This window comes from Pseudomonas entomophila, assembly GCF_029193575.1.
Classification (GTDB): Bacteria; Pseudomonadota; Gammaproteobacteria; order Pseudomonadales; family Pseudomonadaceae; genus Aquipseudomonas; species Aquipseudomonas entomophila_G.
Genome location: NZ_JARGCS010000032.1, coordinates 53,754 through 102,497 on the forward strand (window position 1 = coordinate 53,754; position 48,744 = coordinate 102,497).

The following is a 48,744-nucleotide window of genomic DNA, read 5'->3' on the forward strand; positions in this document are numbered from 1 at the left end:
AACAGCCCCCTCGCCCGCCTGGCCAGCAAGGGCGCCGACCGCCAGCACCTGCGCCGTTGCCTGACGCAATACCTGAGCCTGGCCCACCTGCACAATGCCGAAGGCGGCTGCCCGCTGCCGCCGCTGGGCGTGGAGATCGCCCGCGCCGAGCGCCCGGTGCGCGAGGAAGCCGAGCACTGGCTGGTCGAACTGCATGCGTTGTGGAGCCAGACCCTCGACGATGAACACCTGGCCTGGGCGTTGATCAGCCAGTGCGTGGGCGCCCTGGTGGTGGGGCGCATGCTGGCCAGCGAGGCGGTCCAGACCCAAGTGCTTGCCGCCAGCCAACAGTTCGTCGACAGGGCCCTGGATGAAAACCGCTAGCCTGTTGCTGGGCCTGGCCCTGAGCCTGCCCGTGCACGCCGATGAGGCCTGCCCGCCGGGCCAGTACCCGGTGTGCCTGATGGGCTGCTTCTGCGCCCCGATCGACCCCGGCCAGGCCGGGCAGGTGCTGGCCGATGTCGAGCGCATGGCCAGCGCCAGCCTGGTGTTCGCTTTGCAGCAGGCGCGAGATGAAGCCACGGCGGCGGGCAGTGAGCCGATTCCCTTGCACATCCGGGCACAACTTGAACCGTGGTACGACTTCGCCGTGCTCGACGCGGTGCGCTATCGGGTGGGCGACCCGCAGCAATTCAGCGCGGCCAATGCGCTGTTGCACAACCCGGATGTGAATGCCGTGACGCTGATCGACACCGTGATCTTCCGCCGCACGCAGGATGCCGAGGACAACGTGGCGCTATGGGCCCACGAGCTCAAGCATGTGCAGCAGTATCAGCAGTTGGGGGTGGAGGCGTTCGCCCAGCGCTATACGCGGGACTACAACGCGCTGGAGGGGCCGGCCTATGCCATCGAGGCCGAGGTGGCGAAGGCGCTGCGCGAGCGGCGGTCGGGGCAGGCGCGCTGATTAAGTGGCTGGGTTTACCGGCCCTACGCGGGGCAAGCCCGCGCCTACAAAGGATAGGGCCGGCACCTGGCATCACCGCAACAACGCCTGGATCTGATCACGCAGGCTGTCGAGATCGAACGGCTTGGCCAGGATCGGCGCCTGGCGCGCGATCGGGCTGCCGGACTCGAGGATCTCCGCCGGGTAGCCGCTGATGAAGATCACCTTCAGGTCTGGCCGCAGCTTCACCGCAGGCTCGGCGATCTCCACCCCGGAAATCCCGCCCGGCAAGCGGAAGTCGGTGACCATCAGGTCCAGGTGCGGCTTGCTGGCGAGGATCTCGAACGCCTGCTCGCCATCCTCGGCCACCAGCACGTGGTAGCCCTCGCCTGACAGGTAGTCCCGCAGGATCATGCGGATCGCCGGCTCATCCTCGACGACCAGCACCACGTCTTGTGCATCTTCACTCATGACAACGCCTTGACTCTCGAAAGGTTGGCATCAGACCCCAGGCTCACGCAGAGGTTGCCGTGACGGGTCGTTTTGTTGGCTGCTAGCCGCCAATGGCAGCAACACGCTGAAAATGGCACCGCGCCCCGCCTCGCTGTCGACCAGGATACGGCCACCGTGGGCCTGGACGATCTGCTCGGAGATGTACAGCCCCAGGCCCAGGCCGCCACTGGCCTGTTGCGCGGCGATGCGCTCGAACTGCTGGAAGATCCGCTGCTGGTCGGCGAGGCTCACGCCGATGCCCTGGTCCTGCACCTGCACGCAGGCCATGCCATCCTGGCGCAACACCCGCACCTGTACCGGCTTGCGTTCACCATAGCGCAAGGCATTGGACAACAGGTTGGCCAGCACCTGTTCGATGCGAAACTCATCCCACTCCCCTTGCAACGCCTCGCAGTGTTGCAACTCGATGCGCGTATCCACGGCGGCGGCCTGCGCCGCGAAGTTTTCCACCAGGCCGCGCACCAGTTGCCCCAGGTCGAAGGTCTTGGGCCGCAGCGACAACTTACCGGTACGGATGCGCGAGACGTCGAGCATGTCTTCGATCAGGCGGATCAGGCTGTTGATCTGCCGCTCGTCACGCTCGACCATGGCGTGCAACTTGTCCTGGCTGAACGCCTCCAGGTTGCCGCGGGCCAGGTGCATCTTGCGCAGCTGGGTTTCCAGGATCAGGCCATTGAGCGGCGTGCGCACCTCGTGGGAGACGATCGACATGAAGTCGTCGCGCATGCGCACCGCATGCTCCAGCTCGCTGCGCGCCACCTGCAACTGGGCCAGTAACTGTTCCTGCTCCTGGCGGCTGCGCTCCAGCGCCTGGAGCTGGCGGTCGAGGATCTTGCGCTGGCGGAACAGGTCGACGAACACCGAGACCTTGCTTTTCACCGCCTGGGTGTCCAACGGTTTGTGCAGGAAGTCCACCGCGCCGCTCTCATAGCCCTTGAAGGCGTAGTTCATCTCGCGCCCGGCGGCGCTGACGAACACGATGGGGATGTTCTTGGTCTTTTCCATGCCGCGCATCAGCTCGGCCAGCTCGAAGCCGTTCATGCCGGGCATCTGCACGTCGAGGATGGCCAGGGCGAACTCGTGTTCGAGCAGCAGCGACAGGGCCTGCTCGGCAGATTGCGCCTGGTGCACCTGACGGCCTTCGCCCTGGATCAGGGCGTCGAGGGCCAGCAGGTTTTCCGGCAGGTCGTCGACGATCAGCAGTTTGGAGGTGATAGGGCTCAACATGCGCAGGGTTCCAGGGTAGCGAGCAACTGCCCGATACCGCTCAGAGAAAGAATATGGTCAGGCCGGTGCAGGGCCAGTGCGGCCTCCGGCATCAGCGCGACCTGTGCGTCGCGGGGGTCCTGGACCACGGTACGGCCCCCGCTGTTCTTGATGTAGGCCAAGCCCCGCGCACCGTCTTCATTGGCCCCGGTGAGCAGGATGCCGAGCAGGCCGGCACCGTAGGCATCGGCCGCCGACTGGAACAGAAAGTCGATCGCCGGGCGCGAAAAGTGCACGGGCTCTTCCTGGCTCAACGACAGGCGCAGGTCGCGCTCCACCGACAGGTGGTAGCTGGGGCCGGCGACGTAGATCAACCCTGCCAGGATCGGCTCCTTGTCCCGCGCCTCGTGCACCGGGCGTTGCAGGCGCCGTTGCAGCACTTCGGCGAGCTGGCTGTGGCGGTCGTGCGGCAGGTGCAGCACGCACAGCACCGGCAGGCTGAAATCGCCGGGCAAGGCGCCAAGCACCTTGAACAGCGCCGCCACGCCGCCGGCCGAGGCGCCAATGACCACCGCACGGATGCCGTTCATGATTTGCGGTAGATCCGTTCGGGCCGTACCAGCGCCTCGAAACGGTCGCTGTAGGCGGAAAAGTCGATCGACTCCTTGCTGCCCAGCACCAGGAAGCCGCGGTGGCACAACGACTCATGGAACAGGCCCAGGGCGCGGTCCTGCAGGTCCTTGTTGAAATAGATCAGCACATTGCGGCAGGACACCAACTGCACCTCGGAAAACACGCTGTCGGTGGCCAGGCTGTGGTCGGCGAAGGTCACGTTCTCGCGCAGGCTGCTGTCGATGATCGCGTTGCCGTAGGCGGCGGTGTAGTACTCGGAAAAGTCTCGGCGCCCACCGGCCTTGCGGTAGTTCTCGGCATACCCCTGCATGCTGGCCATCGAGTAGATGCCCTGCTTGGCCTTGTCCAGCGAGTGCGGGTTGATGTCGGTGGCGTAAATGATCGTGCGCTCGAGCAGGCCTTCCTCGCGCAGCAGGATGGCCATGGAGTACACCTCCTCGCCCGTGCTGCACCCGGCGATCCAGATCTTGATCGACGGCCAGGTGCGCAGCAGCGGCACTACCTCCTGGCGCAGCGCGAGGAAATGGCCGGGGTCGCGGAACATCTCGCTGACTGGGATCGTCAGGTACTGCAACAGCTGCATGAACATGCCTGGGTCGTGCAGCACCCGCTCCTGCAAGGCCGTCACGGTGCGGCACTCGAACTGGCGCAGGGCGTGGAGGATCCGGCGCTTGATCGAGGCGCCCGAGTAGTTGCGAAAGTCGTAGCTGTACTTGAGGTAGATCGCCTCGATCAGCAGCCGGATCTCGATATCGGTGTTGCGTTCGCTAGTCAAATTCGCTCCAGTTGCGGCAGCCACACACGGATCAACGAGAACAGGCGGTCCAGGTCGATCGGTTTGGCCAGGTAGTCATTGGCGCCGGCCTGCAGGCAACGCTGCTGGTCGTCCTTCATGGCCTTGGCGGTCACGGCGATGATCGGCAGCTTGCGCCACTGCGGCTGCTGGCGGATCAGGCGGGTGGCCTCGTAGCCGTCCATCTCCGGCATCATCACGTCCATCAGCACCAGGTCGACGTCCTCGTGCTGCTCCAGACGCTCCAGCGCCTCGCGGCCATTGCGCCCGATCTCGACGATCGCGCCCTTGTGCTCCAGGGCGCTGGTCAGGGCGAAGATGTTGCGCACATCGTCGTCCACCAACAGGATTTTGCGCCCTTCGAACACCTTGTCGCGGCTACGCGCGGTCTTGAGCATGCGCTGGCGGTCGTGGGACAGCTGCGACTCGACCTTGTGCAGGAACAACGTGACCTCGTCGAGCAAGCGCTCGGGCGAGCGTGCGCCCTTGATGATGATCGAGCGCGAGTACTTGAGCAGGTCGGCCTCCTCCTCGCGGGTGAGGTTGCGCCCGGTGTAGACGATCACCGGCGGGAAGCTGCGGATGTCTTCGGCGGTCATGCGCTTGAGCAACTCGTTGCCGAGCATGTCCGGCAGCTTGAGGTCGATGATCATGCAGTCGTAGATATTCTCGCGCAGCAGCGCCAGGGCGTCCTGGGCCATGGCCACGGCAGTGATCTCGATGTCGTCGTCGCCGATCAGGCGGGCAATGCTCTCGCGCTGCAGGTCGTCGTCCTCCACCAGCAGGATGTGCTTGAGCTTCTGGGTCAGTTTGGCCTCCAGGCGCGCGAACACCGCCTTGAGCTCCTCGCGGCTGGTAGGCTTGACCGCGTAGCCCACGGCGCCCATGTGCATGGCCGCCTCGACGCGGTCTTCGACAGAGATGATGTGCACCGGAATGTGCCGGGTCGAGGCCTGCTCCTTCAGGCGCTGCAACACGGTCAGGCCCGAGTGGTCGGGCAGGCGCATGTCCAGCAATATGGCGTCTGGCAGGTACTGCGCGGCCAGCTCGAAGCCCTCGTCGGCCCCTTGGGCCGCCAGGCAGCTGTAGCCCAGCTCGTGGGCGAGGTCGAAGAGGATGCGGGCGAAGTTCGGCTCGTCCTCGATCACCAGGATGCAGCGGTTGCCGAACGGCGCACGCTCGCGGTCGTCGGCGAAGGTCGGGGCCGGGCGCGCCACCGGAACGGGCACAACCGAGCGAGATGGGGGTGGCAGTTGGTCAACGGCCGGACGCAAGCTGTGCACCTCGCCTTGCTCGACCACCGACTCGTAGCGCTCGGGAACGATCAGGCTGAACACGCTGCCCTGCCCCGGGCTGCTGTCGACGCTGATCTGCCCGCCCAGCAGGTGCGCCAGGTCACGGGAAATGGAAAGGCCCAGCCCGGTGCCGCCGTAGCGGCGATTACTGGTGCCGTCGACCTGGTGGAAGGCACCGAAGATCGCCTGCTGCTGGTCGGCGGCGATACCGATGCCGGAGTCGCGCACGGCGAAGACGATGCCCATGCCGGCCTGCTGGCTGATGCTCAGGCTGACCTGCCCGCGTTCAGTGAACTTGACGGCATTGGACAGCAGGTTCTTGAGGATCTGCTCCAGACGCTGCCGGTCAGTGAACAGGGTCGCCGGCACCTGCGGCTCGACCTGCACGGAGAAGGCCAGGCCCTTGTCGTCGGCCAGCGGTTGGAACATGCCGCGCAAGCCCTCGACCAGGCGCTCGAGCTGGGTGGTTTCGGGGCGCACTTCGAGTTTGCCGGCCTCGACCTTGGCGATGTCGAGGATGTCGTTGATCAAGTTGAGCAGGTCGTTGCCCGCCGAGTAGATCGACTCGGCGAACTTGACCTGTTCCTCGCTGAGGTTGCCCTCGCCGTTCTCGGCCAGCAACTTGGCCAGGATCAGCGAGCTGTTGAGCGGCGTGCGCAGCTCGTGGGACATGTTGGCGAGAAACTCGGACTTGTACTTGCTGGAGCGTTGCAGGTCTTCGGCGCGCGCCTGCAACTCCACCTGGGCTTGGTTCAGCTCGCTGTTCTTGCGATCCAGCGCCTCGGTGCGCTCAGCCAGTTGTTCATTGGTCTGTTCAAGCTCCGCCTGCTGGGTCTCCAGGTGGGCCTGGGATTCCTTGAGCACGCGCGATTGCTCTTCGAGCTCTTCGTTGGCGGTCTTGAGTTCTTCCTGCTGGACCTGCAGTTCCTCGTTGAGCTGCTGGGTCTCGGCCAGCACCTCCTGCAAGCGCTGGCGGTAGCGGGCAGTCTCGATGGAGATGCCCAGGTTGTCGGCGACCCGCTCCAACAACTCGCCGTCGCGCTCCTGCAAGGGGCGCAGGAAGCCCAGTTCGAGCACACCGTTGACCTGGCCGTCGTCGCGCGCGGGCACCAGCAGCGCGCTGCGCGGCAGGCCGCTGCCCAGGCCGGAGCTCAGGCGATAGTAGTCCTCGGGCAGGTCGTCCAGGCGCAACAGGCGGCCCTCGCGCACACTTTGCGCCAACAGGCCTTCGTGGCTGCCGACCCGTTGTTCCTGGGCCTGCTGCTCGGCATCCAGCCCGTAGCTGGCCACGCGCAGCAGGCGCCCTTGTTCGTCACGCACATAAAAGGCACCCACCACACTGCCCAGATAGCTGGCAAAGAAGCGCAACACATTGTCGCCGAGCATGGGCAGGGTCAGTTGCCCCAGCACCTGCTGGGACAGTTGGGTCTGGCCGTTGCGCAACCAGGCCTGGTGCTCCAGGCGCTCGGTCGCACGCTGCTGGCCTTGCAGGTTACTGACGTAGCTGTCGGACAACGCCAGCAGGTCGCGCCGGCCCAGGTAGGCCAGCAGTGCGCTCAAGGCGACGATGAACAGCACAAAGGCGCTGATGGCGGTTACCGTGACGCTGTTGACCTTCTCGTTGCGCGCCATGCGCAGTTGCTGCTCGGCGGCGATGAAGCCGTCGAACTCCTTGCGGATTTCATCGGTGATGCGCTTGCCCCGGCCGCCGCCGATGGCGCCACGGAAGTCGCCCTGCTCGCGGCGCATCTTGATGATCTCGCTGCCGAAGTCGTTCCAGGCGCGTTGCAGGGCGATGATCCGTCCGACCCGGTCGACCTGTTGGGGGTTGTCGGCGACCATCTCGCGCAGGGCGTCGAGGCTGCTGAAGATGCGCGGCTTGGCCACCTCGTAGGGGTCGAGGAAACGCTCCTCACCGGAGATCAGGAAACCGCGCATGCCGGTTTCCATGTCGATGGACAGCTTGACCGTCTCGTTGGCATTGCCGATCACCCGATCGGTGTGCTCGACCCATTGCATGGCCGAAAGCAGGTAGTTGATCACCGCGACGAAGGCCACGGCCCCCAACAGGCCGACCCCAAGGGGCAGGCCGACGTTACGGCTGAGCAGCTTGCGAAAGCTGCGTTGGTCCATCGAGGCTGCTTGAATCATCTGATGTCGCCCGAGCGAAATAAGTCCATTGAACAGTGTGGCGGATATCGGTCGTTCTTGTAGGCCGCTGCTGCCACCGGGTCTGTTAGCGAGTCTAACCAGCTTTGCCGATCGCGGAAGCATTTAGCCAGTATTTGAAGGCCTGCTGCGGCAATCGTTCCCTGCAATTGCGCGGGCCGCTATCCTGAAGGAACTTCTGCCACCTTCATGGGCACAGAGTAGAGACATTCCCCTTTTATTACAGGATTCCAAACATGCACCTGCTGGTAGTCGAAGACGACGACATCGTACGCATGCTGATGGTCGAAGTGCTCGACGAGTTAGGCTACACGACCCTGGAGGCAGACAATGCCACCGCCGCGCTGAAGATCCTTGAGGATCCTGGCCATGCACTGGCACTGCTGATGACCGACGTGGGCCTGCCAGACATGCGTGGCGAGGAGCTGGCAGGGAAGGCCCGGGCCTTGCGACCGACATTGCCGGTGCTGTTCGCCAGTGGGTATGCGGAGAGTTTCAACGTACCCGAGGGCATGCACCTGATCGGCAAGCCGTTCAGCATCGATCAACTGCGGGACAAGGTGCAGGGAATTCTGGGCGCGCCGTGAGGGCCGCGGGCCCGCGATGGGGCCGGCACGGCCCCCACCCTCATCCCTCACGCCGGAGCAGGTAGGTATCCATGATCCACCCCTTGCGTCGCCGGGCCTCCTCGCGCACCTCCAGGATCCGCGACTTGACCGCCTGCAACCGACCCGCGACGAGGATCTCGTCGGCAGTCCCCAGGTAGGCCCCCCAGTAGATCCACAGCCCCTCATCTTCCAACCCGGCAAAAGCGCACTGCCCGTCCAGCATCACCACCACGTTATCGACCCGCCCCTGCTCGGCCAGGCGTCGCCCCGGCAGCACGGTCAGCGGCTCACCGATACGGTTCAGGGGAATCTGATGACGTGCGGCCAGGGCCTGCACGCTGCTGATACCGGGAATCACCTCCAGGCGCAGCGCCACACCACGCTCGCGCACCAGGTCGAGGATGCGCAAGGTGCTGTCGTACAGCCCCGGCTCGCCCCACAACAGAAACGCGCCGACATCACCAGCACCCAGCTCGTCTTCCAGTAGCCGGGCGTAGAGCGCCGCGCGTTGCGCATGCCAGTCCTGCACCGCGCCGACATAATCCGCAGCCTGGCCATCACGGCGCGGGTCCTCCACCTGCACCAGGCGATAGCCGCCCTCAGGCAGGTAGCGGTCGAGCACGGCCTTGCGCAGGCGTACCAGCTCGTCCTTGTCGCCGCCCTTGTCGAGGACGAAGAACACCGTGGCGCGGCGCAACGCGTCCACCGCCTCGAAGGTGACCTGGCGCGGGTCGCCCGGGCCAATGCCGATCAGCAAAAGTGATTTCATAGCCTTGCCTGAGAATGGAACCGACGGCCATTGTCGGGCGGCCGCCGGTATTTGGCAAAGCAGCCGCTCAGGCCCGTAGACGTCGCGGCTCGGCCAGCGGCAATGCACCGGTGGCCAGCGCCCGGGCCCGGTCCACCCCCCAGACCAGTGCGCGGGTCATGGTTTCACCGGGGCGCGCGGGGTAGAACTCCTCCAGCAGCGCCTTGCCGTCACGGCGGTACAGCCCGAGGAACAGCTGGGTAGCGCCCAGGCGCGAAAGGCGCACCTGTACGTCGAGGCAGGTGCCGTCGCTCAACGCTTCGTCATGGCAACGGCTGTGCAATTGGGCATCGGCCCACTTCCAATAGGTCTCTTCCCTGATACGCATCGCGATCTCCTGTTTGAACTGCGCGCAGAAAAGCATAGCTGCGCCCTTGGCGGGGTGAGCGAGGTCAATGAAGTGAGGGAAACAATGATCGGACTATCGCGCGCAAGGCCCGCCCCGCCAAGGAGCGGACTGCGCTAGGGGTCATTTCTTCTGGGGGACGCGCGGGGTGAAACGGCCCTTCTTGCTGCGCTGCAGGTGAGCCGGTGCCAGTTGCTCCGACTCATCCAGGGTCATGTTGGCAAAACCCAGGCGAAAGGCCGACTGGCCGCAACGCACCTGGCTGTTGATCGGGAATGCGTCATTGACGTCTTCGAAAAAGGATTCGCTCATGCCCTGTGCCCCTCCAAATGACGATCGCGTCGGTCAGCAGCGTGCTGGCCTAGAGAAACGCGACCCGTTGCTCTGAGACTAGCCGGTCATTTGCAGACCGATCGGACGAAGACGCCTTGCCCGACCAGTGGCACATCGCCTTACTTCAGGCGCACCGCCGTACCGGTGGCAAACACCACGACCATGCCGCCTTGCACCGACGGCATGCTGATCTCGAAGTCCACGCCGAGCACTGCATCGGCCTGCAACTGCCGTGCCCGCGCCAGCAACTCCTCAGTGGCCTGCTCGCGGGCCAGCTTCAGCGCGCCTTCCAGGGTCTGCGAGCGGCCACCGAAGATGTCACGAAAGCGTGCGAAGAAATCGCGCACGAAGTTGATGCCCTGCACCGACTCGGCGCTGACCACCCCGAGATACTCGGCCACGGGACGGCCTTCGAGGTGGCTGGTGGTGGAAATGATCATGGCGAGGCTCCTGCTCGGGAAAACACCCGCATCCTAGCAGGAACCCTATTGCGCGGTAGTGGCACGCAGACGCTGCCCCAGGCGCGGACCGAACACGTTGATCAACAGCCCCACCATCACCAGCAGTGCGCCCCAGCCCTGCACCGCACTCAGGCGCTCGCCGAGCAGCCAGGCCGAGGAGCTCAAGCCGATCACCGGCACCAGCAGCGAGAACGGCGCCACCTTGCCTGCCGGGTGGCGCGACAGCAGCGTGCCCCAGAGGCTGTAACCGAGCATGGTGGCGACGAAGGCCAGGTAAGCCAGCGCCAGCACCGAGTTGAGGCTGATGTTGGCCAGGGCGTGGCCGATGCGCTCGGGCCCTTCCAGCCACCAGGACAACGCCAGGAACGGCAGCGGCGGTATCAGCCCACCCCAGATCACCAGGGCCACCAGGTCGACCGAGCCGAAGCGTCGGGTGATGATGTTGCCCATGCCCCACATGGCACCGCCGCACAAGGTCAGCAGCAAGGCCACCAACGGCACGTGGCCGCTGTCTTCGCTGCCGATCAGCGCCAGCCCGCTGGCCGCCACCAGCAGCCCGAGCAGGCTGGCCAGGCGCAGGCGTTCGCCGAGGAACAGCGCGGCGAAGCCCAGGGTGAAGAACGCCTGGGATTGCAGCACCAACGAGGCAAGGCCCGGCGGCATGCCGCTGTACATGGCCTGGAACAGGAAGGCGAACTGGCCCAGGGAGATGGTCGCGCCATAGGCGATCAACCAGCGCCAGGGCAGGTTCGGGCGCTTGACCAACAGCACCGCCGGGAAGGCCACCAGGACAAAGCGCAGGGCACCGAGCAGCATCGGCGGCAGGCCGTCGAGGCCGACCTTGATGACCACGAAGTTGACGCCCCAGGCGACGATCACCACCAGGGCGATGAGCAGATCCTTGAGTGGCATGGCGGTGTTCCTTCTTCAAACGATCTAGACATATTTCGTTACAGCATAAGGGCAAAGGCACGGGCGGGACCGGTACAGCTGGTGGCTAGCGTTGCGCAACAGTCGGGGCTGGCGTTGGGGGCCATCGCGTGGTGTGCCTGTGCCGGCCTAATCGCGGGGCAAGCCCGCTCCCACAGGGGCGTCGTCGCCTTCGGGAACGATGCAACCCTGCAGGAGCGAGCCCCAGGCAACACCGGAATTGTTAATTGACCCAATTGTATATACATGCTCACATAACTAAAGCCATCCACCCTGTGTCCCGCCGCCCCATAATAACAACCAAGCGGAGCCCTTCATGTCCAGCAAGCCCGTGATCGAGCGACGCTCGATCGACTACATCCCCGAAGCTGAGCGCCATGGACGGGTGTACAGCCAGTTCACGCTGTGGCTGGGAGCCAACCTGCAAATTACCGCGATCGTCACCGGCGCCCTGGCCGTTGTGCTCGGTGGCGACGTGTTCTGGTCCTTGATCGGGCTGCTCATCGGCCAATTGATCGGCGGCGCCGTGATGGCCCTGCATGCGGCCCAAGGCCCGCGCCTGGGCCTGCCGCAGATGATCTCCAGCCGCGTGCAGTTCGGCGTCTACGGCGCTGCCATCCCGATGGTGCTGGTGTGCCTGATGTACCTGGGTTTCACTGCCACAGGCACGGTGCTTTCAGGCCAGGCCATCGGCCAGTTGCTCAGCGTCAGCGACAGCACCGGCATCCTGATCTTCGCCGGAGTGATCGTGCTGGCGACGCTGGCCGGCTACCGGGTCATTCACTGGATTGGCCGGATAGCCAGCGTGCTGGGCATCATCGCCTTCGTCTACCTGTTCAGCCGCATCCTGATGCTCGCCGACATTGGCCAGTTGCTGGACAACCGCCACTTCAGCTGGGCGTCGTTCATGCTGGCGGTGTCGCTGGCGGCCTCCTGGCAAATCGCCTTTGGCCCCTACGTGGCCGACTACTCGCGCTACCTGCCCAGCCATACCTCGCCGGTCAAGACCTTCCTCGCCGCCGGGCTGGGCTCGGTACTCGGCGCCCAGGCGTCGATGATCCTCGGCGTGTTCGCCGCAGCCATCGCCGGTGGCCAGTTTTCGGGTCGCGAAGTGGCCTATATCGTCGGCCTGGGCGGTGCGGGCACCACGGCGGCGCTGCTGTACTTCAGCATCGCCTTCGGCAAGGTGACCATTTCCACCCTCAACAGCTACGGCAGCTTCATGTGCATCGCCACGATCATCAGCGGTTTGCGTGGGCGCTTGGAGATCAGCCGCACGCAACGCCTGCTGTTCGTGCTCGGTATCGTCGGCGCCGCGACCCTGGTGGCGCTGCTCGGCCAGCACTCGTTCCTCAGTGCCTTCAAGTCGTTCATCCTGTTCCTGCTGACGTTCTTCGTGCCGTGGAGCGCAGTGAACCTGGTGGACTACTACTTCATCACCCGTGAGCGCTACGACATCCCTGCCCTGGCCGACCCGAACGGGCGCTACGGCCGCTGGAACTGGCCGGGGATCATCATCTACACCGTGGGCGTGCTGGTGCAGATGCCCTTCATCGACACCAAGCTGTACACCGGCCCCCTGGTTGCGCACCTGGGCGGGGTGGACGTGTCGTGGCTGATCGGACTGGTGGTGCCGAGCGTGCTGTATTACTGGGTGGCGCGCGGGCGTGCGGCCGAGGCGCCGGCGGCGATCATCGTGCCTGAGGCGCGTTAGAACGAGGTGGCCTTTTCACGGGACAAGCCCCACAGGTACCCCACAAACTCCCGGATCTGCGGGATGCCTGTAGGGGCCGGCTTGCCCCGCGATGAGGCCACAGCGATGCCCGATCACTCCCGATAGCCCGGCGCCACCTTCTCCAGCAACCGCAACAGCGCCCGCCAGGCCAGCTGCATTCCATCCGGGTCGGCCAACTCCCCCTCCTTCAACACCCGCGCCGGTTCATTGAACTGCCGCTCGGTGTGCGCACTCACCTCATGCCCCGGCAGCACCAGTTGCCCGGCGCTCTGCGCGGCAAGCTGGATCTCGCAGGCTTTCTCCAGGTAGTACATGCGCAGGAACGCTTCGCCGACACTGGCGCCCACCGTCAGCAGCCCATGGTTGCGCAGGATCATCACCGGCTTGTCGCCGAGGTCCGCCACCAACCGCTGCTGCTCGTCCAGGTCCAGGGCGATGCCCTCGTAGGTGTGATAGGCCACCTTGCCGTAGAAGGCCATGGACATCTGGTTGACCGGCAACAATCCGCACTCCAGCGCAGCCACCGCACAACCGGCACGGGTGTGGGTGTGGAGCACGCACCGGGCATCCTCGCGCGCCCCATGGATGGCGCTGTGAATGACGAAACCCGCCGGGTTGACGGGGTGCGGCGACGGTTCGACAGCATTGCCATGCAGGTCGATCTTCACCAGGTTCGACGCGGTGATCTCATCGAACAGCAGGCCATAGGGGTTGATCAGGAAGTGATGCTCCGGGCCCGGCAGGCGCACGGAGATGTGGGTGAAGATCAGGTCGGTCATGCGAAAGTGCGCGATCAACCGATAGCAGGCGGCCAGTTCCTGGCGCAAGGCCCATTCGGTGGTGTTCATTGTTGTTTTTCCCGTGAATTTGCGTCGTCTGAACGCTAGTGCCGCCACAGTAAAAAAACAAGTTGATTTTTTACTGAAGGAACACTTCTATAGAAAAATAATAACGACGCCCTGGAGCCGCGCGCATGTCGACCGCCTTCGCCCACCTGTTCCAGCCCCTGCAGATCCGTGGTAAACGCTTGAAGAACCGCATCATGTCCAGCGGCCACGACACCTGCCTGCCCACCGACAACCGGGTCAATGATCGCCTGATCTCCTACCAGCGCGCCCGAGCCGAGGGCGGCGCCGGGCTGATCGTGCTGCAGGTCGCCGGGGTGCACGACAGCGCGCGCTACACCTCCCATGTGCTGATGGCCGACGACGACGCCTGCATCGACGGCTACCGGCAACTCGCCGAGGCCTGCCATGCCCATGGCACGGTGGTGCTGTCGCAACTGTTCCACCCAGGCCGGGAGATCATGGAGTCGGCCGACGGCCTGCTGGCGGTGGCCTATTCGGCCTCGGCGGTGCCCAACGAACGCTTCCGGGTGATGCCACGGGCGCTGGAACAGCCGATGATCGACGAGATCGTCCAAGGCTACGCCAGCGCCGCCCGTCGCCTGCACCAGGCCGGTCTGGACGGCGTGGAGGTCGTGGCCAGTCACGGCTACCTGCCAGCGCAGTTCCTCAACCCACGGGTCAATCGCCGCACCGATGGCTATAACGGCGGCCTCGAACAGCGCCTGCGTTTCTTGCGCGAAGTGCTCGACGCCGTGCGCGCGGCCACCGACGAGCAGTTCATCGTCGGTTTGCGCATCAGCGCCGACGAGCGTGACAGCCAGGGCCTGAGCGAGGACGAATCGCTGGCCGCCGCCGAAGCGCTGCAAGGCCAGCTCGACTACCTGCACATCGTCGCCGGCACCTCGGCCTCCCTCGGCGGCGCGGTGCATATCGTACCCCCGATGGCCATCGAGCCGGCCTACCTGGCGCGCGAGGCCGGCACCTTCAAGGCGCGCTTGAAGATCCCGCTGTTCGTCACCGGCCGCATCAACCAGCCGCAAGAGGCCGAGCAGATCCTCGCCCGCGGCCAGGCCGACGTGTGCGGCATGACCCGCGCGCTGATCTGCGACCCGTTGATGCCGAGCAAGACCGAACAGGGCCAGGTCGAAGACGTGCGCGCCTGCATCGCCTGTAACCAGGCGTGCATCGGCCACTTCCACCGCGGCCTGCCGATCTCCTGCATCCAGCACCCGGAAACCGGGCGCGAGCTGCAATACGCCACGCCCATCCCCACCACCGCACGTAAACGCATCCTGGTGGCCGGCGGCGGCCCGGCAGGCATGAAAGCCGCCGCCGTCGCCGCCGCCCGGGGTCATGACGTCACCCTCTACGAGGCCGGGCCGCAGCTCGGCGGGCAGGTATTGCTGGCACAACTACTGCCTCGGCGCGCCGAGTTCGGCGGGGCCAGCACCAACCTGCAACGCGAGATGGCCCTGGCCGGCGTGAAGGTGGTGCGCAACACCCGTGTGGACCGCGCGCTGGTCGAGCGCGAACGCCCCGACCTGGTGATCGTCGCCACTGGCGCCAGCCCCTACTGGCCGGACTTCGAGCGTATGGGTGAGCTGCAGGTGGCGGACGCCTGGCAGGTGTTGCGCAACCAGGTCAGCCTGGGCCGCTCGGTGCTGGTGCTGGACTGGCGCAGCGACTGGATAGGCCCCGGCATCGCCGAACGCCTGGTGCGTGAGGGTCACCAGGTGCAACTGGCGGTCAACGGCACCCACTGCGGCGAGAGCCTGCCGCTGTACGTGCGTGATCACATGGCCGGCGAACTGCATCGCCTGGGCATCCCCATCACCCCCTACGCCCGTCTCTATGGCTGCGATGACGACACCGTTTACCTCCAGCACACCGCCAGCGGCGAGCCGATGCTCTTCGAGGGTATCGACAGCCTGGTGCTGTGCCTGGGCCATAGCCCGCATGACGAACTGGCCGGCGAACTGGCCGGGCTGGTCGAGGTGCGACGCATCGGCGACTGCCTGGCGCCGCGCACCGCCGAGGAGGCGATCCACGATGGCCTGGCGGTTGCCTGGTCGCTCTGAGGCTGTACATACTGCCGGTTTTGCTGATGGAACCCCTGATGAGCCAGCGCCCTCTCGTACCGCACCTGCCCGAAGACGACGGCGCCACGCCGCAGTTCCTCGGCACGCGCATTCGCGGCCTGCGCAAGCGACGCGGCATGACCCTGGCCGAGCTGGCCCGCCTGAGCGAACTGACCGCCGGCTACATCAGCCAGTTGGAGCGCAACCTTTCCTACCCGTCGATTCCGGCGCTGTTCAACATCGCCCGCAGCCTGGGCGTGACGATCCAGTGGTTCTTCGCCAGCGAGGCCAGTGCCGCGCCGGAGGACCAAGGCTACGTGGTGCGTCGCCAGAGCCGCTTGAGCGTGCATTACGAGGACGGCGTGGTCGACCAGTTGCTCACGCCGCAGCCCAACCGGCAGTTGGAGATGCTGCATTCGCGGTTTCCGCCAGGGGCCTACAGCCAGCAGAGCTACAGCCATGAAGGTGAAGAAGCCGGGTATGTGCTGTCGGGGCGCTTCGAGCTGTGGGTCGGGGAGCGGCACTTCGAACTGGGCGAAGGGGACAGCTTCAGTTTTTCCAGCCAGGAGCCGCACCGCTACGGCAACCCCGGCGAGCAGGATACGGTGGTGATCTGGGTGATTACGCCACCCACGTTTTGAGGGCGCTTGGAGCGGGCTTGCCCCGCGATAGGTCCGGCACAGGCACACCCTTGTCATTTTTCATTCACGCAACCGTCGTAATCTGCCGGGCACCTCTGTGCCAAAGGACCCCGGCATGTCCCGCCTACTCCCCCTGCTGCTGTGCCTGCTGCCCTTGCTGGCCCAGGCCGAGCCGGCAACCCTGCGTATCCAGGGCTCCAACACCATCGGTGCGGCCTTGGGCCCGGCCCTGGTGCGTGGCTTGCTGCAGGCCCAGGGCGCAACGGCCATCGACAGCCGGCCCGGCGCGCAGGCCAATGAAACCGAGATCCTGGCCCGCGACGCCCAAGGCCGCCCCGTGCAGGCACACATCGCCGCCCACGGTTCCAGCACCGGCTTCGCCGCCCTGGGCAACGGCGATGCGGACCTGGCAACCGCCTCACGGCCGATCAGCGACAGCGAGGCCCAGCAGTTGCGGCACCTTGGCGACCTGCGCGGTGCCGCCAGCGAACAGGTGATCGGCCTGGACGGCGTGGCCGTGATCGTCCACCCGGACAACCCGCTGCAACAGCTGACCACCGAGCAACTGGCGAAGGTCTTCTCCGGGCAGGTGCAGCGCTGGGAGCAGTTGGGCGCAGCCGGTGGGCCGATCCACCTGTATGCCCGTGACAACCGCTCCGGGACCTTCGAAACCTTCAAGGCGCTGGTGCTGGAGCCCGCGCACACGGCGCTGTCGGCTGACGCCCGGCGCTTCGAATCAAGCGAGGCGCTGGCGGCGCAGGTGCTGGCCGACCGCCAGGCCATCGGTTTCAGCAGCCTGGCCACGGTCCACGGCGCCAAGGTGCTGGCGATCGCCGAGGGCAACGCGCCGGCGATGCTGCCGACCCGGGTGTTGGTGGCCAGCGAGGACTACCCGTTGTCGCGGCGCCTGTTCTTCTACCTGCCTGCCGTTCCCAGCGCCCAGGCCCGGGCGCTGGCCGAGTTCGCCCAAGGCCCGGCGGGCCAGGCCATCGTCGCCGGCCAGGGGTTCGTGTCCCAGCAAATCAAGGCGCAGACGGTGCCGGTTCAGCTCGACATGCCCGCGCGCTACCGCAGCCTGGCCGGCGAAGCGCAGCGCCTGACGGTCAACTTCCGTTTCCAGGAGGGCAGCGCCAGCCTCGACAACAAGGCCCTGCGCGATGTGCAGCGGGTCGCCGACTACCTGCGCGTGACCGGCAAGCTGCACGACAAGGCGGTGCTGGTGGGGTTTGGCGACCCGAAGGAAACCCCGGGCCGCGCCGCCCTGCTCTCGCGCCTGCGGGCCATGGCCGTGCGTCGGGAGCTGGCCCGGGCCGGGGTGGAAGTCAGGGAGGTGACCGGCATGGGCGATGAGTTGCCGGTGGCCGGGAATGAGCAGGAGCAAGGGCGCCTGCGTAATCGCCGGGTTGAGGTGTGGGTGTATTGAGTCGATGTGTTGTGGGGACGGTATCGGCCTAACCAAGCAAAGAAATGTAACAGCCTGCTCCACGCCGAAGTACCTCGATGAACTAGGCTCAAGCCCATGTGATGCCGGGCCCCTCTGACGGTTTCCCCGCCATGTCGGAATCACTGTTGCCATGCAACGTCGACAATCAAGGAGGGGCTCATGACAGCTCTGCACACATTCCTCACCACCCCGTTCCTCGGTACCAGCGCCTGGTTGTGGCTGGTCTTCCTGACCATCGTCATCGGCCTGCTGGTGCTCGACCTGGGCGTGCTGCACCGCGAAGACCGCGAAATCGAAATGCGTGAGAGCCTGCTGTTGTATTCAGGCTATTTCAGCGTCGGCGTGCTGTTCGGCGTGTGGGTCTGGCATGAACTGGGCGCGCAGTCGGCGCTGGAGTTCTACACGGGCTTCCTGGTCGAACAGTCGCTGTCGATGGACAATGTGTTCGTCATGGCGATGATCTTCAGCTTCTTCGCCATCCCGCGTCGCTACCAGCACCGGGTGCTGTTCTGGGGCATCCTCGGGGTAGTGTTCCTGCGCGCGATCATGATCGGCGTAGGCGCAGCGCTGGTGCAGAACTTCGAGTGGGTGCTGTACCTCTTCGGCGCCTTCCTGCTGTTCACCGGGGTGAAGATGGCCCTGTCGAAGGAAGACAGCCACCCCGACCTTGCCAACAACCCGGTGATCCGCTTCGTGCGCCGGCACATGCGGGTAACCGACCAGATCCACGGCGCGCATTTCTTCGTGCGCCTGACCCCGCCCGGCCAGAGCAAGGCGCTGCGCTATGCCACCCCGCTGTTCCTGGCGCTGGTGCTGATCGAGCTGGCCGACCTGGTGTTCGCCGTCGACAGCGTGCCGGCGATCTTCGCCATCACCCAGGACCCCTTCATCGTCTACACCTCGAACATCTTCGCCATCCTCGGCCTGCGCTCGCTGTACTTCGCCCTGGCCGCGCTGATGCACCGGTTCGTCTACCTGAAGTACGCCCTGGCACTGGTCTTGATCTTCATCGGCTGCAAGATCTTCTACCACGGCTTGGTGGGCAAGGTGCCTGCGCTGCTGTCGCTGGGGGTGACCTTCGGTTTGCTGCTGGGTGGGGTGCTGCTGTCGCTGTTCAAGACGCGGCGCGATCCGCCGCCCGTTGAGCCACTTGCCGAGGAACGGGTTGCCGGTGAGGTGGAAACGGTCGATAGGAAGAAGGACCCGCACCTACTGTAAAGGCGGGCCTACCTCGCCAGAGACACTTATCGACCTGAGGCCGTACCCCGTGCCTTGGCCATCGCCGCCAAGCGCACGGCGACATTCGCCGCCCCATACCCCGCATACCCACCCTGGCGTTGCAGGATCTCGAAGAAGAACCGACCCTCGAACGGTTCCGTATACACATGGAACAGCTCGCCGCCCTGGGCATCGCGGTCGTACAGCACGTTGTAATAGGCCAGCTCGCTGAGGAACTCGTCGTCGAAATCGAAGCGCGCCGCCAGGTCGTCGTAGTAGTTCAGCGGGATTTCCAGCAGCGGCACGCCCGCCTCCTTGGCACGGTTCACCTCGCGGAAGATCTCGTCGCACTCGAAGGCCACATGGTGCACGCCAGAGCCACGATAGCTGGAGAGCGCATGGGCGATCGCTGTGTTGCGGCTCTGCGAAATGTTCAGTGGCAGGCGCACGCTGGCACACGGGCTGCGCAAGGCGCGGCTCTTGACCAGGCCGTAAGGGTCGGGCAGCACCACTTCGTCGTCGGCGGCAAAATCGAACAGGCTCTTGTAGAACAGCACCCAGTTGTCCAGGGCCTCGGCCGGCAGCGCCAGGGCCATGTGGTCGATGCGCTTGAGGCCACCCGTGGCCGATGCGCCCGGGCCGAGGTGGAAGTCGTTGTCGTAGAGGGTCTTCCCGGCGCCAGCCTGCTGCACCAGGTAGATCAGACTGCCGTCCGGCGCACGCACGGCAGGCACCTCTCGCTCATTAGGCCCGACCAGCCCACGGAACGGCTGGCCACGGTAGGCGATGGCGCGCTGCAACGCGGCCTGGGCATCGTCGACGCGCAAGGCCGTGGCGCACAGCGACGGGCCGTGGGCTTCGAAGAAGTTGTGGGCGAAGGAGTACGGCTCGGCATTGAGCACCAGGTTGATGTCACCCTGGCGCAGCAGGCGCACGGCCTTGCTGCGGTGTTGGCCGACTTCGTCGAAGCCAAGGCGCGTGAGCCAGTCGCCCAGGCGTGCGCCGAGCACCTCGTCGACGGCGAACTCAAGGAACTCCACACCGTCGTAGCGGCTGGCGGCTGGCGGCTCGAACAGCACCCCCGGCGCCACTGATCTTGCCTGCCCAGCCAGTTGCAGGCGGGTCTTCTCTTCCAGGTACAACAGCGAGCGCAAGCCGTCGGCAGCCGTCTGCCGCGGGGGCGCGGCGCGAAAGCCATCGTTGAAGATCTCAAGCGACAGCGGACCGCGGTAACCGCGTTGCAGAATCGGCGCGAGGAACCCAGGCAGGTCCAGCTCACCCTGCCCGGGGAAGCAGCGGAAATGCCGGCTCCACTCCAGTACGTCCATCGCTAGCACTGGCGCGTCGGCCATCTGCACGAAGAAGATCTTCTCCCCCGGAATGTCACGAATACCGCGTGGGTCACCGTTCAGCGACAACGTATGGAAGCTGTCGAGGATCACCCCCAGCGCTGGGTGATCGGCCTGGCGCACCAATTGCCACACCTGCTGCCAGGTGTTGACGTGCCGGCCCCAGGCCAGCGCCTCGTAACCGATACGGACCGCGTGCTGGCCGGCGTGCTCGGCGAGCAGGCGCAAATCGTCCACCAGCAGCTGTTCATCGCCCAAGGCGTCGACCTGCACATTGCTGCACACCAGCACCAGGTCCGTGCCGAGTTCGTGCATCAGCTCGAACTTGCGCTGCGCGCGGTCGAGGTTCTTCTGCAAGCGGTCGCGGCGGCAACCCTCGAAATCACGAAACGGCTGGAACAAGGTGATGGCCAGCCCCAGGTCGGCACACCTCTGGCGGATTTCCCGAGGGCTGCCGGCGTGGTGGAGCAAGTCGTTCTCGAAGATCTCGACGCCGTCGAAGCCGGCGGCGGCGATGGCGTGGAGTTTTTCCGGCAGGGTACCGCTCAAGGACACGGTGGCGATAGAACGCTGCATGGTGGGTTTCCTTGTTCTTGTCGCAGGAAGGGACGATGGCAGGATCGATTATTCGCAGGTAAAGTGGACCCGGCAATGCACTTTGTACGAAATAGTTAGTTTGCGTTCGATAATCGAACCAAACCCGCCAGCGTGAATTGCCTGCGCCATAATCCCTGGGCAACCATGGATTCCGTCACCACCGACCGGACCGCACCCTGCCTTGCGGCAGGTCCGCGGCGGCGACCGCCATCCGACAATCAACAAGAACAACGGAGACACCATGGCCCACTCCTCCCAAGCCAAGAAAGCCACCGCCAGCGGGTGGATAGGCTCGGCCCTCGAGTACTACGACTTCTTCATCTACGCCCAAGCCGCCGCGCTGATCTTCCCGCAGATCTTCTTCCCCTCCACCGACCCGAAAATGGCCATCATCGCCTCGTTGGCGACCTACGGCGTCGGTTACCTGGCCCGCCCGGTCGGCGCCTTGGTGCTCGGCCACTGGGGTGATACCCGCGGGCGCAAGAACGTGCTGCTGCTGTGCATGTTCCTGATGGGCCTGTCGACCATGGCCGTGGGCCTGCTGCCCACTTATCACGACATTGGCCTGCTGGCCCCGGCCTTGCTGGTGCTGCTGCGCCTGGTCCAGGGCTTCGCCGTGGCCGGCGAGATCTCCGGGGCCAGCTCGATGATCATGGAGCATGCCCCGTTCGGCCGCCGTGGCTACTACGCCAGCTATACCTTGCAGGGCGTGCAGGCCGGTCAGGTAATGGCCGCGGCAGTGTTCCTGCCACTGGCCTACTTCATGCCCAGCGAAGCGTTCAACGACTGGGGCTGGCGCATTCCATTCCTGATGAGCGCGCTGGTGCTGGTAGCCGGTTTCATCATCCGCAAGGAGGTGCACGAGACCCCGGCGTTCGTCCAGGAAGAGAAACAGGACAACGTGGCCAAGTCGCCGATCAGCGAGGCCTTGCGCTACAGCTGGAAGAGCATGGTGCTGGTGATGTTCATGGCGCTGATGAACGTGATCCCGGTGGTCGCCACCATCTTCGGCGCGGCCTACGCGGTGCAGCCGGCCTATGGCATCGGCTTCGACAAGAGTGTGTATTTGTGGATTCCGGTGGTGGGCAACATCGTCGCGGTGCTGGTGATCCCCTTCGTCGGCAACCTCTCGGACAAGATCGGCCGACGCCCAACCATGATCGCCGGCTGCCTGGGCTCAGGGCTGCTGGCATTCGTCTACCTGTACGCGATCAGCATCCAGAACGTGCCGCTGGCCTTCGCCGCCTCGATCATGATGTGGGGCATGGTCTACCAGGGCTACAACGCGGTGTTCCCAAGTTTCTACCCAGAGCTGTTCCACACCCGCTACCGGGTGTCGGCGATGGCCATTGCGCAGAACATCGGGACCATGCTCACGGCGATGCTGCCGGCGCTGTTCGCGGCGGTGGCGCCACCGGGGTCGGAGAACATCTGGCTGGTGGTCGGCGCACTGGCGTTCTGCATCACCTGCGTGTGCGCGCTGGCGGCGTACCTGGCGCCGGAGACGCACCGGCTGGCGATGGAGGATTTGGGCAACCCAGATGCCACACCGATGGAAAAGGCCGCCTACGAGGCCAGCCGCAAGGGCCAGGTGCAGGCGGTGAGCCATTGACATAGCGGTGCTGCCATCGCGGGGCAAGCCGGCCCAAGGCTTCGCATTCCCCTGTAGCAGCGGCCTTGCCCCGCGATTGCGGTTGCCTGCCCTACTCCGCCACCACGGCCTGCAACCGCTGCCACAACCGCTCCACATCCCTGCGCTCGGTGGGCAGCGCGCCCACCGACACCCGCACCATCCAGCGCCCGCTCAGGGTCGCGGGCGTCACGTAGGCGTCCCCCGAGGCGTTGAGCCGCTCGGCCCAGGCCTTGGTGTGCGCATCCAGCGCCTCGCCTTGCAAGCCGGCGGGGCGATGCTGCAAACACAGGGTCTGCAACGGCACCGGCGCCAGCAACGTCCAATCCTCACTGGCCTCGACCTGCGCGGCCAGCCAGCGGGCGTTGTCGAGGTCTCGGCGCAGGCGTTGCTGCAACGCCTCCACGCCTTCACTGCGCAACATGAACCACAGCTTCAGCGCGCGGAAACGCCGCCCGAGGGGAATGCCCCAGTCACGCAGGTTCTTCACCTCGCCATCGACCGATGATTGCAGGTAGCTGGGGTTGGTGCTCATCACCCGAATCAGGTGCTGCGGGTCACGCACGTAGTAGATCGAGCAATCGAAGGCCACGCCCAGCCACTTGTGAGCGTTGACCACCACCGAGTCGGCCAGCTCGATGCCCTCCCACATCCAGCGGCATTCCGGCAGGATCATCGCTGAACCGGCCATGGCCGAGTCGACGTGCAGCCACAGCCCCGCCGCCTGGGCGATCTCACCCACCGGGCGCAGCGGGTCGAGCGCCGTGGTGGCGGTGGTGCCGGTAGTGGCGACGACCGCACACGGCTGGTTGCCCGCGGCCAAGTCTTGCGCGATGGCCGCCTGCAGGGCCTCGGGAATCATGGCGAAGCGTTCGTCGGTGGGGATCTGGCGAATGTTGTCGCGGCCGAAGCCGGCCAGCAGCGCGGCCTTGTCCACCGAGCTGTGGGCGTGGGCGCTGACGTACACCACCAGCGGCTTGTCCTGGGCCTGCAGGCCGCCACGGGCCAAGGCGTAGCCGGTGGCCCGCTCGCGGGCGCAGATCAACGCCACCAGGGTGCTGGTCGAGGCGGTGTCCTGGATCACGCCGCTCCATTGCTCGGAAAGACCCAACAGCTGGCGCAGCCAGTCTAGGGTGGTTTCCTCCAGCTCGCTCAGCGCCGGGCTGGACTGCCAGGACAGGCCGAGCACGCCAAGGCCGGTGCTGAGGAAGTCGCCCAGCACCGACGACAGGGTGCCGTTGGAGGGGAAATAGCCATAGAAGTCCGGGTGCTGCCAGTGCGACAGGCCGGGCATCACCAGCGTGGAGACGTCGTCGAGGATCGCGTCGAAGGCTTCGCCCTGCTGCGGTGCGGCGGCGGGCAAGGCAGCCTTGAGGTAGCCCGGTTCGACCTGGGCCATGACCGGGCGCTCGGCGACGGTCTGGCGGTAGTCGGCGATCAGGTCGATCAGTTGGTGGCCGTATTGGCGGAATTGTTCCGGGGTCACGGGGGTGGGCTCCTGGGGTTGCGGTGTCGGGGCGGGCCCTATCGCGGGGCAAGCCCGCTCCCCAGGTACAGCGCTGTATTTGTGAGAGCGGGCTTGCCCCACGATAGGGCCAGTACTGCCACCCAGTCTAGGCAGCCCCACCCGAACGAAGAACCCCGCCACACGCATAGCTGCTATGGCGAAGACGCATGCCCCCCATGCACCCCGAACGGCGACTGGCGCCACAACTCGAACACCCGGTTGCGCAACCAGCGGTGCTCCGCCGACGCCTGCAAACGCTGGTGCCACACGACCCAATAACGCTGGCTGTGCTCGATGAACCCCAACGGCCGCCAGGCCAGCCCATGCAACCGGCTCAACTGCCGGGCAATGTGCTCGGGCACGGTGGCCAGGGCCTGACCATTGCCGACCACCTGCACCATGGCGCTGAAGAACGGCACCTGCAAACTCATGCGTCGCTGCAGGCCCTGGGCACGCAAGTGACGGTCGATGAAGCTGTCCTTGTCACCGCCACCGGAAACGCGCACGTGCTTGTAGGCCAGGTAGTCGTCCTGGCTGATCGCCGCGCAGGCGGTCAGCGGGTGGTCGCCGCGCATCAGGCACACGGCACCGTCCTCGCCAAGCAGGCGGCCGTGCAGGTTGGGCGGCGACTCGTCGAACAACGTGGTGGCCAGGTCGATCTCGCCGCTGGCCAGCAAGGCGTATTGCCCGGCCTGCCAGGTGCGGTACTCCAGGGACACGCCGGGGGCCTCGCGCTCCAGGGCTGCCACCAGGTCGGGCAGCATGTGCTCGGCCACGTAGTCCGAGGCCGCCAGGCAGAAGCGCCGTTCGCAGCGCGCTGGGTCGAACGCCGCTGGCTGGCGCAAGGCACTGAGTTCGTCGAGCACCTGGCGCAGCGGTTCCACCAGCGCTTCGGCGTGCTCGCTGAGCACGTAGCCGCGGCCCTGGCGCACCAGCAGCGGGTCATCGAAGGCCTCGCGCAGGTGGGCCAGCTGGCGGCTCAACGCAGATTGGCTGCAACCCAGGCGCTCGGCGGCGTGGCTGAGGTTCTTCAGTTGCAGGAGGGTGTCGAGGGTGCGCAGGTGGGCGAGGCTGAGGGAGGCGAAGGTGGGCGTCATGAGGCGGCCTGCGGTGGAGGGGTTGAGGGCCTCATCGCAGGGCAAGCCCGCGCCTACAGGTTCACCGCTGGTTTCAAGAGCAGCGCTGTGCCTATGGGAACGGGCTTGCCACGCGATTGGGCCGCAGCGCGGCCCCGCACGAGACGATCAGTCAGTCAGGCCAACGTAGACGTTCTGTACGTCGTCGTTCTCGTCGATGGCTTCCAGGAACGCCTCGACCTCGGCCAGCGCCTCGGCACTCAGGCTCGCGGCGCTCACCGGGTTCTTCGGGGTGTAGCCGATCTTCGCCGAGGTGACGGTGAAGCCCTGCTCCGGCAGCGCCTTCTGCACCGCGTCCAGGTCGGTGGTGTCGGTGATGAACAGGGTCGAACCCGCTTCCTCGCCTTCCTCGAAGTCCTGGGCGCCGGCTTCGATGGCGGCCATCTCCGGGTCGGCCTCGGCGCTGGCCGGGGTGGCCTCGATCAGGCCAACGTGGTTGAAGTCCCAGGCCACCGAGCCGCTGGTGCCGAGCTGGCCCTTGCGTTTGTTGAACACGTTGCGGATCTCGGCAACGGTGCGGTTGACGTTGTCGGTCAAGCACTCGACGATCACGGGCACCTGGTGCGGAGCGAAGCCTTCGTAGCTGACGGCCTGGTACTGCACGGCATCGCCGTCCAGGCCCGCGCCCTTGCGGATCGCGCGTTCCAGGGTCTCGCGGGTCATCGAGGCCTTCTTGGCCTGCTCCACCGCCAGGCGCAGGCGCGGGTTCATGTCCGGGTCGGCGCCGGATTTGGCGGCGATCTGAATTTCCTTGGCCAGCTTGCCCATGATCTTGCCTTTGGCATTGGCTGCGGCTTCTTTATGCTTGGCTTTCCACTGTGCGCCCATGTCGACTCTCTTTGTTTCAGCGGCCGGTTCAGGAAGCGACCGGCCAAAAGTGGGGAGAGTTTATACGCCCTTGGGCGAGTGTTCGACAACAAATCGCGCGGCCTCTTCGCAGGCTTGCCGGCGACAGGGCCCGCGCAAGCAACCTCAGTAATCGAACCGATCCACCGCCCGTCGCCGCTCATTGTCATCGCGCCGGTCGTAACCGGCCGTGGTCTGGATGTTGGCGTGGTGTGCCAGCTTCTGCGCGATCGACAGGTCATGCTCCTCGATCACCCGGGTGATGAACGCGCGGCGGAAATCATGGGGCATGATCTTCGCCCCCACCTGCGCGCCCCGCTGGCGGGCGATGTAGTAGATCGCATGCTTGGTGATCCGCGCCCGTGTGATGTGGTTGCCGCGACGGATGCGGTTGAACAGGAAGCCATCGTCCGCCGCCCCTTCCGGCAACTGCGCGCGGCGCAAGTCGAGCCAGGCCTGGAGCTTGTCGAAGGCCCACGCCGGCGCGTACTTGACCAGTTGGCGGTTGCCCTTGCCCAGCACCTGCAGGCTGCGCGCCTGGAAATCCACCTGGGCCAGGTCGATGTCGACCGACTCGGACTTGCGCATGCCGGTGCCATACAACAACGCGATGATCGCCGCATCGCGCACGCCCTGGGGACGCGGGTCGGCGGCGCAGACGTCCATCAGCTCACGGATCAGGCTGCGGCGCAGGTTGCGCCCCGGTGGCAGGCGGCTGCCACTGGCTGGCTTGACATCGCGGATCTGCAACAGCCGCTCGTGGTCGATCAGGCCCTGGCGCCAGGCCTCGTTCATCACCCCACGCACCGCATTGACGTACAACGAGGAGGTGTTCGGCGCGTAGCCATCGGCACGCAGCACCGCGACCAGGGCGATGACGTGGCCGGGTTCGAGCCGGTGCCAAGGCACCTCGGCGATGTCGCAGTCGACGAAGCCCAGGCGGTCGGCGGCATCCTGGAGGATGTAGCGCATGGTCAGTTGGCTCGACGGCGCCAGGCGGGCGAGGTATTGCAGCAGCGGGTTGTGCAGAGGGTCGGTCAAAACAACGGTTCCCAGCGTGAAACGACATGCAGACTCGGCGCCATCACCTTGATACCAAAGATTTTTGGCATGGCGCCGAGGGGCATGTTACCCCATCTGCCGGGCGGCGATCACAATCGCCAGTCGAGGCTCACCATCAGCGTGCGCGGCTCGCCGTAGTACACGCCGTTGTAGAAGCCCAGGTTGTTGTAGTAGTGCTCGTCGAACAGGTTCTTGACGTTGAGCGACGCCGACAGGTGCTCGTCGAATTGGTAGCGGCCCATCAGCCCGACCACCGAGAAGGCGCGCTGGCTCATCTCGTCGCTGGCGGTCACCACCTGGCCATCGGCGTTGCGCCCCACCGGGCGATTGCCGGCACCGAAGGTGTTGCTTTGCCAGTCCAGGGTGCCGCCCACGGTAAGTTTGGGCAGCAGCGTGTAGGTGGTCGAGAAGCGCACCAGGTTGAGCGGCTGGTTGGTGTCCTTGCGGGTCTTGTCGCCACGGGCGGCGTGGGTGTAGCTGTAGCCCAGGCTCATGTGCCAGTCGTCGGTCAGCTCGCCGGCCAGCTCCGCCTCGAAGCCCTCGACCACCACGCCCTTGCCGCCGGACCTGTAGTACTGCTCGCCATTGGGGCCGCGCGGCACCGAGTCGTCGATCTCCGGCACGTTGTCCTGCTTGCTGCGGAACACCGCGGTGCTGAGGTTGGCGCGCTCATCGAACAGGCTGCCCTTCAGGCCCGCCTCGTAAACCTTGCCGACGATGGGTTCGAGGTACTTGTCGCTGACGTCCTTGACCGTTTGCGGGTTGAAGATGTCGGTGTAGCTGGCATAGACGGTGTACTGCTCGGTCAGGTCGTAGAGCACCCCGGCGTAAGGGGTCCACTGGTCGTTCTGGGTCTGCTCGCTGCGACTGCTGCGAGAAAGGTTGAGATTATTGTCGTAACTCCATGACTTACTTTCGCTTTTCCAACTTCCGTAGCGACTGCCGATGACGAAGTGCAGGCGGTCGGTGGGGTTCAGCCGAGTGGCGATATAGCCGGCCTTCTGCTGGGTGCTCGAGCGCGAGGCATCGAGCCCGGTGTCGTAGTCGAAGAACTTGGGAATGCCGCCCATGGACTTCCAGTCGCGGATCACCGAGTAGTTGGCCGGGTCGACACGGCCAGCGAAATACGGCGACTGGTTGCGCCGTTCCGACACCCCGTAGCCGGCCATGAAGTCATGGCGACGACCGAACAGGCTGTAAGGCCCGGCCACGTTGAAATCCAGGGCGTCCATCTTCTCCACCCCGGCGAAGTGGCTGGTCCAGGCGTTCATGCCGCTGCGGTCGGCCTCGGGGAAGCCGTTGCCGGCGTAGTACACCTTGCCGTCGCTGTCGCTTTGGCGATGCGTGTAGGCGGCTTTGAGCAGCCAGTCGCCACCCAACTGCTGGTCGAGGGTGACGAAGGCGGTCTGGTCCTTCAGCGGCCAGGACGACCACGGCGTGGCCAGGTTGGTCGAGCGCGGCAGGTTGGCCTTGCTGCCGTCGGCGTTCCAGTATGGCACGGTGCCCCAAGTGGAGCCCTGCACGTGCTTGTTCTGGTAGTCATAGCCCACCGCCAGCACCGTGCTGTCGGTGAGGTCGGCCTCGAGAATGCCGTAGGCCACCTCGCGCTGGCTGGCATAGTTGTTCATGTGCGATTTGCTGTCGCGGTAGGCCAGCACCGTGCGCCCCCGCAGGCGCCCTTCCCAGCCCAGCGGGCCGCCGACGTCAAGGTAGCTGTGGTAGTTGTCGAAGGTGCCGGCGCTGGCCCCGGTGCGCACCGCCAGCTCATGGGTCGGGCGCTTGCGCACCATGGCGATGGTCCCGGACGGGTCACCGGCCCCGGTGGTGAGGCCGGTGGCGCCGCGCACCACCTCGATGCGGTCGTAGATGAGGGTGTCGGAGTCGGACTTGAGCCCCGAGAAGGTGTTGAGCATCCCATCGATCTGGAAGTTGTTGATCGAGAAGCCGCGCGAATAGTAGTTCGGCCGCTCCGAGTCGTTGCGCTGCACGGTGACGCCGGTGACGTGGGCCATGGCCTCGGACAAGGTGTCGAGCTGGAAGTCGTCGAGCTGCTGGCGGGTGAGCACCGAGACCGATTGCGGGGTGTCCTTGATCGACAGGTTAAGGCGTGTGGCGGCGCTCATGCTGCCAGTGGTGTAGGCACCGGTGTTTTCGGTCGTGCTGCCCAGGCCCTGGGCGAGGATTTCGGTGGAGCCGAGTTCCAGTACACCGCCCTCGGGCCTGGTTTCGGCCTGTTCGGCCAGGCCGGGCTGGCTGATGACGGTGGCGCACAGACCCAGGGTGAGGGTCATGGAACGGCTGATGGGCGCGAACATCGCTGCCTTTCTCCTTGTTCGTTTCGATGAATGTCCTTTGGGCTGCCGGGTGGCGGCAGTCATATGAAAACGAATCTCGGATGGGAATCGTTATCGATATGTCATCGAAACGTAAAAAAGGACGGGGGGAAGACCGTCCTTTTTGGGTGGAGCTGGCGGCCCTATCGCGATCCGACTTGCCCCGCGATAGGGCCGGCACATCCCTTACGGCATCACCGGCGGCACGTACTGCAACGTCGTCCCCAACGCCCACAGCAGCACCAGCACCAGCGGCACGTGCACCAGCAACTGCACGAACGAGAAGCCGATCAGGTCACGCGCCTTCAACCCCAGCACACCCAGCAGCGGCAGCATGTAGAACGGGTTGATCAGGTTCGGCAGCGCCTCGGCGGCGTTGTAGATCTGCACCGCCCAGCCCAGGTGGTACTGCAGGTCATTGGCCACCAGCATCACGTAGGGCGCCTCGATGATCCACTTGCCACCGCCGGAGGGAATGAAGAAGCCCAGCACCGCCGAGTACACGCCCATCAGCAAGGCATAGGTGTCGTGGGTGGCGATCTGGGTGAAGAACACCGAGATATGGTGCGCCAGGGTCTGCGCATCAGCGCCCTTGACCTGGGTCAGGATGGCAGCGATCGAGCCATACAGCGGGAACTGGATGAGCACCCCGGTCGTGGTCGGCACGGCGCGGCTGACCGCATCGAGGAAGCTGCGCGGGCGCCAGTGCAGCAGGGCACCGAGCATGATGAACAACAGGTTGTAGGTGTTCAGCCCGGAAATGGCGGTGATCGCAGGCTTGGTGGCGAACTCCTGGTACAGCCAGCCAGCGGCCAGGGCGACCAGCAGCAGGATGAGGATCGGGCTGTACTCCAGCCACTCGCCCGGGCGGGTGCGCTGCGGCGATGGCGGCGCCGTGAAGCTGGGGTCCACGCCGCAGTCCTGGGCGCTGCGCGCGCTGTTCGGGCCAGGGGCGGTGGCGTAGGCGACGACCAGCGAGACCACCACCAGCGCGGCGAGCATCACCCCCGACTGCCAGAGGAAGATGGTCTCGGTGAACGGAATCACCCCAGTGATCGACAGGATCGACGGCGGCAGGCTGGCCGGGTTGGCCTGCAACTGCGCGGCCGACGACGACAGGCCCAGCGCCCACACCGCGCCCAGGCCCAGGTAGGCCGCAGCGCCCGCGGCGCGGTAGTCCATCTTGAGGTCGGTTCGACGGGCCAGGGCGCGCACCAACAGGCCGCCGAACACCAGCGACAGGCCCCAGTTGAGCAAGGACGCGAGCATGGAGATCAGCGCCACCCAACACACCGCCGAGCGGCCGTTCTTCGGCAGGCGTGCCAGGCGGTCGATCAGCCGCGCCGCGGGTGGCGAGCTGGCGACCACGTAGCCGCCGATGACCACGAAAGCCATCTGCATGGTGAAGGGGATCAGGCTCCAGAAACCATCACCGAAGGCCTTGGCGGTGTCGGTCGGCTTGGCGCCCATGGCCAGGGCACCAACGCAAACGATCACCACGGCGAGCGCGGCGAACACCCAGGAGTCGGGGAACCAGCGTTCGGCCCAGTTGGAGCAGCGCAAGGCGAAGCGCGCGGAGCGGCTGTCTTGGATATCAGCGGCCACAGTGTTTTCCTTTTTTGGTTTTATTGGTGGATGTTGCTTTTCGAACAAACGCAAAAACCCTGTGGGAGCGGGCTTGCCCCGCGATAGCGCCCGGCCTGGCAACATCAATGCCAGGTCGGGCGCTATCGCGGGGCAAGCCCGCTGCCACAGGGTCGAGGCAGCGTTTTAGAAGGTCATTTCCTTCACATCGTCCGGCACGATCAGCTTGCCGGCGGTCTTCTCGACGATTTCCTCGACGCTCACCCCGGGTGCGGTCTCACGCAGGATGAAGGCGCCGTTCTCGATCTCCAGGTAAGCAAGGTCGGTCAGTACCTTGCGGATGCAGCCGGCGCCGGTCAGCGGCAGGCTGCAGCGCGGCAGCAACTTGGACTCGCCGTCCTTGGAGGCGTGGGTCATGGTGACGATGATGTTCTCGGCGCCGGCCACCAGGTCCATGGCGCCGCCCATGCCCTTGACCAGCTTGCCGGGGATCATCCACGAGGCGATGTTGCCCTCCACATCCACCTCGAAGGCACCGAGCACGGTGAGGTCGACGTGGCCGCCACGGATCATGGCGAAGGATTGCGCCGAGTCGAAGATCGACGCGCCCCGACGGGCGGTGACGGTCTGCTTGCCGGCGTTGATCATGTCGGCGTCGAGGGTGCTCTCGGTGGGGAATTCACCCATGCCGAGCAGGCCGTTCTCCGATTGCAGCATCACGTCCATGTCGGCGGGCACGTAGTTGGCCACCAGGGTCGGGATGCCGATGCCAAGGTTGACGTAGTAGCCGTCCTTCAGTTCACGGGCGACGCGTTGTGCCATCTGTTCGCGGGTCAGTGCCATGGTCAGGATCTCTTTGTTGTTCTGTGGACGGCGCTCAGGCCTTGACGGTGCGCTTCTCGATGCGCTTCTCGAAGGTGCCGACGATGACCCGGTCGACGAAGATGCCCGGGGTGTGGATCTCGCTGGGCAGCAGCACGCCCGGTTCGACGATCTCCTCCACTTCGACCACGGTGATCTTGCCGGCGGTGGCGGCCAGCGGGTTGAAGTTCTGCGCGGTGTTGCGGTACACCACGTTGCCGTAGTGGTCGGCCTTCCAGCCCTTGACGATGGCGAAGTCGCCGGTGATCGACTCTTCGAGGATGTACTTGCGGCCGTTGAACTCGCGCACTTCCTTGCCGTCGGCGACCGGGGTGCCGTAGCCGGTGGCGGTGTAGAAGGCCGGAATGCCAGCGCCGCCGGCACGCATCTTCTCGGCGAGGGTGCCTTGCGGGGTCAACTCGACCTCCAGCTCGCCGCTGAGCAGTTGGCGTTCGAACTCGGCGTTCTCGCCGACGTAGGAGGCGACCATCTTGCGGATCTGTCGGTCTTCGAGCAGCACGCCCAGGCCGAAGCCGTCGACGCCGCAGTTGTTCGACACCACGGTCAGGCCCTTGACGCCACGGCGCTTGATCTCGGCGATGAGGTTCTCGGGGATGCCGCACAGGCCAAAGCCGCCGGCCAGTACCGTCATGTTGTCGGTCAGGCCTGCGAGGGCCTCTTCATAGGTTGCTACGCGCTTGTCCAGTCCGGCCATGCTGATCCGCCTTTGTAGTTGTTTGAGCGTGTGGAGGCATCTTCACCGCTGGCGACTGATTTGTTAATTTTGTTTTCGTCATCGATTGATAACTTTTGCAAAACAACCGCTGGGGATGCCATGAACGTCAAGCAGCTGCGCGCCTTCGTCACCGTCGCCCGCTACCAGAGCTTCGCCCAGGCGGGCGAACACCTGCACATTTCCCAACCGGCGCTGAGCCTGACCATCAAGGCCCTGGAGGACAACCTCGGCGGCGCCCTGCTCACCCGCACCACCCGCAGCGTCAGCCTGACCTCCGAGGGCGAGGTGCTGCTGCCGTTGGCCCGGCGCCTGCTGGCCGACTGGGACGACACCGAGGAAATGCTGCGCCAGCGCTTCACCTTGCAACTGGGGCGGGTGTCGGTGGCGGCCATGCCGGCCTTCGCCGGCAACCTGCTGCCGCAGTCGCTGAAGGTGTTCCGCCAGCGCTACCCGCGGGTCAACGTCACGGTGCACGACGTGATCAACGAGCAGGTGCTGGAACTGGTGCGCCACCGCCGCGTCGAACTGGGCATTGGCTTCGAGCCGGAGAACGGCGAGGCGCTACGCTTTCACCCGCTGTACCTGGACCGTTTCGTCGCCGTGGTGCCGGCTGATTCGCCGCTGGCGCGCCAATCCCAGGTGACCTGGCGCGAGCTGCTGGCCGAAGATTTCATCGCCCTGCAACGCCCGTCCGCCGTGCGCCTGCTGCTGGAGCAGCACCTGGCTGCCGAGCACGGCAAGCTGACGGTGGCGTTCGAGAGCCACCAGTTGTCCACGGTCGGGCGCATGGTCGCCAATGGCTTGGGCGTGAGCGCGGTGCCGGCGCTGTGCATCAACCAGATGCAGGAGCTGGGCGCACGCTGCGTGGCGCTGGTCGAGCCGACCGTGGAGCGACGCATCGGTGTCATGGCCCTGGCCGAGCACAAGCTGTCGACCGCGGCCCAGGCCCTGCTCGACGTACTGCTTTCCCATACCCATTCCCCGGAGGTGACATGCGTGAAGTGAAACTGGCAGGTTGCAGCGTCCCGGCCATTGGCCAGGGCACCTGGTATATGGGCGAAGAGCCTTCGCGCCGGGCCGCCGAGGTGGCCGCCTTGCAGGAAGGCATCGAACTGGGCATGCGCCTGATCGACACCGCCGAGATGTATGCCGAGGGCGGCGCCGAGTCGGTGGTCGGCCAGGCGCTGGTCGGACGCCGTGAGCGGGTGTTCCTGGTCAGCAAGGTCTACCCGCACAACGCCAGCCAGCGCGGCGTGCCTGCGGCCTGCGAGCGCAGCCTCAAGCGCCTGGGCACCGACTGCATCGACCTGTACCTGCTGCACTGGCGCGGGCAGTACCCGCTTGAGGAAACCGTCGAAGCGTTCGAGCGCCTGCGCGAGCAGGGCAAGATCCGCCACTGGGGCGTGTCCAACTTCGATGTGGACGACCTGCGCGAGCTGGGCGATGTCGGCTGCGCGACCAACCAGGTGCTGTACAACCCGGCCGAGCGGGGTATCGAGTTCGACCTGTTGCCCTTCAGCCGCGCGCAGCGGATACCGACCATTGCCTACTGCCCGCTGGCCCAGGCCGGGCGGCTGCTGCGCCACCCGGTGCTGGCTGAAATCGCCGCACGGCATGGTGTGACGCCGGCGCAGGTAAGCCTGGCGTGGGTGACGCGCGAGGCGGATGTGATCGCCATTCCCAAGGCGGTGAGCCCGATGCATGTACGGCTGAATGCGACGGCCGGCGGGTTGCTGTTGACCGAGGAGGACCTGCGGGCGATCGACCAGGCCTTCACCGCGCCGACGCGCAAGCAGCGATTGGCGATGGTGTGAATGTGGGGCAAGCCAGCGCCAAGAACAGCGCGGTCCTTGTAGGAGCGCGCTTGCCCCGCGATTAGGCCAGCCGCCTCACTGAAAATCCCGACTCCTGACATCCAGCCCGTGCAACAACGGGCTGATGTCCTCCAACCGCCGCGCAATCAGGTGCCTCACCCCACTCTCCTGCTCCAGCCGCCCGCTGACCTTGAGCAACTGCGCCCCCACCAACACCCGCCGCTGGCGCTCGGCCAGGTCACGCCAGACCACCACGTTGAGCATTCCATGCTCGTCCTCCAGGGTGACGAAGGTCACCCCGCTGGCCGTCTGTGGCCGCTGCCGCCCAACCACGATGCCGGCCACCGCGATACTGTCGCCATGGCCCACCCCCGCCAGCTCGCTGGAACTGCGACAACCCAGCGCCCGCAAGCGTGAGCGCAGCAGGGTCAGCGGGTGCGGGCCGAGCGTGGTGCCAGTGGTGGCGTAGTCCGCGAACAGATCCTCGCCCACGGTCGGTGGCGGCAACCTCACCTCGGCCTCTGGCGCGGCGTCGACCTGGGCGAACAGGGGCAACTGCGCCTGCACCGCCGCCACCTGCCAACGCGCCTGGTGACGGTCGCGGGCCAGGCCGCGCAAGGCACCGGCATCGGCCAGGCGGGTGCGGGCCCGGCTGTCCAGGCCCGCGCGCAGGCACAGGTCCTCGACGTCGCGCCACGGCCGTTGCGCCCGGGCCTGCTCCAGGCGCCGGGCATCGGCCTCGTTGAACCCACGGATCTGCCGCAACCCCAGGCGAATGGCCAGGGCGCCCTCGCCCACCGGCTCCAGGGTGCAATCCCAGGCGCTGTGCAGCACATCCACCGGGCGCACCTCGATGCCCTGGCGGCGGGCCTCCTGCAACAACTGGTCGGGGCTGTAGAACCCCATCGGCCAGCTGTTGACCAACGCGCAGGTGAAGATCGCCGGCTCATGGCACTTCAACCAACTGCTGGCGTAGCACAACAAGGCGAAGCTGGCGGCGTGGGATTCGGGGAACCCGTAGCTGCCAAAGCCCTTGATCTGCTCGAAGATGCGCTCGGCGAAAGCCAGCTCGTAGCCGTTGCGCAGCATCCCGGTGAGCAAGCGCTCGCGGTGCGGCTCAAGGCCGCCATGGCGCTTCCAGGCAGCCATGCTGCGGCGCAACTGGTCGGCCTCGCCCGGGGTGTAGTCGGCGGCGACCATGGCCAGTTCCATCACCTGCTCCTGGAACAGCGGCACGCCCAGGGTGCGATGGAACACCGCCTTGAGCTTGTCCGAGGGGTAGGTCACCGGCTCCTGCTTCAGGCGCCGACGCAGGTACGGGTGGACCATGTCGCCCTGGATCGGCCCTGGCCGCACGATCGCCACCTCGATCACCAGGTCGTAGAACTTCTGCGGTTTGAGCCGGGGCAGCATGGCCATCTGCGCCCGCGACTCGATCTGGAACACGCCCATGGTCTCGGCGCGGCTGATCATGTCGTAGGTGGGTTTGTCGTCGGCGGGAATGCTCGCCAGGGTGAGGTGCCGGCCACGGTGCAGGGCGAGCAGGTCGAAGCAGCGGCGCAAGGCGCTGAGCATCCCCAGGGCGAGCACGTCGACCTTGAGCAGGCCGACCATGTCCAGGTCGTCCTTGTCCCACTGGATCACCGTGCGTTCGGGCATGGCGGCATTCTCCACCGGCACCAACTGGTGCAGCGGCTGTTCGGAAATCACGAAGCCACCGGGGTGCTGCGACAAATGCCGGGGAAAGCCGATCAGCTCGCCGGCCAGCACCAGGATGCGCCGCAGCGACGGGCTCTGCGCGTCGAAGCCGGCCTCGGCCAGGCGTTCGGCGTCGGGGATACGGTCGCTCCAGCGCCCACAGCACTTGGCCAGGGCATCCACCTGGTCGGCCGGCAGCCCCAGTACCCGGGCCACGTCGCGCACGGCGCCAGCTGCGTGGTAGGTGCTGACCACCGCGGTGAGCGCGGCGCGGTGCCGGCCATAGCGGCGGAACACGTACTGGATCACTTCCTCGCGGCGGTCGTGCTCGAAGTCCACGTCGATGTCCGGGGGCTCGTTGCGCTCGCGTGACAGGAAGCGCTCGAACAGCAGGTGGTGCAGCGTCGGATCGAGTTCGGTGATGCCCAGCACGTAGCACACCACCGAGTTGGCCGCCGAGCCGCGGCCCTGGCAGAGGATGCCCTGGCGGCGGGCGAAGTCGACGATGTCGTGCACGGTGAGAAAGTAGCTTTCGTAGCCCAGCTCTTCGATCAGCGCCAGTTCGCGGGCCAGGGTGCCCAGCACCTCGGTGCTCGCGCCCTGGGGCCAGCGTTCGGGCAGCTTGGCCTGGCACAGGTGGCGCAGCCAACTGGCCGGGTCGTGGCCTTCGGGCACCAGCTCGCGAGGGTACTGGTACCTCAACTCGCCCAGGTCGAACCGACAGCGCCCGGCAATGGCCAGGGTCTCGGCCAGCAGGTCGGCCGGGTACAGCCCGGCCAACTGCTCGCGCGGGCGCAGGTGGCGCTCGCCGTTGGGGTACAGGTGTGCGCCCGCCTCGGCCACGTTGCAGTGCTGGCGGATCGCGGTCATGCAATCCTGCAGGGCTCGGCGGCCACGGCTGTGCATGTGCACGTCGCCGCAGGCCACGGCGCGGATGCCGAGTCGCCCGGCCAGGGTGCGCAGGCGTTGCAGGTACGCCGCGTCGTCGCTGCCCCGGTGCAGGTGCACCGCCAGCCACAAGCGCTCGCCGAACAGCGCCTGCAACCCCGGGCCATGGTTCGGATCGTCGACGACCCACAGTGCCAGCAGGCCCTGGTGGTGGGCTTGAAGGTCCTCGGCAAGCAACTGGTAGGCGCCCTTCCCGGCCCGGCGCCGGGCGCGGGTGACCAGCGCGCAGAGGTTCTGGTAGCCGACCAGGTCCTCGACCAGCAGCACCAGCTTGGGACCCTCTTGCACGCGCACTTCGCTACCGACGATCAGGCGCAGGCCCTGGGCCTTGGCCGCCTGCCAGGCACGCACGATACCGGCCAGGGTGCATTCGTCGGTGATCGCCAGGGCCGTGTAGCCCTGAGCCTTGGCCCGCACGAACAGCTCGTCGGCACTGGAGGCGCCGCGTTGGAAGCTGAAGTTCGACAGGCAATGCAGCTCGGCGTAGTCGGGCAGGCTCATGCGAACCACCCCTGCAACCACAGCGTGCCGGGTTGCGCGAGGTCTTCGTAGGCCCAACCGCGCAGGCCCTCGCGGGTTTCGATGCGGTAGTAGTCGCGGCGCACGTCGCCGCCATCCCACCATCCCGACTCGATGCGCTCGGCCTGGCCCAACCGACGCGACTCGCCGCCGGCCAGGGCTTGCGGCTGGCTCAACAACCAGCCGGGGCGGCTGCCCGGTGCAACCAGCAGGCTTGGCAGGGTGCCCTGCTCGACCGACCGCGAGGCGTGTTCGGGGCGATGGTCGGCAGCGGCGCACACCCCCTTGACCGCCTCGTCGCCCAGGCGCGCGCGCAAGCGCTCACGCAGCTGCTCCCAGGGCTGGGCCTGCTGCGCACGCGGGTCGAACAGCGCCCGGTGCTGGGGGACGAACGCAGGCAAGTCCTCGGCCAATAGGCGCAGGTTACGCACCGGCGCACGAATACTCAGCGGCTCCAGGCGCCCACGGGCCAGTTCGAAGAGCAGCGCCGGGTCGCGCTCGGCGGCCAACAGACCGACCTCGAGCACGGTGTCCGCCCCCTCGGCATGCTCCAGGTGCAGCGCGAAGCGTTGCACGCCACAGTCGCGCCCCGCGAGAAAGGCCGCCAGGTCGTTGAGCAAGCGGCGCAGAGGAAACAGCAACGCCTGGTGCGATTCGACGTCGAAGTTCAGCTCCAGGCGCGACTCGAAACGGTCGGGTGGCTGGTAGAACGCCAGGCCCAAGGTGCGTAGACCGAGCAGTTGATCCAGGTGCAACTGCACCTGCGCGGGAAACCGCCGAGCCAAGGCATCGCGTGGCAGGGCCAGCGCCTCGCCCAAGCGCCGCAACCCCATGCGCGCGAAGGCCTCGGCGCTTTCGGGTGGCAAACCGACACGCCCCAGGGGCATGCCCACCAGGGCCGTGCGAGTCTGCTCGGGGCAGGTCGCGGCCAAGCCGTCATGGCCATTGGCGAGCATCCGCGCCGCCACCGGGTTGCTGGCCAGGACGATACGGTGGCGCAACCCCAGCGCATCGAGCTCCTCGCGCAAACGTGCTTCGAACACGGGCCAGGGGCCGAACAGTTGCAGGCTGGAGCCCACCTCCATCAGCAAGGCGCGTGGGTAATGCAGGCTCACCTGGGCACTGAAGCGATAGGCCCAGGCGGCGAGCAACTGCTGCACCTGCTCAAGACGCGCGGGGTCGACCTCGACACAGGTGAAGCCATCGGCCAGGGCACGGGCTGCGGTGAGCCGCTGCCCGGCGCGCAGGCCAAGCGCCGCAGCGGCGGGGTTGACGGCTTGCAACAGCCGCCGCTGGCTCGGGCCATTGACCAGCACCAAGGGCGATTCGGCGTCGGCGCGCCCGCGCAGGACGGTGTCCAGCGCCAACTGCGGCAGCAGGATGCAGGCCCAAAGCATGGCGCATCAGCCCCGCTCGGGGCAGGCGATGGGCGTGGCCGGCGCCAGCCCGCCACGGCACTTGAGCACCCGCCACTGGGCCGGGCGGGCATCGATGGCGATGCGCAGGGCGGCCGGTGACGGGTTGCGCACTGCCTGCTGCGGGCGACAGGCAAAGGCCAGGGCCTCACCGGTTTCGGCAGCCACCTGCAAGCGACGCAAGGCGCGATCGTCGGCGCGCGCCGGCCAGCACAACACCGCCGCGCAACTGCCTGAGCGCAGGCACTGCTCGGCCGCCCACAAAGCTTCGTCGGGGCCGGCGTCGACTTGCGCCAGCCAACGCAAGTCGACACCCGCCGCCTGCCAGGCCGGGGCATAGGGCATGAACGGCGGCGCCACCAACACCACCCGCCCTGCCCCGCGAGTCAGCCGCGCCAGGCTCGGCCACAGCAGTTGCAACTCACCGCAGCCCGGGCTGGCCAGCAGCAGTTCGCTGAGCGCCGCAGCTGGCCAGCCGCCATCGGGCAGGCGTTCATCCAGGGCCGCGTGGCCTGTGGGTTGCAGCCCTTGCGGGCGCACCTGGGCCTGCCGCCCGCGCCATACCTGGCGCTGGTCGAGCAGCCGGTCGAGGTCGATCACCGCGCCCATCAGTCACGCCTCAGCAAGCCACAGAACACGCCCTCGATGAAGAACTCGCGCTCTGGGCCCACGTCGATCGGCGCATAGGCCGGGTTGCGCGGCAGCAGGCGGTAACCACCGGGGCGGCGTTGCAGGCGCTTGATGGTCACCTCGCCATCGAGCCGGGCAACGATGATCTGGCCATCACGTGCCTCGCCCTGCTGGCGGATGCCGACCAGGTCGCCGTCGAAGATGCCATCGTCGACCATCGAGTCGCCACGCACCTTGAGCAGGTAGTCGGGGGTGCGGCGGAACAGGCTGGGGTCGAGCAGCAATTGTTCGTGGATGCCCAGGTCAGGGCCAATCGGCGCACCGGCCGCGACCTGGCCGAGCACGGGGATTTCGAGGATTTCCGGGCGGCGCAGTGGCTCGGCCAGGCGGATGCCCCGCGCCTGGTTGGGCGTGACCTCGATGAAGCCGGCCGCGCACAAGGCGGTGATGTGCTTGCGCGCCACGCTGCGCGAGGCGAAACCGAAGCGTTCGGCGATGTCGGCCAGGCTGGGGGGCTGGCCGTGGTCGGCGATGCGCGCCCGGATGAAGTCGAGAATGGCGCGGCGTTTGGGGGTCAAGGTATCCATGGAGCACATTTGTACTCTTTTGCGGAAACACTGAACAGCCCCCTTCGTCGACAAGTTTGGCTATGATGCGGCTGAAACGTTTCCCTGAAACCCGTGAGCCTGGATGCCCCGATGCTGACTGCCCTGCTGTTCGACCTCGATGGAACCCTGACCGACACCGACACCCTGCACCTGCAAGCCTTCCGCAAGCTGCTGCACGACCACGATGGCCGCGAACTGAGCCAGGCGCAGTTCAATGCCCAGGTCAGCGGCCGCTCCAACACCCTGCTGTTCGCCGACCTGTTCCCCGAGGCCGACGCGGCCCAACGCCAGGCCTTGGCCGAGCACAAGGAAGCGCTGTTCCGCGACCTGTCGCCCACCCTTGAGCCCATGCCTGGCCTGCTGCGCCTGCTGGACCACGCCGAGCGCCACGGCATCGGCAAATGCGTAGTGACCAACGCCCCACGCCTGAACGCCGAGCACATGCTCACGGCCATGGGCGTGACCGCGCGTTTCGGCCATGTGCTGGTGTCCGACGAACTGGCTCGCCCCAAGCCCGACCCACTGCCCTATCTCACCGGCCTGCAACGCCTCGAGGCCAAGGCCAGCGAGGCCCTGGCCTTCGAGGACTCGCTGCCAGGGGTCAAGGCCGCCGCCGATGCCGGCATCTTCACCGTGGCCCTGGCCACCACGCAGACCGCCGAACGCCTGATCGAAGCCGGGGCGCAACTGGTGATCGACGACTACAACGACCCACGGCTGTGGGCGTTGATCGAGCGGATGCAGGCCTGAGTCAACGCCGCCGGTAGCTCTTGTTGCCAGCGGGCGTCAGGCAGTACACCCCACCTCGCGGTCCAGTGCAGTAGCTGCCGCTGCCACATGCGCAGCCCACGTCGCTGGCACGCAGCGGTTGTACGGCTGGGCGCGCACTGCGGATGCCCAGGGTGGCACTGCAACTCTTCTTCGAAGCGCTGATCGACCCGTCGTTGCACAGGAACACATCGCCGTCACAACCGGCGATGCCGCCCTTGCGACCGGAACAGGGGGTGTTGGCGGCCTGGGCCGAGGTGCTGGCCAGCAACAGGGCCAGCAGCGGCACCGACAGGCAGCGCCAGGAAAGGAACGACATGCGAACACACTCCTTGTGATTGATGGCGAAATGCTATCAGCGAGTCGCACGACCTGCCCACCGTTCGTCGATTCGACAGGCGCGCCTGTCGAATCCACCGCGTGCAGCTCGACCATTGGCTGAATCCCTCAGTGTGGAGTCAGCACCATGAACACTTCCAGTCAGGGCCACCCCGTGGCCACACGCGCCCAGTGGCTGGCCGCCCGGCGCCAGTTGTGGCTGCATGAGAAGGCCTTCACCCACCAGCGCGACGAGCTGTCGGCGGCCCGCAGTGCGTTGCCCTGGGTAAAGGTCGAGCAGGACTACCGCTTCCACGGCGCCGAAGGCGAACTGGGCCTTGCCGAGTTATTCGCCGGGCGCAGTCAGCTGCTGGTCTATCACTTCATGTTCGCCGAGGGTTGGAGCGAAGGCTGCCCGGGTTGCTCGTTCCTGGCCGACCATTTCGACGGCGCCAACCTGCACCTGGCTCACCATGACGTGACCCTGGTGGCAGTGTCACGGGCGGCGTTCGAGGCGTTCCAGGCGTTTCGCAAGCGCATGGGCTGGCGGTTCCCCTGGTATTCGTCGCAGGGGTCGCGGTTCAACGAAGATTTCGGGGTCAGCATGGCTGCCGAGGGGGGTGGGGAATACAACTATGAACCCTACGCCGGCGATGAGAGCGAACTGCCGGGGTTGAGCGCGTTCTACCGCGATGGCACGGGGGCGGTGTATCACACCTACTCCACCTATGCGCGGGGGTTGGACATCCTGGTCGGGGCGTACAATTTCCTGGATATCGCCCCCCTGGGACGCAATGAGGACGGGACCATGGATTGGGTGCGCCACCATGACCGGTATGACGGCGCAGAGGGGCAAGCGCATTGTTGCAAAGGGTAGCGGGCAACCTGTGCCGACCCTATCCTGGGGCAAGCCCTGAGCGCCGCCAACTGGGCCAAGCAGCTGTCGACCCTGGGAGAAACTGCCCTGGAGCAACACGGGCGGTGGTCAGTTTCGAAGGGTTTCCTGCGCCGCAGCAGTACCCGGCGCTGGGGCGGCTGGAGGAGCTTTCCACCCGTGAATGCTACTCCACCTGGCAGATGCTCCGCTCCCCCGCGTTGAAAACGCTGCGCGATCGAGCCCACTGGAAGGTGGACTTCGACTAGGCGGATGGCGCGCTTCGCCCGACGCTGACAGGGTGGGTCACGTGTTGATGTTGCAGGTACCGCTGACCAGGTAACGCACCCAGTGCAACGAACCCTGGGTGTCCTCGTAGCTCATCAGGCTTTGCACGTTCCCGCAGTAGCGCACGGGTTGCGAAGCATGCACCACTTTGGCGATGTCCAGGTTCATGTCGTAGGTGTAGTCCTTCAACTCAGGCATGGGCTTGTTCAGGCGTTGGGCATAGCGAGCGGTAGCGTCGCGGGCGGCTTGCTCCAGGCGGGCGTTGATCGCGCTGATGTCGGTCTGGGCATTGGCGGTCAGGGACAGGGCCAATAAGGTGGTGAATGCCAGGGTTTTGCTCAGGTTCATGGGGACTCCGGTGTTGGGGTATTCAGAGCGGGCTAGCCCCGCGAGAGGGCCGGCGCAGCGCCACAAAAACGCCAGACAAAAAAGGCGCCCATGACGGGCGCCGAAAATTCACCCCTTCCAAAGGAGCACGACGGCTTCAAAGGTGAATGCGTTGCTGCGGGGAACGGCCTCTGGCGCTTGAACCCACCTTAACCAAGCGCACCTGACACCCCCATGAGGCGGTCATTACAATCGCGCAATGTGCGCCGCCCCTCAGAGAATGCTCAGCGGGTACTCGACGATCAGCCGCACCTCGTCCAGGTCCGACTCGAACTGCGTCGCGCGGGTGGTGGCCTGGCGCACGCGCAGCGCCAGGTCCTTCAACGAACCGGTCTGCACCACGTACTTCACCTCGACATCGCGCTCCCAGCGCTTCTGGTCGGTGAGCGGATTACCGTCGCCATCGCGACGCATGTAGACCGCGTTGGCGTTTGCATAATCGGCGTCGGCGCCCTTGCCGTAGCGGGTCATGAAGGTCAGGCCGGGGATGCCGTACTTGGCCATGTCCAGGTCATAGCGCAGCATCCACGAGCGCTCCTTCGGCGAGTTGAAGTCGCTGTACTGGATGGAGTTGTCGAGGTAGATCGAGTCGGACTGGCGCAGGTAGTCGAAGTCGTCGCCGCCGTTGTTGCGCTGGTGGGTCAGCGCCAGGGTGTGGGCGCCGAAGCGCACGCCAAGCTTGGCGCTCCAGATGTCGTTGTCGAACTCCCCCAGCAATTGCTTGCCTTGGTCGACGGCGCGGTAATAGTTGAAGCCCGCCAGCAGGGCCAGGTCGTCATGCAACGGGTAGGTCAGCGCGGTGCCGAAATACTGCTGGTCCCACGCGTCCTTCAGGCGGCTGGCGTACAGGCTGACGGTGGTGTAGCGGTTGAGCGCGTAGTCGCCGCCGGCGTAGCCGACCCACGGCGAATTGACCGGGCCTGCGTAGAAGGTGGCAAAGTTGTCACGCAGGTTGCTGGACACCGGCTGGCTCATGGCGTGCAGCCGCCCGCCCTGCAAGGTGAGGCCGTCCAGGCTGGTATTGGACAAGGTCACGCCGCGGAACGACTCGGGCAGCAGCCGCGAGTCGCCGTAGGACACCACCGGGGTGGCCGGGAACACGTCGCCCGCCTTGATCACCGTGTCGAGCGCCCGCGCCTTCACGGCCCCGCCGACCTTGGTGTACTCGTCGCGGGCATTGCCCTCGCCGTCCACCGGCAGCACATCGAAGGAGCTACGCCCACCGTTGCGCCCACCGCCCGTGTCGAGCTTCAGGCCGAGCATGGCGAAGGCATCGACGCCCACACCGACCGTGCCCTGGGTGAAACCGGACTCGAAACGGGCGATCACCGCGTGCGCCCAAGCCTCGGAATAACCCGCGCCGCCAGGCGCTTGGGCACCGCTGCGGTCGTCACGGTTGAAGTAGAAGTTGCGGTTGAGCAGCGACAGGCGGCTGCCTTCGATGAACCCTTCCTGCTCGGTGTCCTGCGCGGCGCTGACCCACGTGCTGGTGCTGGCCAATGCCGAAACGACAGCCAGTGAAAGCGTGGTTTTTCTGCTCATGATTGCTCCGTACCCTTTGGCAGTTTCTTGTTGAAATAGCGCCGCCAGGGTTGTTCTACGCGTCAGGAGGCGGGCGCTATTTCATGATCGGGGCGGGAAGCTAACCGCAGGATGATCGGCAGATTACGAAACTGACAGGTGCCCAAGGGCCGTTGGCGGCCCCGGTACCGGTGGTACTGGCGCAGCGGCCTCTAGATCGACACCAGCCCGTGCTCGATCGCGTACTTCACCAGCGCCGCCGCCGTATCGATGTTCAGCTTGCGCCGAATGCTCAACCGATAGGTCTCCACCGTGCGCACGCTGATCCCCAGCTCGCGGGCCATCTCCTTGTTATTGGCACCCTTGGCGATCATCGACAGCACCTGCACCTCGCGCGGGGTCAGGTCGGTCTCGTCACGGTTGCTGCTGACCAGCTTGCGGGCGATCTCCGGGCTGTAGAAGCTGCCACCGGCAGCGATGGCCTCGATCGCGGCGATCAGCTCGGCGGACGGCGCGTTCTTCAGCACATAGCCGCGCGCGCCAGCGTTGATCGAGGTGCGCACATACTCCTGGTTGTCGTACATGCTCAGCATCAGGATCCTGATGCCGGGGTACAGGGCGCAGAGCTTGCGGGTCAGCTCCAGGCCGTTCATGTCCTGAAGGCCCACGTCGACCAGCAGGATGTCCAGCTCGACCGAAGCCACCAGCACCAGCGCCTGGGCGCCGGACTCGGCCTGGCCGACCACCTGGAAGTGCGGCATGGCGCTGAGCAGCGACTTGACGCCGTCACGCACCAGGACGTGGTCATCGACCAAGGCGATTCGGATGGGGGTGGTGGCGCTCATGGCAGTCTCGGGCATTCAAGGGTGGGAAGGCGGTCACACGGCGCGCAACGGGATCTGCACCTGCAGCTCGGTGCGCCCGGCCGCTGACGCGATGCTGAAACTGCCACGGTGGTGGTCGACCCGCTCGCGGATGTTGCGCAGGCCGATGCCGTGGCTCTCGTCGGCGGCGTTGGGGTCGAAGCCGACGCCGTTGTCCTGCACGCGCAGCACGATTTGCCCACGGTAGGCCGAGAGCGAAATTATAGCGGTGCTGGCCTGGGCATGGCGCTCGATGTTGGCCAGCGCCTCCTGGATGATGCGGAAAAGCGTCAGCGCCAGCCCCGCGTCCACCTCGGTGTCGCTCAGCCCGCAGGTGTACTGGGTGTGGATGCCGGTGCGCTGCTCGAACTCACGCACATGCTGGTCGATCGCTGGCGACAGGCCCAGGGTGTCGAGCAGCGACGGCCGCAGGTCGTGGGAAATGCGGCGAATCTCGCCGATGGCAGCGCCCAGGCGGGTGGTGCCCTTGCGCAGGTTGTCCAGGCCCTCGTCGCGGCCGTTGGCCACCTCCATGGCGGCCAGCTCGAACTGGAACTTGATCGACACCAGCAACTGGCTGATGCCGTCGTGCAGCTCGCGCGAGACCCGCGAGCGCTCGTCCTCCTGCAGGCTGACGATGCGCTGGTTGAGCGCCGACAGCTTGCGGTCGGCCAGACGGTGCTCACTGACGTTGAGCATCAGCCCGCCGGCGAAGATCACCAGCACCGCCAGCAGCGAGAACGAGCCGATCGCCAGCACCGTGGTCAACACCCCCGAGGCGACTTCCTGGCGCGACTTGAGCGTGGCCACTTCGACGTCGTCGATGTAGATGCCGGTGCCGAGCATCCAGCCCCAGCGCTCGAGCATCACCACGTAGGCCAGCTTGCCGGTGACCTGGCCGGTGGAGGGTTTCTGCCAGGCGTACAACTGGTAGCCATCGCCCTGCTCGGCGCTCTTGAGCAGCGCCTGGATCACCGGCAGGCCGTTCTTGTCGGTCATGCCGATCAGGTCCTTGCCGACCAGGTCGGCCTGGCGCGGGTGCATGAGGTTCTTGCCGTGGCGGTCGTAGACGAAGAAGTAGCCGTCCATGCCGAAGCTGGCGTGGGAGAGAAGCTGCAAGGCGCGCTGGCGGGTTTCCTCATCGTCGGCCCCGCTGTCGTACAGCGGCGCGATCAGGCTCATGGCCAGCTCCAGGTAGTTTTTCAGCTCGGCCTTCTTGGTGGCCATGATGCTGCTTTCCACCAGCCGGGCCTGGTCTTCCTCGAGCTTGCGGCTCTGGGCGAACACCAGGACGCAGATGAACAGCACCGACACCAGCAACGGCAGGACGCTGAGGGTGACGATCTTGTGTTTGAGTTGCATGGTGGGTACCGAGGAATGGAAAGGGGCCGCTTCGCGGCCCCCCTGTTATGACACGTTCACCCGCTCAGCAGCAACGCACCGGGCGCCCACTGCCACCGCCATACCGCGCATCCTGGCGCTCGCGGAAGAACGCCTCGTAGCTCATCACCGGCTTGTCCGGGTGCTTGGTCTGCATGTGCTCGACGTAGTAGTCATAGTCCGGCATGCCGACCAGCATCCGTGCAGCCTGGCCGAGGTATTTGCCCATCTTGCCCAGGTCATTGAACATCGCGGGGTACCTCAGGCCTCGGGAATGGGCTGGAACGGCGACTCCTTGTCGGTACGCTCAGGCTTGACCCAGGCGCGACGACCGACCTGGATCGCGAAGAACAGCACACTCAGCACCACGAACAGGAACAGCACGGTCAGCGTGGCGTTGGTGTAGGCGTTGAACACCACGTGCTGCATCTGCTCCAGGCTCTTGGCCGGGGCCAGTACCTGGCCGGCATCCAGCGCGGTGCTGTACTTCTTGGCCAGGGCCAGGAAGCCGACCGCCGGGTTCGGGTCGAACAGCTTGATCAAGCCGGCGGTGGTGGTGCAGATCAGCAGCCATACCGCCGGCAGCAGGGTCACCCACACGTAGCGCTGGCGCTTCATCTTGATCAGCACCACGGTGCCCAGCATCAGCGCGATGCCCGCCAGCATCTGGTTGGAGATGCCGAACAGCGGCCACAGGGTATTGATGCCCCCCAGCGGGTCGATCACGCCCTGGTACAGCAGGTAGCCCCAGAGGGTCACGCAACCCGCGGTGGCCAGCAGGTTGGCGCCCCACGACTCGGTGCGCTTGAGCGCCGGCACGAAGCTGCCCAGCAGGTCCTGCAGCATGAAGCGCCCGGCACGGGTGCCGGCGTCCACTGCGGTGAGGATGAACAACGCCTCGAACAGGATCGCGAAGTGGTACCAGAAGGCCATGGTGTTCTCACCCGGCAGCACCTGGTGGAGGATCTGCGCGATGCCCACCGCCAAGGTCGGCGCACCGCCGGCGCGGGCCAGGATGGTGTGCTCGCCGATGTCGCGGGCGGTCGCTTCCAGTTGCTCGGGGGTGATCAGGAAGCCCCAGCTGCTGACGGTGTTGGCCACCGACACCACGTCGGCGCCGACCACTGCGGCCGGGCTGTTCATGGCGAAGTACACGCCCGGCTCGATCACCGAGGCGGCGACCATGGCCATGATGGCGACGAACGACTCCATCAGCATGCCGCCGTAGCCGATGTAGCGGGCGTTGGTTTCGTTGTCCAGCAGCTTCGGCGTGGTACCCGAGGAGATCAGCGCATGGAAGCCGGACACCGCGCCGCAGGCGATGGTGATGAACAGGAACGGGAACAGCGTGCCCTTCCACACCGGGCCCGTGCCGTCGGTGAACTGGGTCAGGGCCGGCATCTTCAGCTCGGGGGCGAGGATCAGGATGCCGATCGCCAGGCCGACGATGGTGCCGATCTTCAGGAAGGTCGACAGGTAGTCACGCGGCGCCAGCACCAGCCACACCGGCAGCACCGCGGCGACGAAGCCGTAGCCGACCAGCATCCAGGTGATCTGCACGCCGGTGAAGGTGAACGCCGGGCCCCACACCGGGTCGGCCGCGACCAGGCCGCCGGCCCAGATCGACAGCAGCAGCAACACCACGCCGATCAGCGAGATCTCGCCGATGCGGCCCGGGCGGATGTAGCGCATGTAGATGCCCATGAACATGGCGATCGGGATGGTCGCCATCACCGTGAACATGCCCCACGGGCTTTCGGCCAGGGCCTTGACCACGATCAGCGCCAGCACCGCGAGGATGATGATCATGATCAGGAAGCAGCCGAACAGGGCGATGGTGCCGGGGATGCGGCCCATCTCCTCGCGCACCATGTCGCCGAGCGAGCGACCGTTGCGGCGGGTGGAGAGGAACAGGACCATGAAGTCCTGCACCGCGCCGGCCAGCACCACCCCGGCGATCAGCCACAGGGTGCCGGGCAGGTAGCCCATCTGCGCGGCGAGCACCGGGCCCACGAGCGGGCCGGCGCCGGCGATGGCGGCGAAGTGATGGCCGAACAGGATGTGCTTGTTGGTCGGGACGTAGTCCAGGCC

General features: G+C 66.1%; 44 protein-coding genes (1 of these 44 cut by a window edge). 13 read left to right on the top strand and 31 right to left on the bottom strand.

Annotation, left to right across the window (positions count from 1 at the left end; translation table 11 throughout):
* Both P0Y43_RS14965 and P0Y43_RS14970 read left to right on the top strand, forming a co-directional pair.
* Window positions 1-363: the 3' portion of a TetR/AcrR family transcriptional regulator gene (locus P0Y43_RS14965; protein WP_275638033.1), read on the top strand. 201 nt of this gene lie to the left of the window's left edge; the window shows 363 of its 564 coding nt (coding positions 202-564); its start codon lies beyond the left edge, outside the window; the stop codon is at window positions 361-363.
* Entirely contained in the window at window positions 350-943 is a 594-nt protein-coding gene (locus tag P0Y43_RS14970) for a DUF4157 domain-containing protein (protein WP_275638034.1), read from the top strand. The genes P0Y43_RS14965 and P0Y43_RS14970 overlap by 14 nt, the downstream gene beginning before the upstream one ends.
* A 72-nt stretch (window positions 944-1,015) precedes the next feature.
* Here P0Y43_RS14970 and P0Y43_RS14975 read toward each other — a convergent pair whose 3' ends face one another.
* Genes P0Y43_RS14975 through P0Y43_RS14995 form a run of 5 tightly spaced genes read right to left on the bottom strand, consistent with a single transcriptional unit; the run spans window position 1,016 to window position 7,513 of the window.
* Window positions 1,016-1,393, bottom strand: a complete 378-nt coding sequence (locus P0Y43_RS14975; RefSeq protein WP_275638035.1) for a response regulator — start codon at window positions 1,391-1,393, stop codon at window positions 1,016-1,018.
* A gap of 30 nt (window positions 1,394-1,423) precedes the next feature.
* Window positions 1,424-2,662, bottom strand: coding sequence for a hybrid sensor histidine kinase/response regulator (locus P0Y43_RS14980; protein ID WP_275638036.1), 1,239 nt, complete (start codon window positions 2,660-2,662; stop codon window positions 1,424-1,426).
* Window positions 2,656-3,231 carry a chemotaxis protein CheB gene (locus P0Y43_RS14985; RefSeq protein WP_275638037.1) on the bottom strand — a complete coding sequence of 192 codons (576 nt, stop codon included), beginning with the start codon at window positions 3,229-3,231 and terminating at the stop codon, window positions 2,656-2,658. The genes P0Y43_RS14980 and P0Y43_RS14985 overlap by 7 nt, the downstream gene beginning before the upstream one ends.
* Entirely contained in the window at window positions 3,228-4,049 is an 822-nt protein-coding gene (locus tag P0Y43_RS14990) for a CheR family methyltransferase (RefSeq protein ID WP_275638038.1), read from the bottom strand. The genes P0Y43_RS14985 and P0Y43_RS14990 overlap by 4 nt, the downstream gene beginning before the upstream one ends.
* Window positions 4,046-7,513 (bottom strand): response regulator, encoded by a 3,468-nt coding sequence (locus P0Y43_RS14995; protein ID WP_275638039.1) that lies wholly within the window; start codon window positions 7,511-7,513, stop codon window positions 4,046-4,048. Before P0Y43_RS14995 ends, P0Y43_RS14990 begins: the two co-directional genes overlap by 4 nt.
* 254 nt (window positions 7,514-7,767) lie before the next feature.
* On the opposite strand from P0Y43_RS14995, the gene P0Y43_RS15000 reads away from it, so the two are divergent.
* Complete coding sequence (locus P0Y43_RS15000; protein ID WP_275638040.1) at window positions 7,768-8,118, top strand: response regulator; 351 nt, start codon at window positions 7,768-7,770, stop codon at window positions 8,116-8,118.
* Between the two features lie 40 nt (window positions 8,119-8,158).
* Here P0Y43_RS15000 and cobF read toward each other — a convergent pair whose 3' ends face one another.
* From cobF to P0Y43_RS15025, 5 genes are all read right to left on the bottom strand, one after another.
* Window positions 8,159-8,908 carry a precorrin-6A synthase (deacetylating) gene (cobF, locus tag P0Y43_RS15005; RefSeq protein ID WP_275638041.1) on the bottom strand — a complete coding sequence of 250 codons (750 nt, stop codon included), beginning with the start codon at window positions 8,906-8,908 and terminating at the stop codon, window positions 8,159-8,161.
* A gap of 67 nt (window positions 8,909-8,975) precedes the next feature.
* Window positions 8,976-9,275 (bottom strand): hypothetical protein, encoded by a 300-nt coding sequence (locus tag P0Y43_RS15010; protein ID WP_275638043.1) that lies wholly within the window; start codon window positions 9,273-9,275, stop codon window positions 8,976-8,978.
* Between the two features lie 141 nt (window positions 9,276-9,416).
* Window positions 9,417-9,605: a hypothetical protein gene (locus tag P0Y43_RS15015; RefSeq protein ID WP_275638045.1), complete on the bottom strand. Its 189-nt coding sequence runs from the start codon at window positions 9,603-9,605 to the stop codon at window positions 9,417-9,419.
* A 140-nt stretch (window positions 9,606-9,745) separates the two neighbouring features.
* The gene (locus P0Y43_RS15020) at window positions 9,746-10,066 is read right to left on the bottom strand and encodes a YbjQ family protein (RefSeq protein WP_275638046.1); all 321 of its coding nucleotides are present in this window, start codon (window positions 10,064-10,066) and stop codon (window positions 9,746-9,748) included.
* Between the two features lie 45 nt (window positions 10,067-10,111).
* Complete coding sequence (locus P0Y43_RS15025) at window positions 10,112-10,999, bottom strand: EamA family transporter (RefSeq protein ID WP_275638047.1); 888 nt, start codon at window positions 10,997-10,999, stop codon at window positions 10,112-10,114.
* Window positions 11,000-11,333: 334 nt separating this feature from the next.
* On the opposite strand from P0Y43_RS15025, the gene P0Y43_RS15030 reads away from it, so the two are divergent.
* Window positions 11,334-12,731, top strand: a complete 1,398-nt coding sequence (locus tag P0Y43_RS15030) for a purine-cytosine permease family protein (protein ID WP_275638048.1) — start codon at window positions 11,334-11,336, stop codon at window positions 12,729-12,731.
* A 113-nt stretch (window positions 12,732-12,844) separates the two neighbouring features.
* Here P0Y43_RS15030 and P0Y43_RS15035 read toward each other — a convergent pair whose 3' ends face one another.
* Window positions 12,845-13,648 (bottom strand): class II aldolase/adducin family protein, encoded by an 804-nt coding sequence (locus P0Y43_RS15035; protein WP_275638049.1) that lies wholly within the window; start codon window positions 13,646-13,648, stop codon window positions 12,845-12,847.
* Between the two features lie 77 nt (window positions 13,649-13,725).
* On the opposite strand from P0Y43_RS15035, the gene P0Y43_RS15040 reads away from it, so the two are divergent.
* The 4 genes from P0Y43_RS15040 (at window position 13,726) to P0Y43_RS15055 (ending at window position 18,981) form a co-directional block, all read left to right on the top strand.
* A complete protein-coding gene (locus P0Y43_RS15040; RefSeq protein WP_275638050.1) occupies window positions 13,726-15,678 on the top strand; it encodes an FAD-dependent oxidoreductase in 1,953 nt (650 codons plus the stop codon).
* Between the two features lie 38 nt (window positions 15,679-15,716).
* A complete protein-coding gene (locus P0Y43_RS15045; RefSeq protein WP_275638051.1) occupies window positions 15,717-16,319 on the top strand; it encodes a cupin domain-containing protein in 603 nt (200 codons plus the stop codon).
* 115 nt (window positions 16,320-16,434) lie between these two features.
* Window positions 16,435-17,742, top strand: a complete 1,308-nt coding sequence (locus tag P0Y43_RS15050; protein WP_275638052.1) for a substrate-binding domain-containing protein — start codon at window positions 16,435-16,437, stop codon at window positions 17,740-17,742.
* Between the two features lie 180 nt (window positions 17,743-17,922).
* Window positions 17,923-18,981 (top strand): TerC family protein, encoded by a 1,059-nt coding sequence (locus P0Y43_RS15055; protein WP_275638053.1) that lies wholly within the window; start codon window positions 17,923-17,925, stop codon window positions 18,979-18,981.
* Window positions 18,982-19,007: 26 nt separating this feature from the next.
* On the opposite strand, the gene quiC is transcribed toward P0Y43_RS15055, so the two are convergent.
* Window positions 19,008-20,906 carry a 3-dehydroshikimate dehydratase QuiC gene (gene quiC, locus P0Y43_RS15060; protein ID WP_275638054.1) on the bottom strand — a complete coding sequence of 633 codons (1,899 nt, stop codon included), beginning with the start codon at window positions 20,904-20,906 and terminating at the stop codon, window positions 19,008-19,010.
* Window positions 20,907-21,168: 262 nt separating this feature from the next.
* On the opposite strand from quiC, the gene P0Y43_RS15065 reads away from it, so the two are divergent.
* A complete protein-coding gene (locus tag P0Y43_RS15065; protein ID WP_275638055.1) occupies window positions 21,169-22,539 on the top strand; it encodes an MFS transporter in 1,371 nt (456 codons plus the stop codon).
* Window positions 22,540-22,630: 91 nt separating this feature from the next.
* Here P0Y43_RS15065 and P0Y43_RS15070 read toward each other — a convergent pair whose 3' ends face one another.
* The 8 genes from P0Y43_RS15070 to P0Y43_RS15105 all read right to left on the bottom strand — a co-directional run bounded on the left by P0Y43_RS15070 (window position 22,631) and on the right by P0Y43_RS15105 (window position 32,601).
* The gene (locus tag P0Y43_RS15070; RefSeq protein WP_275638056.1) at window positions 22,631-24,043 is read right to left on the bottom strand and encodes a DOPA decarboxylase; all 1,413 of its coding nucleotides are present in this window, start codon (window positions 24,041-24,043) and stop codon (window positions 22,631-22,633) included.
* 173 nt (window positions 24,044-24,216) lie between these two features.
* Window positions 24,217-25,161 carry a LysR family transcriptional regulator gene (locus tag P0Y43_RS15075; protein ID WP_275638057.1) on the bottom strand — a complete coding sequence of 315 codons (945 nt, stop codon included), beginning with the start codon at window positions 25,159-25,161 and terminating at the stop codon, window positions 24,217-24,219.
* 147 nt (window positions 25,162-25,308) lie between these two features.
* Window positions 25,309-26,028: a YebC/PmpR family DNA-binding transcriptional regulator gene (locus tag P0Y43_RS15080; RefSeq protein WP_275638058.1), complete on the bottom strand. Its 720-nt coding sequence runs from the start codon at window positions 26,026-26,028 to the stop codon at window positions 25,309-25,311.
* A gap of 144 nt (window positions 26,029-26,172) precedes the next feature.
* Window positions 26,173-27,087: a site-specific integrase gene (locus tag P0Y43_RS15085; RefSeq protein WP_275638059.1), complete on the bottom strand. Its 915-nt coding sequence runs from the start codon at window positions 27,085-27,087 to the stop codon at window positions 26,173-26,175.
* A gap of 110 nt (window positions 27,088-27,197) precedes the next feature.
* Window positions 27,198-29,423 carry a TonB-dependent siderophore receptor gene (locus P0Y43_RS15090; RefSeq protein ID WP_275638060.1) on the bottom strand — a complete coding sequence of 742 codons (2,226 nt, stop codon included), beginning with the start codon at window positions 29,421-29,423 and terminating at the stop codon, window positions 27,198-27,200.
* A gap of 204 nt (window positions 29,424-29,627) precedes the next feature.
* Window positions 29,628-31,046 carry a short-chain fatty acid transporter gene (locus tag P0Y43_RS15095; RefSeq protein ID WP_275638061.1) on the bottom strand — a complete coding sequence of 473 codons (1,419 nt, stop codon included), beginning with the start codon at window positions 31,044-31,046 and terminating at the stop codon, window positions 29,628-29,630.
* 165 nt (window positions 31,047-31,211) lie between these two features.
* On the bottom strand, window positions 31,212-31,868 hold the full coding sequence (locus P0Y43_RS15100; protein ID WP_275638062.1) for a CoA transferase subunit B: 657 nt from the start codon (window positions 31,866-31,868) through the stop codon (window positions 31,212-31,214).
* Window positions 31,869-31,902: 34 nt separating this feature from the next.
* Window positions 31,903-32,601, bottom strand: a complete 699-nt coding sequence (locus tag P0Y43_RS15105) for a CoA transferase subunit A (protein ID WP_275638063.1) — start codon at window positions 32,599-32,601, stop codon at window positions 31,903-31,905.
* Between the two features lie 120 nt (window positions 32,602-32,721).
* On the opposite strand from P0Y43_RS15105, the gene P0Y43_RS15110 reads away from it, so the two are divergent.
* Both P0Y43_RS15110 and P0Y43_RS15115 read left to right on the top strand, forming a co-directional pair.
* Complete coding sequence (locus P0Y43_RS15110) at window positions 32,722-33,627, top strand: LysR family transcriptional regulator (RefSeq protein ID WP_275638064.1); 906 nt, start codon at window positions 32,722-32,724, stop codon at window positions 33,625-33,627.
* The gene (locus tag P0Y43_RS15115; protein ID WP_275638065.1) at window positions 33,615-34,436 is read left to right on the top strand and encodes an aldo/keto reductase; all 822 of its coding nucleotides are present in this window, start codon (window positions 33,615-33,617) and stop codon (window positions 34,434-34,436) included. The genes P0Y43_RS15110 and P0Y43_RS15115 overlap by 13 nt, the downstream gene beginning before the upstream one ends.
* 75 nt (window positions 34,437-34,511) lie before the next feature.
* Here the strand turns inward: P0Y43_RS15115 and P0Y43_RS15120 are convergent, their stop codons facing one another.
* From P0Y43_RS15120 to lexA, 4 genes are read right to left on the bottom strand one after another with little or no spacing between them, the layout of a single operon-like run.
* Window positions 34,512-37,583, bottom strand: a complete 3,072-nt coding sequence (locus P0Y43_RS15120; RefSeq protein ID WP_275638066.1) for an error-prone DNA polymerase — start codon at window positions 37,581-37,583, stop codon at window positions 34,512-34,514.
* Window positions 37,580-38,998: a Y-family DNA polymerase gene (locus P0Y43_RS15125; RefSeq protein WP_275638067.1), complete on the bottom strand. Its 1,419-nt coding sequence runs from the start codon at window positions 38,996-38,998 to the stop codon at window positions 37,580-37,582. The genes P0Y43_RS15120 and P0Y43_RS15125 overlap by 4 nt, the downstream gene beginning before the upstream one ends.
* A gap of 6 nt (window positions 38,999-39,004) precedes the next feature.
* Window positions 39,005-39,625, bottom strand: a complete 621-nt coding sequence (gene imuA / locus P0Y43_RS15130; RefSeq protein WP_275638068.1) for a translesion DNA synthesis-associated protein ImuA — start codon at window positions 39,623-39,625, stop codon at window positions 39,005-39,007.
* The gene (gene lexA / locus P0Y43_RS15135; RefSeq protein WP_275638069.1) at window positions 39,625-40,242 is read right to left on the bottom strand and encodes a transcriptional repressor LexA; all 618 of its coding nucleotides are present in this window, start codon (window positions 40,240-40,242) and stop codon (window positions 39,625-39,627) included. The genes imuA and lexA overlap by 1 nt, the downstream gene beginning before the upstream one ends.
* 102 nt (window positions 40,243-40,344) lie before the next feature.
* Between lexA and P0Y43_RS15140 the strand changes: the two genes are divergently transcribed.
* A complete protein-coding gene (locus P0Y43_RS15140) occupies window positions 40,345-41,004 on the top strand; it encodes an HAD family hydrolase (protein WP_275638070.1) in 660 nt (219 codons plus the stop codon).
* 1 nt (window position 41,005) lies between these two features.
* On the opposite strand, the gene P0Y43_RS15145 is transcribed toward P0Y43_RS15140, so the two are convergent.
* The gene (locus P0Y43_RS15145; protein WP_275638071.1) at window positions 41,006-41,341 is read right to left on the bottom strand and encodes a hypothetical protein; all 336 of its coding nucleotides are present in this window, start codon (window positions 41,339-41,341) and stop codon (window positions 41,006-41,008) included.
* 147 nt (window positions 41,342-41,488) lie between these two features.
* On the opposite strand from P0Y43_RS15145, the gene P0Y43_RS15150 reads away from it, so the two are divergent.
* Complete coding sequence (locus P0Y43_RS15150) at window positions 41,489-42,217, top strand: DUF899 domain-containing protein (protein WP_275638072.1); 729 nt, start codon at window positions 41,489-41,491, stop codon at window positions 42,215-42,217.
* Window positions 42,218-42,520: 303 nt separating this feature from the next.
* Here the strand turns inward: P0Y43_RS15150 and P0Y43_RS15155 are convergent, their stop codons facing one another.
* The 6 genes from P0Y43_RS15155 to P0Y43_RS15180 all read right to left on the bottom strand — a co-directional run.
* Window positions 42,521-42,850, bottom strand: a complete 330-nt coding sequence (locus P0Y43_RS15155; RefSeq protein WP_275638073.1) for a DUF2790 domain-containing protein — start codon at window positions 42,848-42,850, stop codon at window positions 42,521-42,523.
* 252 nt (window positions 42,851-43,102) lie between these two features.
* Window positions 43,103-44,431: an OprD family porin gene (locus tag P0Y43_RS15160; protein ID WP_275638074.1), complete on the bottom strand. Its 1,329-nt coding sequence runs from the start codon at window positions 44,429-44,431 to the stop codon at window positions 43,103-43,105.
* Window positions 44,432-44,622: 191 nt separating this feature from the next.
* Window positions 44,623-45,255 (bottom strand): response regulator, encoded by a 633-nt coding sequence (locus P0Y43_RS15165; protein ID WP_275638075.1) that lies wholly within the window; start codon window positions 45,253-45,255, stop codon window positions 44,623-44,625.
* A gap of 33 nt (window positions 45,256-45,288) precedes the next feature.
* Window positions 45,289-46,635 carry a cache domain-containing protein gene (locus P0Y43_RS15170; protein WP_275638076.1) on the bottom strand — a complete coding sequence of 449 codons (1,347 nt, stop codon included), beginning with the start codon at window positions 46,633-46,635 and terminating at the stop codon, window positions 45,289-45,291.
* 64 nt (window positions 46,636-46,699) lie between these two features.
* On the bottom strand, window positions 46,700-46,903 hold the full coding sequence (locus P0Y43_RS15175) for a YbdD/YjiX family protein (protein ID WP_275638077.1): 204 nt from the start codon (window positions 46,901-46,903) through the stop codon (window positions 46,700-46,702).
* Between the two features lie 11 nt (window positions 46,904-46,914).
* A partial coding sequence (locus P0Y43_RS15180; protein WP_275638078.1) for a carbon starvation CstA family protein occupies window positions 46,915-48,744 on the bottom strand: 1,830 nt, incomplete at its 5' end.

What these genes read in the sequence shown, in the direction of transcription:
- P0Y43_RS15080 (WP_275638058.1), bottom strand. Translation starts at nt 26,028, where the DNA reads ATGGGCGCACAGTGGAAAGCCAAGCATAAAGAAGCCGCAGCCAATGCC.
- P0Y43_RS15045 (WP_275638051.1), top strand. Translation starts at nt 15,717, where the DNA reads ATGAGCCAGCGCCCTCTCGTACCGCACCTGCCCGAAGACGACGGCGCC.
- P0Y43_RS15050 (WP_275638052.1), top strand. Translation starts at nt 16,435, where the DNA reads ATGTCCCGCCTACTCCCCCTGCTGCTGTGCCTGCTGCCCTTGCTGGCC.
- P0Y43_RS15160 (WP_275638074.1), bottom strand. Translation starts at nt 44,431, where the DNA reads ATGAGCAGAAAAACCACGCTTTCACTGGCTGTCGTTTCGGCATTGGCC.
- P0Y43_RS15020 (WP_275638046.1), bottom strand. Translation starts at nt 10,066, where the DNA reads ATGATCATTTCCACCACCAGCCACCTCGAAGGCCGTCCCGTGGCCGAG.
- P0Y43_RS15055 (WP_275638053.1), top strand. Translation starts at nt 17,923, where the DNA reads ATGACAGCTCTGCACACATTCCTCACCACCCCGTTCCTCGGTACCAGC.
- P0Y43_RS15115 (WP_275638065.1), top strand. Translation starts at nt 33,615, where the DNA reads ATGCGTGAAGTGAAACTGGCAGGTTGCAGCGTCCCGGCCATTGGCCAG.
- P0Y43_RS15170 (WP_275638076.1), bottom strand. Translation starts at nt 46,635, where the DNA reads ATGCAACTCAAACACAAGATCGTCACCCTCAGCGTCCTGCCGTTGCTG.
- imuA (WP_275638068.1), bottom strand. Translation starts at nt 39,625, where the DNA reads ATGGGCGCGGTGATCGACCTCGACCGGCTGCTCGACCAGCGCCAGGTA.
- P0Y43_RS14995 (WP_275638039.1), bottom strand. Translation starts at nt 7,513, where the DNA reads ATGATTCAAGCAGCCTCGATGGACCAACGCAGCTTTCGCAAGCTGCTC.
- P0Y43_RS15000 (WP_275638040.1), top strand. Translation starts at nt 7,768, where the DNA reads ATGCACCTGCTGGTAGTCGAAGACGACGACATCGTACGCATGCTGATG.
- P0Y43_RS15105 (WP_275638063.1), bottom strand. Translation starts at nt 32,601, where the DNA reads ATGGCCGGACTGGACAAGCGCGTAGCAACCTATGAAGAGGCCCTCGCA.
- cobF (WP_275638041.1), bottom strand. Translation starts at nt 8,908, where the DNA reads ATGAAATCACTTTTGCTGATCGGCATTGGCCCGGGCGACCCGCGCCAG.
- P0Y43_RS15100 (WP_275638062.1), bottom strand. Translation starts at nt 31,868, where the DNA reads ATGGCACTGACCCGCGAACAGATGGCACAACGCGTCGCCCGTGAACTG.
- P0Y43_RS15175 (WP_275638077.1), bottom strand. Translation starts at nt 46,903, where the DNA reads ATGTTCAATGACCTGGGCAAGATGGGCAAATACCTCGGCCAGGCTGCA.
- P0Y43_RS15150 (WP_275638072.1), top strand. Translation starts at nt 41,489, where the DNA reads ATGAACACTTCCAGTCAGGGCCACCCCGTGGCCACACGCGCCCAGTGG.
- P0Y43_RS15125 (WP_275638067.1), bottom strand. Translation starts at nt 38,998, where the DNA reads ATGCTTTGGGCCTGCATCCTGCTGCCGCAGTTGGCGCTGGACACCGTC.
- lexA (WP_275638069.1), bottom strand. Translation starts at nt 40,242, where the DNA reads ATGTGCTCCATGGATACCTTGACCCCCAAACGCCGCGCCATTCTCGAC.
- P0Y43_RS14985 (WP_275638037.1), bottom strand. Translation starts at nt 3,231, where the DNA reads ATGAACGGCATCCGTGCGGTGGTCATTGGCGCCTCGGCCGGCGGCGTG.
- P0Y43_RS15090 (WP_275638060.1), bottom strand. Translation starts at nt 29,423, where the DNA reads ATGTTCGCGCCCATCAGCCGTTCCATGACCCTCACCCTGGGTCTGTGC.
- quiC (WP_275638054.1), bottom strand. Translation starts at nt 20,906, where the DNA reads ATGCAGCGTTCTATCGCCACCGTGTCCTTGAGCGGTACCCTGCCGGAA.
- P0Y43_RS15015 (WP_275638045.1), bottom strand. Translation starts at nt 9,605, where the DNA reads ATGAGCGAATCCTTTTTCGAAGACGTCAATGACGCATTCCCGATCAAC.
- P0Y43_RS15155 (WP_275638073.1), bottom strand. Translation starts at nt 42,850, where the DNA reads ATGAACCTGAGCAAAACCCTGGCATTCACCACCTTATTGGCCCTGTCC.
- P0Y43_RS15040 (WP_275638050.1), top strand. Translation starts at nt 13,726, where the DNA reads ATGTCGACCGCCTTCGCCCACCTGTTCCAGCCCCTGCAGATCCGTGGT.
- P0Y43_RS15025 (WP_275638047.1), bottom strand. Translation starts at nt 10,999, where the DNA reads ATGCCACTCAAGGATCTGCTCATCGCCCTGGTGGTGATCGTCGCCTGG.
- P0Y43_RS15145 (WP_275638071.1), bottom strand. Translation starts at nt 41,341, where the DNA reads ATGTCGTTCCTTTCCTGGCGCTGCCTGTCGGTGCCGCTGCTGGCCCTG.
- P0Y43_RS15010 (WP_275638043.1), bottom strand. Translation starts at nt 9,275, where the DNA reads ATGCGTATCAGGGAAGAGACCTATTGGAAGTGGGCCGATGCCCAATTG.
- P0Y43_RS14970 (WP_275638034.1), top strand. Translation starts at nt 350, where the DNA reads ATGAAAACCGCTAGCCTGTTGCTGGGCCTGGCCCTGAGCCTGCCCGTG.
- P0Y43_RS14980 (WP_275638036.1), bottom strand. Translation starts at nt 2,662, where the DNA reads ATGTTGAGCCCTATCACCTCCAAACTGCTGATCGTCGACGACCTGCCG.
- P0Y43_RS15065 (WP_275638055.1), top strand. Translation starts at nt 21,169, where the DNA reads ATGGCCCACTCCTCCCAAGCCAAGAAAGCCACCGCCAGCGGGTGGATA.
- P0Y43_RS15165 (WP_275638075.1), bottom strand. Translation starts at nt 45,255, where the DNA reads ATGAGCGCCACCACCCCCATCCGAATCGCCTTGGTCGATGACCACGTC.
- P0Y43_RS15140 (WP_275638070.1), top strand. Translation starts at nt 40,345, where the DNA reads ATGCTGACTGCCCTGCTGTTCGACCTCGATGGAACCCTGACCGACACC.
- P0Y43_RS14975 (WP_275638035.1), bottom strand. Translation starts at nt 1,393, where the DNA reads ATGAGTGAAGATGCACAAGACGTGGTGCTGGTCGTCGAGGATGAGCCG.
- P0Y43_RS15120 (WP_275638066.1), bottom strand. Translation starts at nt 37,583, where the DNA reads ATGAGCCTGCCCGACTACGCCGAGCTGCATTGCCTGTCGAACTTCAGC.
- P0Y43_RS15110 (WP_275638064.1), top strand. Translation starts at nt 32,722, where the DNA reads ATGAACGTCAAGCAGCTGCGCGCCTTCGTCACCGTCGCCCGCTACCAG.
- P0Y43_RS15030 (WP_275638048.1), top strand. Translation starts at nt 11,334, where the DNA reads ATGTCCAGCAAGCCCGTGATCGAGCGACGCTCGATCGACTACATCCCC.
- P0Y43_RS15075 (WP_275638057.1), bottom strand. Translation starts at nt 25,161, where the DNA reads ATGACGCCCACCTTCGCCTCCCTCAGCCTCGCCCACCTGCGCACCCTC.